This is a genomic window from Coleofasciculus sp. F4-SAH-05, from assembly GCF_040222985.1.
GTDB classification, from domain to species: Bacteria; Cyanobacteriota; Cyanobacteriia; order Cyanobacteriales; family Coleofasciculaceae; genus Coleofasciculus; species Coleofasciculus chthonoplastes.
Genome location: NZ_JAVKBY010000205.1, coordinates 1 through 57,671 on the forward strand (window position 1 = coordinate 1; position 57,671 = coordinate 57,671).

At 42.8% G+C, this 57,671-nt stretch carries 53 protein-coding genes and 2 pseudogenes; 20 read left to right on the forward strand and 35 right to left on the reverse strand.

The features are described from left to right. The first annotated feature begins 127 nt into the window (after positions 1 to 127). Complete coding sequence (locus RIG27_RS24400) at positions 128 to 1,876, forward strand: DUF3685 domain-containing protein (RefSeq protein ID WP_446349497.1); 1,749 nt, start codon at positions 128 to 130, stop codon at positions 1,874 to 1,876. Between the two features lie 383 nt (positions 1,877 to 2,259). Here the strand turns inward: RIG27_RS24400 and RIG27_RS24405 are convergent, their stop codons facing one another. Beyond that, the gene (locus RIG27_RS24405; RefSeq protein WP_446349499.1) at positions 2,260 to 2,649 is read right to left on the reverse strand and encodes a hypothetical protein; all 390 of its coding nucleotides are present in this window, start codon (positions 2,647 to 2,649) and stop codon (positions 2,260 to 2,262) included. A 270-nt stretch (positions 2,650 to 2,919) separates the two neighbouring features. Here RIG27_RS24405 and queA point away from each other — a divergent pair, with 270 nt between their 5' ends. The 4 genes from queA to RIG27_RS24425 all read left to right on the forward strand — a co-directional run bounded on the left by queA (position 2,920) and on the right by RIG27_RS24425 (position 7,685). After that, on the forward strand, positions 2,920 to 4,065 hold the full coding sequence (gene queA / locus RIG27_RS24410; RefSeq protein WP_446349501.1) for a tRNA preQ1(34) S-adenosylmethionine ribosyltransferase-isomerase QueA: 1,146 nt from the start codon (positions 2,920 to 2,922) through the stop codon (positions 4,063 to 4,065). Positions 4,066 to 4,173: 108 nt separating this feature from the next. Next, positions 4,174 to 5,457 carry a tetratricopeptide repeat protein gene (locus tag RIG27_RS24415; RefSeq protein WP_446349503.1) on the forward strand — a complete coding sequence of 428 codons (1,284 nt, stop codon included), beginning with the start codon at positions 4,174 to 4,176 and terminating at the stop codon, positions 5,455 to 5,457. 200 nt (positions 5,458 to 5,657) lie between these two features. Then, a complete protein-coding gene (locus tag RIG27_RS24420) occupies positions 5,658 to 7,241 on the forward strand; it encodes a cation:proton antiporter (RefSeq protein WP_446349505.1) in 1,584 nt (527 codons plus the stop codon). Positions 7,242 to 7,280: 39 nt separating this feature from the next. Then, the gene (locus RIG27_RS24425) at positions 7,281 to 7,685 is read left to right on the forward strand and encodes a hypothetical protein (RefSeq protein ID WP_446349507.1); all 405 of its coding nucleotides are present in this window, start codon (positions 7,281 to 7,283) and stop codon (positions 7,683 to 7,685) included. A gap of 51 nt (positions 7,686 to 7,736) precedes the next feature. Here the strand turns inward: RIG27_RS24425 and nfi are convergent, their stop codons facing one another. From nfi to RIG27_RS24440, 3 genes are read right to left on the reverse strand one after another with little or no spacing between them, the layout of a single operon-like run. Next, positions 7,737 to 8,405 (reverse strand): deoxyribonuclease V, encoded by a 669-nt coding sequence (nfi, locus tag RIG27_RS24430; RefSeq protein ID WP_446349509.1) that lies wholly within the window; start codon positions 8,403 to 8,405, stop codon positions 7,737 to 7,739. Then, on the reverse strand, positions 8,365 to 8,553 hold the full coding sequence (locus RIG27_RS24435; RefSeq protein WP_446349511.1) for a hypothetical protein: 189 nt from the start codon (positions 8,551 to 8,553) through the stop codon (positions 8,365 to 8,367). The genes nfi and RIG27_RS24435 overlap by 41 nt, the downstream gene beginning before the upstream one ends. 6 nt (positions 8,554 to 8,559) lie before the next feature. Next, on the reverse strand, positions 8,560 to 10,722 hold the full coding sequence (locus RIG27_RS24440; protein ID WP_446349513.1) for a peptidoglycan-binding protein: 2,163 nt from the start codon (positions 10,720 to 10,722) through the stop codon (positions 8,560 to 8,562). A gap of 408 nt (positions 10,723 to 11,130) precedes the next feature. Between RIG27_RS24440 and RIG27_RS24445 the strand changes: the two genes are divergently transcribed. Both RIG27_RS24445 and RIG27_RS24450 read left to right on the forward strand, forming a co-directional pair. After that, positions 11,131 to 12,546 (forward strand): ATP-binding protein, encoded by a 1,416-nt coding sequence (locus RIG27_RS24445; RefSeq protein ID WP_446349514.1) that lies wholly within the window; start codon positions 11,131 to 11,133, stop codon positions 12,544 to 12,546. Next, a complete protein-coding gene (locus RIG27_RS24450; RefSeq protein ID WP_446349516.1) occupies positions 12,543 to 17,579 on the forward strand; it encodes a WD40 domain-containing protein in 5,037 nt (1,678 codons plus the stop codon). The genes RIG27_RS24445 and RIG27_RS24450 overlap by 4 nt, the downstream gene beginning before the upstream one ends. Before the next feature lie 76 nt (positions 17,580 to 17,655). Here the strand turns inward: RIG27_RS24450 and RIG27_RS24455 are convergent, their stop codons facing one another. Continuing rightward, entirely contained in the window at positions 17,656 to 18,054 is a 399-nt protein-coding gene (locus RIG27_RS24455; protein WP_446349518.1) for a helix-turn-helix domain-containing protein, read from the reverse strand. Further along, positions 18,038 to 18,337, reverse strand: coding sequence for a type II toxin-antitoxin system HigB family toxin (locus RIG27_RS24460; protein ID WP_446349520.1), 300 nt, complete (start codon positions 18,335 to 18,337; stop codon positions 18,038 to 18,040). Before RIG27_RS24460 ends, RIG27_RS24455 begins: the two co-directional genes overlap by 17 nt. Before the next feature lie 445 nt (positions 18,338 to 18,782). On the opposite strand from RIG27_RS24460, the gene RIG27_RS24465 reads away from it, so the two are divergent. From RIG27_RS24465 to RIG27_RS24485, 5 genes are all read left to right on the forward strand, one after another. Next, a complete protein-coding gene (locus RIG27_RS24465; protein WP_446349522.1) occupies positions 18,783 to 18,998 on the forward strand; it encodes a hypothetical protein in 216 nt (71 codons plus the stop codon). Positions 18,999 to 19,436: 438 nt separating this feature from the next. Beyond that, positions 19,437 to 19,979 (forward strand): ATP-binding protein, encoded by a 543-nt coding sequence (locus RIG27_RS24470; protein WP_446349524.1) that lies wholly within the window; start codon positions 19,437 to 19,439, stop codon positions 19,977 to 19,979. 269 nt (positions 19,980 to 20,248) lie between these two features. Further along, on the forward strand, positions 20,249 to 20,716 hold the full coding sequence (locus RIG27_RS24475) for a phosphate-starvation-inducible PsiE family protein (RefSeq protein ID WP_446349526.1): 468 nt from the start codon (positions 20,249 to 20,251) through the stop codon (positions 20,714 to 20,716). A gap of 68 nt (positions 20,717 to 20,784) precedes the next feature. Then, positions 20,785 to 21,237, forward strand: coding sequence for a nitrate reductase associated protein (locus tag RIG27_RS24480; protein ID WP_446349528.1), 453 nt, complete (start codon positions 20,785 to 20,787; stop codon positions 21,235 to 21,237). Next, positions 21,238 to 21,384, forward strand: a complete 147-nt coding sequence (locus RIG27_RS24485; RefSeq protein ID WP_446349530.1) for a hypothetical protein — start codon at positions 21,238 to 21,240, stop codon at positions 21,382 to 21,384. It abuts the gene before it with no gap. Between the two features lie 5 nt (positions 21,385 to 21,389). On the opposite strand, the gene RIG27_RS24490 is transcribed toward RIG27_RS24485, so the two are convergent. Continuing rightward, positions 21,390 to 23,228, reverse strand: a complete 1,839-nt coding sequence (locus RIG27_RS24490) for a PAS domain-containing sensor histidine kinase (RefSeq protein WP_446349532.1) — start codon at positions 23,226 to 23,228, stop codon at positions 21,390 to 21,392. Between the two features lie 524 nt (positions 23,229 to 23,752). Here RIG27_RS24490 and RIG27_RS24495 point away from each other — a divergent pair. Next, on the forward strand, positions 23,753 to 24,094 hold the full coding sequence (locus tag RIG27_RS24495; RefSeq protein ID WP_446349534.1) for a hypothetical protein: 342 nt from the start codon (positions 23,753 to 23,755) through the stop codon (positions 24,092 to 24,094). Between the two features lie 42 nt (positions 24,095 to 24,136). Here the strand turns inward: RIG27_RS24495 and RIG27_RS24500 are convergent, their stop codons facing one another. The 4 genes and pseudogenes from RIG27_RS24500 to RIG27_RS24515 form a co-directional block, all read right to left on the reverse strand. Beyond that, on the reverse strand, positions 24,137 to 24,982 hold the full coding sequence (locus RIG27_RS24500; RefSeq protein ID WP_446349535.1) for a M56 family metallopeptidase: 846 nt from the start codon (positions 24,980 to 24,982) through the stop codon (positions 24,137 to 24,139). Beyond that, positions 24,979 to 25,398, reverse strand: a complete 420-nt coding sequence (locus RIG27_RS24505) for a BlaI/MecI/CopY family transcriptional regulator (protein WP_446349537.1) — start codon at positions 25,396 to 25,398, stop codon at positions 24,979 to 24,981. Before RIG27_RS24505 ends, RIG27_RS24500 begins: the two co-directional genes overlap by 4 nt. A 133-nt stretch (positions 25,399 to 25,531) precedes the next feature. Continuing rightward, positions 25,532 to 26,659 carry an aldo/keto reductase gene (locus RIG27_RS24510; protein ID WP_446349628.1) on the reverse strand — a complete coding sequence of 376 codons (1,128 nt, stop codon included), beginning with the start codon at positions 26,657 to 26,659 and terminating at the stop codon, positions 25,532 to 25,534. Positions 26,660 to 26,813: 154 nt separating this feature from the next. Next, positions 26,814 to 27,530, reverse strand: a pseudogene (locus RIG27_RS24515) (RNA-guided endonuclease InsQ/TnpB family protein); the annotation flags it as partial. A 160-nt stretch (positions 27,531 to 27,690) separates the two neighbouring features. Here RIG27_RS24515 and RIG27_RS24520 point away from each other — a divergent pair. Then, positions 27,691 to 27,810, forward strand: a pseudogene (locus RIG27_RS24520) (transposase); the annotation flags it as partial. 256 nt (positions 27,811 to 28,066) lie between these two features. Here the strand turns inward: RIG27_RS24520 and RIG27_RS24525 are convergent. Further along, positions 28,067 to 28,573 carry a bifunctional nuclease family protein gene (locus RIG27_RS24525; protein ID WP_446349539.1) on the reverse strand — a complete coding sequence of 169 codons (507 nt, stop codon included), beginning with the start codon at positions 28,571 to 28,573 and terminating at the stop codon, positions 28,067 to 28,069. Positions 28,574 to 29,117: 544 nt separating this feature from the next. Between RIG27_RS24525 and ribE the strand changes: the two genes are divergently transcribed. Further along, positions 29,118 to 29,813 carry a riboflavin synthase gene (ribE, locus tag RIG27_RS24530; protein WP_446349541.1) on the forward strand — a complete coding sequence of 232 codons (696 nt, stop codon included), beginning with the start codon at positions 29,118 to 29,120 and terminating at the stop codon, positions 29,811 to 29,813. Between the two features lie 71 nt (positions 29,814 to 29,884). Here the strand turns inward: ribE and RIG27_RS24535 are convergent, their stop codons facing one another. Both RIG27_RS24535 and RIG27_RS24540 read right to left on the reverse strand, forming a co-directional pair. Next, on the reverse strand, positions 29,885 to 31,078 hold the full coding sequence (locus RIG27_RS24535; protein WP_446349543.1) for an RNA-guided endonuclease InsQ/TnpB family protein: 1,194 nt from the start codon (positions 31,076 to 31,078) through the stop codon (positions 29,885 to 29,887). A gap of 156 nt (positions 31,079 to 31,234) precedes the next feature. After that, a complete protein-coding gene (locus tag RIG27_RS24540; protein ID WP_446349545.1) occupies positions 31,235 to 32,083 on the reverse strand; it encodes a universal stress protein in 849 nt (282 codons plus the stop codon). A gap of 389 nt (positions 32,084 to 32,472) precedes the next feature. Between RIG27_RS24540 and RIG27_RS24545 the strand changes: the two genes are divergently transcribed. From RIG27_RS24545 to RIG27_RS24555, 3 genes are all read left to right on the forward strand, one after another. Next, a complete protein-coding gene (locus tag RIG27_RS24545; protein WP_446349547.1) occupies positions 32,473 to 33,114 on the forward strand; it encodes a tetratricopeptide repeat protein in 642 nt (213 codons plus the stop codon). Positions 33,115 to 33,331: 217 nt separating this feature from the next. Beyond that, positions 33,332 to 33,916, forward strand: a complete 585-nt coding sequence (locus tag RIG27_RS24550; protein WP_446349549.1) for an SH3 domain-containing protein — start codon at positions 33,332 to 33,334, stop codon at positions 33,914 to 33,916. 32 nt (positions 33,917 to 33,948) lie between these two features. After that, positions 33,949 to 34,167 carry a hypothetical protein gene (locus tag RIG27_RS24555; protein ID WP_446349551.1) on the forward strand — a complete coding sequence of 73 codons (219 nt, stop codon included), beginning with the start codon at positions 33,949 to 33,951 and terminating at the stop codon, positions 34,165 to 34,167. Positions 34,168 to 34,295: 128 nt separating this feature from the next. Here the strand turns inward: RIG27_RS24555 and RIG27_RS24560 are convergent, their stop codons facing one another. After that, the gene (locus RIG27_RS24560; RefSeq protein ID WP_446349553.1) at positions 34,296 to 36,593 is read right to left on the reverse strand and encodes a GumC family protein; all 2,298 of its coding nucleotides are present in this window, start codon (positions 36,591 to 36,593) and stop codon (positions 34,296 to 34,298) included. Between the two features lie 612 nt (positions 36,594 to 37,205). Here RIG27_RS24560 and RIG27_RS24565 point away from each other — a divergent pair. Further along, positions 37,206 to 38,540: a glycosyltransferase family 4 protein gene (locus tag RIG27_RS24565; RefSeq protein WP_446349555.1), complete on the forward strand. Its 1,335-nt coding sequence runs from the start codon at positions 37,206 to 37,208 to the stop codon at positions 38,538 to 38,540. A gap of 157 nt (positions 38,541 to 38,697) precedes the next feature. Here RIG27_RS24565 and RIG27_RS24570 read toward each other — a convergent pair whose 3' ends face one another. The 19 genes from RIG27_RS24570 to fabG all read right to left on the reverse strand — a co-directional run bounded on the left by RIG27_RS24570 (position 38,698) and on the right by fabG (position 56,434). Beyond that, positions 38,698 to 39,555 carry a glycosyltransferase family 2 protein gene (locus RIG27_RS24570; protein ID WP_446349557.1) on the reverse strand — a complete coding sequence of 286 codons (858 nt, stop codon included), beginning with the start codon at positions 39,553 to 39,555 and terminating at the stop codon, positions 38,698 to 38,700. Between the two features lie 31 nt (positions 39,556 to 39,586). Next, positions 39,587 to 40,234 carry a class I SAM-dependent methyltransferase gene (locus tag RIG27_RS24575; protein WP_446349559.1) on the reverse strand — a complete coding sequence of 216 codons (648 nt, stop codon included), beginning with the start codon at positions 40,232 to 40,234 and terminating at the stop codon, positions 39,587 to 39,589. A gap of 18 nt (positions 40,235 to 40,252) precedes the next feature. Beyond that, positions 40,253 to 41,446 (reverse strand): glycosyltransferase, encoded by a 1,194-nt coding sequence (locus RIG27_RS24580; RefSeq protein ID WP_446349561.1) that lies wholly within the window; start codon positions 41,444 to 41,446, stop codon positions 40,253 to 40,255. Positions 41,447 to 41,516: 70 nt separating this feature from the next. Continuing rightward, a complete protein-coding gene (locus RIG27_RS24585) occupies positions 41,517 to 42,716 on the reverse strand; it encodes a hypothetical protein (RefSeq protein ID WP_446349563.1) in 1,200 nt (399 codons plus the stop codon). Further along, positions 42,701 to 42,961 (reverse strand): hypothetical protein, encoded by a 261-nt coding sequence (locus RIG27_RS24590; RefSeq protein WP_446349565.1) that lies wholly within the window; start codon positions 42,959 to 42,961, stop codon positions 42,701 to 42,703. Before RIG27_RS24590 ends, RIG27_RS24585 begins: the two co-directional genes overlap by 16 nt. A 97-nt stretch (positions 42,962 to 43,058) precedes the next feature. Further along, entirely contained in the window at positions 43,059 to 43,961 is a 903-nt protein-coding gene (locus tag RIG27_RS24595) for a sulfotransferase (RefSeq protein WP_446349567.1), read from the reverse strand. A 43-nt stretch (positions 43,962 to 44,004) separates the two neighbouring features. Continuing rightward, a complete protein-coding gene (locus RIG27_RS24600) occupies positions 44,005 to 45,141 on the reverse strand; it encodes a glycosyltransferase family 4 protein (RefSeq protein ID WP_446349569.1) in 1,137 nt (378 codons plus the stop codon). Between the two features lie 44 nt (positions 45,142 to 45,185). Next, entirely contained in the window at positions 45,186 to 45,905 is a 720-nt protein-coding gene (locus RIG27_RS24605) for a hypothetical protein (RefSeq protein ID WP_446349571.1), read from the reverse strand. 33 nt (positions 45,906 to 45,938) lie between these two features. Further along, positions 45,939 to 47,045: a glycosyltransferase family 4 protein gene (locus RIG27_RS24610; protein WP_446349573.1), complete on the reverse strand. Its 1,107-nt coding sequence runs from the start codon at positions 47,043 to 47,045 to the stop codon at positions 45,939 to 45,941. Between the two features lie 46 nt (positions 47,046 to 47,091). After that, entirely contained in the window at positions 47,092 to 47,811 is a 720-nt protein-coding gene (locus tag RIG27_RS24615; protein WP_446349575.1) for an FkbM family methyltransferase, read from the reverse strand. Positions 47,812 to 47,892: 81 nt separating this feature from the next. Beyond that, entirely contained in the window at positions 47,893 to 49,101 is a 1,209-nt protein-coding gene (locus tag RIG27_RS24620; protein WP_446349577.1) for a glycosyltransferase, read from the reverse strand. A 351-nt stretch (positions 49,102 to 49,452) separates the two neighbouring features. After that, the gene (locus RIG27_RS24625) at positions 49,453 to 50,547 is read right to left on the reverse strand and encodes a glycosyltransferase family 4 protein (protein ID WP_446349579.1); all 1,095 of its coding nucleotides are present in this window, start codon (positions 50,545 to 50,547) and stop codon (positions 49,453 to 49,455) included. Beyond that, on the reverse strand, positions 50,547 to 51,371 hold the full coding sequence (locus RIG27_RS24630) for a class I SAM-dependent methyltransferase (RefSeq protein ID WP_446349581.1): 825 nt from the start codon (positions 51,369 to 51,371) through the stop codon (positions 50,547 to 50,549). Before RIG27_RS24630 ends, RIG27_RS24625 begins: the two co-directional genes overlap by 1 nt. Before the next feature lie 39 nt (positions 51,372 to 51,410). Further along, complete coding sequence (locus RIG27_RS24635) at positions 51,411 to 52,352, reverse strand: glycosyltransferase family 2 protein (protein WP_446349583.1); 942 nt, start codon at positions 52,350 to 52,352, stop codon at positions 51,411 to 51,413. A gap of 59 nt (positions 52,353 to 52,411) precedes the next feature. Next, positions 52,412 to 53,155 (reverse strand): FkbM family methyltransferase, encoded by a 744-nt coding sequence (locus RIG27_RS24640; RefSeq protein ID WP_446349585.1) that lies wholly within the window; start codon positions 53,153 to 53,155, stop codon positions 52,412 to 52,414. Continuing rightward, positions 53,139 to 54,446, reverse strand: a complete 1,308-nt coding sequence (locus tag RIG27_RS24645; RefSeq protein WP_446349587.1) for an ABC transporter ATP-binding protein — start codon at positions 54,444 to 54,446, stop codon at positions 53,139 to 53,141. Before RIG27_RS24645 ends, RIG27_RS24640 begins: the two co-directional genes overlap by 17 nt. Before the next feature lie 127 nt (positions 54,447 to 54,573). After that, entirely contained in the window at positions 54,574 to 55,404 is an 831-nt protein-coding gene (locus RIG27_RS24650; RefSeq protein ID WP_446349589.1) for an ABC transporter permease, read from the reverse strand. A gap of 62 nt (positions 55,405 to 55,466) precedes the next feature. Beyond that, on the reverse strand, positions 55,467 to 55,652 hold the full coding sequence (locus tag RIG27_RS24655) for a hypothetical protein (RefSeq protein WP_446349591.1): 186 nt from the start codon (positions 55,650 to 55,652) through the stop codon (positions 55,467 to 55,469). 20 nt (positions 55,653 to 55,672) lie between these two features. Further along, positions 55,673 to 56,434, reverse strand: coding sequence for a 3-oxoacyl-[acyl-carrier-protein] reductase (gene fabG, locus RIG27_RS24660; RefSeq protein WP_446349593.1), 762 nt, complete (start codon positions 56,432 to 56,434; stop codon positions 55,673 to 55,675). An 89-nt stretch (positions 56,435 to 56,523) separates the two neighbouring features. Between fabG and trxA the strand changes: the two genes are divergently transcribed. Continuing rightward, a complete protein-coding gene (gene trxA / locus RIG27_RS24665) occupies positions 56,524 to 56,841 on the forward strand; it encodes a thioredoxin (RefSeq protein WP_006101457.1) in 318 nt (105 codons plus the stop codon). A gap of 72 nt (positions 56,842 to 56,913) precedes the next feature. Here the strand turns inward: trxA and psb29 are convergent, their stop codons facing one another. Beyond that, the gene (gene psb29 / locus RIG27_RS24670; RefSeq protein ID WP_446349595.1) at positions 56,914 to 57,639 is read right to left on the reverse strand and encodes a photosystem II biogenesis protein Psp29; all 726 of its coding nucleotides are present in this window, start codon (positions 57,637 to 57,639) and stop codon (positions 56,914 to 56,916) included. Between the last annotated feature and the right edge of the window lie 32 nt (positions 57,640 to 57,671).

A 57,671-nucleotide genomic window follows, 5' to 3' on the forward strand; every position in this document is an offset into this window, starting at 1 on the left:
AATGACCAATGACCAATGACCAATGACCAATGACCAATGACCAATGACCAATGACCAATGACCAATGACCAATGACCAATGACCAATGACCAATGACCAATGACCAATGACCAATGACCAATGACCAATGACCAATCAATCCACTCAAATCCTACTTATTGACGATGACCCAATTTTCCGATTAGGTTTAGTCACAGCCCTGGAAGCCTTTGCTGATTTAGATATCGTGGCTGAAGTTGATACAGCAACGGTGGCATTGGAACGCTTAATCAGCTTACTCCCCCAAGAACGGGTTAATTTAATTATCTTAGACTTGGCATTAGGGCGATCGCTCGGCAGTCCCCTAACCGGACTATCCTTGTGCCAGCAACTTAAGACGGATTATCCCAATCTGCCCATCTTACTGCTAACCGCCCCATCTGAATTCAACCAACTCACTGCCGCCAAACGCTTGGGCGTGGAAGGATACTGTGCTAAAGGATGTGCTATCAGCTTAATTGTGGAAGCCATTCGACAAGTCAAAGCAGGCGAATCCTATTGGCAAATGTTACCCACCCCCGCCAATTCATTACCTCCCCCACGGTGGCATACTCAATTACGACAGTCAGGATTACAACAAATTGAAGCGGCTTTAAAACAGGTAACGGCACAACTTCAACAGGGTAATTTATCCCGCCTAGATTGGTTATTTTGGACGGGACGCCGCCGAGAGTTATTGACAGCCCGTTGGCTGGTGAATCAGCTATTACCTATAGATTCCGGACTTGTCCCCTCTAATAATAGTAATAGCCCTGCTGAACCTTTACCCCTTTTAAACCCTTCATCGTCTCGTCCTCCTGTCCCCCAAAATCGTCTGCGCCAATCCCCCACCAGTGCCTTATCCAAAACCTCCTCTGAGGCGTTGCAGTTTCAACCGTCTACCCCCCAGGCGGTGACATTGACTAAACTCGATTCTAGTTTGGCAAATTTGACGAATACTCCCTTGGAAATCGATATTCTGCAAGTGGAGAGACGCCGGGAATTACTGCGTACTGTCTTATACAAGTTCGAGGAAATGCTGGATGCTTTGCGCTTTTCCCAGGTGACGATGGAGCAATTGACCCAGAAGCGATCGCGCTTATTACATGATTTATGGCAGGTTTCTCTAACTGACTTTTTTGGTCAATATTCAACCTTAGTTATCGGCAATCAAACTATCGAAATGGTTGAGATTTTGCGGCAAGATCGGGATATTGTGCAAGCGGCTATTTTGGATAAAATTCCTTTGGTGATTGAGTTATTAGGAAATCGCCTCTTTGAAACCCCGTTGATGATTGATAATGTATCCTATCCTGCCCATACGCCAGAAGCAATGGCACGAGCGGAGTTATTGTTACAAAATATGATGATTCAAGTGGCTAATGGGGTAATTCAACCTTTGTTAAATAAATTCTCAGATATTGAAATTGTTAAACATAATTTTTATGATAAACGATTAATTTCTTCACGGGAAATCACCCGATTTAGAAATAGTTTATCCTGGAAATATCGGCGAAATCAATATATCGATGAACCCCAAGCCATTTTTGAAAGTCGTTACGATTTGTTTGTCTTGAGCGAAATTGGCATCAAAAAAGTTGCCATTTATTCCCCTCGGCGTCAAGAATTAGAACAACTACAGGGTACTCAGCTAGCTGTCACCATCGCCTATGAACTTCGGGATGCGATCGCGCCGCGTTTACGGGGAACAGTCGCCTGGGTTGGTAAAGGTGTGGTTTATGTGTTGACGCAAGTCTTAGGGCGAGGAATTGGTTTAATTCTACGGGGCGTTATTCAAGGCGTGGGTAGCGCATGGCAAGATACATGGTTTGGTAAAAATGGGGAACGGGGGAAGTAATAGTAATTATGGGTATTCAAGCGAACATGATATTAAACCTTATTTGAATCATGGCAAAATTATTGTAGTGCGAGCATCTTGCTCGCTACTACAACATAGAGGCGGATTTAAGATGTGCCTGGATCAGACTCCCAGGACTTACGCAGGTACACCACATATCGTGGCAATGGTGCGTTAGCGTAGCGTAACGCACCCTACAGATAGAGGTGTTGCGTAAGTCCTAACTCCGTTACATAAGACTTACTCAAACTGGGCAATAGTGGTTAAAGGTGTCCAGCTTTTTAATTACAGCTAACCACCCTTGAAATGGCTAAACTTGCCCCGATAAAGGCAGAATAGTTGGGCTTGCCCCGATATTTAGAGGCTGATTAATTGGAAACTCCTTAGGCTAAAGTTTCTGGGCAGTATCCTAGTCCCATGGTAAACTGTTGGCGAAACGCTTCAATATCAGTCTTGTCAGGGTTACCATGAGATACCACAGCGACTTGATAGCGACGCATGACATCGATGGGAGATTGTCCGGTATCGAGGCTCCAAAACGCCATTTGCAAGCGCATGTCGGGTTGGAACGGAATTCCCAATTCGCGCATGAAGGCTTGGAAATCTCCATGTTGCTGAGGCGTGAGGGGATGGTTCATTTTAACTTTAATGACCCAGCCGTCAATTTGATGAATCACTGTTGTATATTGAACGGGAAGCTGGATCATGGAGTGGAGGTACTCAACCACTCGCAGTGTCAAACTCGCATTGGCTAAAAAATAAAGGTAATCCATAGGGCAGCTAGGGGTGGAGTCCAGGGAAGTGCTATACCTTCATTCTGACAACGGGGATCAGGAATTGGTAGGGGAAAAGCCCCCGCTCTCAACTGGGGGATCATACCCAATTCCGTTATTTTAGTTCTTGGTCATCTGTCTTTGGGGATTAGTACCCGATGGCACAAGACAAGTCGCGGTATAGAGTAGAGCTAAAACCATGAACCGTTTATTACCTACCCAATTTATCAAAAATTGCTCATAAGCTGTACTTGATCCGAAGAACCACCCATGACCAATGACCTATTGCTTTCCAGCTATAACTATGATCTGCCAGAGGGTCAGATTGCTCAAACACCCATTTCTCCTAGAGATAGTTCTCTTTTGCTCGTGGTTGAGTCTCCAACTCATCACCAACACTTCATTTTCCGAAATTTACCTCAGTTATTGCGTTCCGGCGACCTGTTGGTTTTGAATAATACCCGGGTGATCCCGGCTCGACTTTATGGGCGGAAGGTAACGGGTACGCCTGTGGAAGTGTTGTTGCTAGAGGAACGGGGACAGAACTGTTGGTTGGCATTGGTGAAACCGGGACGACGGCTAAAAGTGGGTTCAACGATAGTCTTTGAACCGGATCAACCTATCGTTCAAGCCAGTCATGGAAAGACTCCCCTATCTTCAGAGGATACAGAAACACCAAGACAGGACAATACAAAGAATAGATCTCCCCTGAAGGCAACAATTATTGCCAGAGATGATGCAACCAGTGGGCGTCTATTGCAGTTTGACCTACCCAAGGGGGAGTCCCTAGTCACCCTGTTACCCAACTATGGTCAAGTGCCTTTTCCGCCTTACATCACCCACTCTCAAGCCACACCCGATCAGTATCAAACCGTATACGCCCAAATCCCTGGTGCAGTAGCCGCACCGACAGCCGGATTACATTTCACGCCTGAACTGTTGGAGAGGTGTCACATAAGCGGAATTGAGCAGGCGTCGATTACCTTGCATGTTGGTGTTGGCACCTTTCGCCCAGTGGAGGTAGAAGATGTAGCGAATCATCAAATGCATGGCGAGTGGTTGGAGATACCCGCCGCAACGGTGGCACAAATTCAGCAGACAAAAGCCGCAGGGGGGCGGGTGATTGCCGTTGGCACAACCGTGGTTAGGGCGTTGGAAGGGGCGGCGGCGAGTGGGGAATTGCAACCTTATTGCGGCAAAACCGAATTATTTATTTATCCCGGCTATCAGTGGCGGGTGGTTGATGGATTAATTACCAATTTTCACTTGCCCCGTTCCACGTTGTTGATGCTAGTGAGTGCATTGATTGGCAGAGAACGACTGTTGAAGTTGTATGCTGAAGCGATCGCGTATAATTATCGATTTTATTCCTTTGGTGATGCCATGCTGATTTTGCCAGAAGCGGTTAACCATTAAAGCGCTAACCAATCGGGGAGTGAAATTGGCACTATTAAGTAGGATAAAACGCTATAAACCCTTTCCCCCACCCACATTCTTTATTCAATTTCCCAATCGTCTTCTACCATGTCTAAACATTACCATCTCCGCTTTGGACTTGCCGCCGCCGCGATCGCACTCAGTTTCCTGTCGGTTAGTCCCGCCTTGTCCGATAGTCTACCCAAGCGCCAGCACAGTAAGCAGTTAGTTGAGGGACTATACACGAATGACCTCGAAGCGGCGACATTTTTTCAACAAGGTGTCATGCGCTATAATCGCAGCGACTTCAAAACCGCCGAGTTAGCCTTTCGCAAAGCCCTCCAGGAAGATCCGTTTATCCCGATGGCACGGTATTTACTGGGGAATGCCCTGTTTCAGCAAGGTCAAATTGACTCGGCGGCTGAACAATACCGCATGGCTATTGGTCTTGATCCGAATATGACAGAGGCGCATTACAATCTGGGCTTGATGTTATACCAGCAAGGCAATATCGAGGAAGCGATTAGTGCCTATCAACAGGCGATCGCGCTTGATCCCAATTTAGCCGCCGCTCGCTATAATTTGGGCTTAGCATTAGAAGCCCAAGGTGAGACCGAAGCAGCGCTGAGTGAATACACACAAGCCGTTCGCCTCAATCCCAACTCCGCTGTTGCTAAGTACAATTTGGCATTACTCCTGGCAAAACAAAACCAAATCGATTCCGCGATCGCGGCACTACGGCAAGCCCTTCGCAACGATTCCCAATTCATACAAGCCCATTACCAACTAGGATTGCTGTTAGCTCAACAAAACCAGATTACTGAAGCCAAAAATTCTTTTCTCAGAGCAACTCAAATCAATTCACGATTTGCACCGGCTCACTATCGGCTGGGGCTAATTTTTCTGCAACAAGGGGATGTAGAAGAAGCTATTCGTCGATTTAATTGGGTAACGCAGCTCGATCCAGACAATGTGGATGCTTACCGCCAATTGGGAGCCGCGCTGATTAAAAACAGGGAATACGAGAACGCGATCGCGGCACTGGAACGCGCCATATCACTCGATCCTTACGATTCGCTAGCGCACTACAATTTAGCAGTAGCGCTGCATCGAAATCAGCAGTATGAGGACGCGATTTCCGAATATCAACAAGCCATTCTACTCAATCCAAAACTATCACTCGCGTTTTACAATATGGGAATTGCCCTCCAGCAAGTTGGACGGGGACAAGAGGCAGTTTCTTTCCTTTTAGAAGCGAGAAATTTGTTTATTGAAGAAGGGAATTTGGAGAAAATTGATGCGGTTAACCAGTATCTAACCCAACTGAATATTTCATCAAACCCATTGCCCAATTCATTCCAGCCAATGCCTGCAATAACCGAAGAACCTTAGTCAACTTAACGGTTAACTGAGCGGTTGTAGACGTGGAGGTAACCGGAGCCGACTCCCTTGGCTGAGACGGGAAGAAAACATCAGATTTTAGCTTTAGCTAGGTTTGAGTAAGTTTTTCGGAGCAGTCCTACGCTAGATAGTGTTGCTTGCGCTAGATTGTACTGTTATATAAAGACTGCCAGTACCTTGGAGTGTCATTCATGTCCGTAGAATCCGCTATCAGCGAAGCTGCCATTGAGCAGAATCTGGAACAATTTCTCTTGGTGCTGTCGGTGTCTCTGAGTGTCGCCACGGTTTCCCGGATTTTTCCGTTGTTCCGCAAAATCCCTTATACCTTACTTCTGGTTATTGTCGGCTTAGGTTTAGCCTTTGTAGATGTGCGCCTGGTGAACCTATCCCCCGAACTGATTCTAGAGATTTTCCTTCCCCCCCTCCTCTTTGAAGCAGCCTGGAATATCCGTTGGCGGGATTTGCGGCGGGATTTAATCCCGGTGATTCTGTTTGCAGTGGTAGGGGTGGTGATTTCGGTGCTGGGAATTGCCTTTACCATTACCCAATTCACCGAATTACCCCTAGCGCTCGCATTATTAGTCAGCGCGAGTCTAGCCGCAACTGATCCGGTATCAGTAATCGCCCTATTCCGGGAACTGGGTGCGGATAAACGCCTGAAAACCCTCATGGAGGGGGAAAGCTTATTTAATGATGGTGTCGCCGTCGTCGCCTTTCTCTTATTAGTCGGTATTCCCCTCGGTACGCAGGAATTTTCCCTATCCACCACAGTTGCCCAATTCTTTACCTTTATCGGAATTGGTATCGGTGTCGGTTGCTTAATCGGGTTTGGTATTTCCTTTCTTACCCAACGCTTTGATTTACCCCTCGTCGAACAATCCCTGACGTTAGTCTCTGCCTATGGCACCTACCTGATTACCGAAGAACTCGGTGGTTCTGGGGTAATTGGCGTAGTAACTGTGGGGTTAGTTCTGGGAAACTTTGGTTCCCGGATTGGCATGAACCCCCGTACCCGCTTAATTGTCTCTGAATTCTGGGATTTTCTGGCATTTTTTGTCAACTCAATTGTCTTTCTCCTCATTGGTGACCAAATCGATTTTTCCCGCTTGGGACAAAACCTAGACTTAATTGGGGTTACCATTGGAGCCCTTCTCTTCACCCGCGCTATCTCAATTTACGGCTTAGCGACGATTAGTAATGGACTCGCCAAGTCCAACATAGGTTGGCGACAGCAAACGGTGTTGTGGTGGGGTGGATTACGGGGTTCAGTTTCCATTGCCCTAGCCTTAAGTGTTCCGGTGAGTTTGGAGGGACGACAAGATATTATTGTTACGGTTTTTGGCGTGGTACTGTTTACGCTCTTAGTTGAGGGGTTAACTACTCAATTCCTTCTGGAAAAACTGGATTTAATTGGGGATCAACCCGTGCGTCATAAATATTCTGAGGCAATCGCTCGTCGTGTTGCACTAAATCGAGTAAAAAACTACTTAGAGTCAGCAACGACTAACAACGAAATGAATTCAGAATTTTGTCAGTACCAGATAAAACTTGTTGATGGTCAGCTCGAAACTATTCAAACTGAGCTTGAGAAATTACTCCATCACCATCCCCAGTTACAAAGCTTGGACATGGAACAACTGCAAGAACAAATGGTCAATATTGAGGCGGATACCTATGCTGAATTTATCCGTGCTGGACGTTTAACCGAAAACCTCTCACCCCTACTCCAGGAAGCCTTAATTGAAGCTGATGAAAAGCTGATTGAGAGTGACTAATACCGGATTGCCCCAGGTTTAACTTTCCATACTGAAATTATGAAACGTAAACTTTTTATTGTAACGCTCTTCTTCGTGATTTGTTGCGTCCTTCCAGCTCAAGCGGAAAATTTGCCAACACTTGCTCAGAGTAGCGTTGACACTCAACAACCAATCCAGTTGCCGTTAAAGTCGTACTTTCTAAACGTTTTAGCAGGGGGATCACGACAATCGATTCAGCTTGATTCACCAGCAACGCAACTGATTATTTATGTTCAGCGAGGAGAAAAGCCGATTCGCTGTGGTGATTGTATGAAAACCTATAATTGTACTCCAGGAAAGCCGCTAACAATTAACGTCGATCCCACTACACCCATTAAAAAAATTTGGGCAGAGAATCCTTATGAGAAACAGGTGCGCCTACGCCTCGATGTTCTTGAAGAATTGACATCCTCACCGGACTGAAATCACGGTGATTTCCCAGCAATCGAATAGCTGCTAAAGGATTTGATAGAATCAACCAATCCGGTTTGATGCTAGTTTATCAGCCCAACGGGTTGTTTCCGGTAATCGATATTTTGGAGTGCAGCGCAGGACATAATCAATTGCAGTAGGTAAGCTGATCCGATGACCTGGAGAGACATACAGCGGCTTCACTCCAGTCCGCGATCGCACGACAGCGCCAATCACCTCTCCCCGATGTCGCAAGGGTTGCCAATTCCCCTTCTCTGGGGGTAATTCCTCATACTGACCAATTAATCGCGACTTCGCTACCCCAATCGTAGGTACTGTAATCAATAATCCTAAATGACAAGCCAAACCAAATCGCCGGGGATGGGCAATTCCTTGACCATCACACAAGATTAAATCAGGAGTTATCTTAATCTGAGATAAAGCATCTAGTACCACAGGAACTTCCCGAAACGATAGAAACCCTGGAATATAAGGAAACGTTGTCGGGCGACGTGCGATCGCCTGTTCGATCAGTTGCAATTCCGGAAAACTCAGTACCGCAACGGCGGCGCGGGAAATCGCATAATTGTCTTCAAAACCAACATCCACACCCGCGACATACTTTACCTCACTCAATTGATCCGAGGTAATAATTTCACGACTGAGTTGGTTTTGAATCGCCGTCGCTTCCTCAACCGTCAGAGTCCACGAGTGGCGTTGATAAATTTCCATGTTGATAATTACTAAGTCGTCGGACAAAAGAAAACAACACCGTACTAAGTTTTGTCAACAAGCCGCAAACCCTTACAAATGACAAATGACAAATGACGAATGACAAATGACGAATGACAAATGACAAATGACAAATGACAAATGACAATCCTATTTAGTCTTGAAACACCATAATTGTCCCCGAATAACACGCCACCCAAACCTGATTCGTTTCTGGATCATACGTAATTCCAATCGGATTAGCATTCGTGTTCACCGTTTGCTGAATTGACATATCGCTGGTACGCACTTTACTCATAGTATTTGAGTGATAATTCACCACATACAGAAATTCACCATCATCGGATATATCCATGCTGCGGGGTGCATTCCCGGTGACAACTTTGCGTAAAACCTTACCTGTAAATAAATCAATTTTAGCCACCGTTCCTTCCCCATTTAACGTGGCGTAGAGATACTGACCGCCTGGATCAATACTTAAATGACGCGGTGAATTACCAATATTTTTCAGCCAGTCGAGTGAGAAATCATTGAGATCGACAACAGCAATATCATAAGCACCCATCACCGCCACATAGGCTTTTTGGGACGCCGCATCAACCGCAATTCCACGGGGATATCGACCCAATTTAATCCGCCGAACTTCCTGATTTTGCTGAATATCGACAACACTTAAATCCCAACTACACCAATTACTGACTAGGGCAAATCGATTATCGGGGCTAGTGGCAACAAATTTAGGCACAGAACCGACTTCAATCACTTGGTCAATCGCTAAACTATCGGTACTGATGCGATACAAAAAACTATTGTCTGTTTTTTGCGAGGGGCTACATTTGTCACTTCCTGGATTATTAAATCCTGAACCATACATCTGGTAATTAGACACCCAGGCATATTTTCCATTATCAGAAAAGGCGGCTTCTACAGGAGATCCTTTATAGGTTCCGTTCCCCTTAGAATGTCCGTATTTCTCCAAATTCACCGCATCGGCAATAGTTTTGACCAAATTATACTGGCGGTCATACACCGTAATCGTATGACTGTACATCATATTCTGGGCAAAAAATAAACCCCGACCTGAATGCACAATAGATTTGGGGGAAATTTTGCCAGAAATGGTTTGTTTTAGCGTCATCTGGCTGGACTGACGTTGCTCATCGTTCTTTTTTTTTTCGCTATCTTCGTTAATAAAAGAGTCCTGTTCCGAAGGAGTGGTGTCGTAATTTTCTTCCGGTTCGATGAATGAATCCTGATTAAAGGGACTATCCTGGGAATTTTCCGTCGATGTTGAGAACGAGTCTTGATTCAATTCCCCAGTTGGAGACTCAATCGGGGATGGTGTTGTTGTGGGAGAGGATAATTCTAATGTCGCTTTGGTATTAGCACCAACCATCCCATCCACGGTTAATCCCCTGGCTTTTTGATATTGAATTACCGCATTTTCGGTTAGGTTGCCATAATACCCCGTGATTGGTCCGTCATAATACCCCTGTGCTTGTAATGTTCTCTGTAGCGCCATCACATCTGAATTGCGACTCCCTCGCTTGAGAACTAAACCAGGATTCGCGAATCCCATGCGATCCTCTGTCGCTTCCGTTGAGGGGGCAGTTTGTGAGGCGGATGACGCTGGAGTCGATTCTAAAGCAGCACGGGTTTTAGGTCCAGCAATCCCATCTACGGTTAATCCCTTGGCTTTTTGCAGTTGAATCACAGCAGCTTGGGTCGTTGAACCGTAGTATCCGGTAATCGGTCCATTAAAATAGCCAGCCACTTGTAAATTTTGCTGGAGAGAGGCGACTTGAGAAGTGCGATCGCCTCGTTGGATAATAAAATTGGGTCGGGCAGATACGGCGGGTTTCTCCGGTTCTGGTATGGGTGACTCAAACTCTAGAGGTGTATCAACACTCGCATCCGTTGCTGCGGCGGAGTCAGACTCTAATCGGGTGGTGGTATTCGCCCCCACGATACCATCAGGGCTAAGTCCGTTGGCTTTTTGAAACTGGATAACAGCGGCTTCGGTTAACGGTCCATAGTACCCCGTAATCGGTCCATTAAAGTAACCTTCAGCTTGCAGCGTTTTCTGAAGATTGGTCACCTCAGCCCCACTATTTCCTTTCCGCAGTGCTAAAACGGGGCTGGCTAGGCTAACAATAAACAGCGCCATGCTTAAGAAGATAAAGGGAATCCAAGCCGCACTCAGGGGCTTTTTCCGGTCGATTGGTATAAATATGCTGGAACTGCCGGGGGACTTGGGTTCGGAGGTTGCCAAGTCCTCATCAGTGACCGCCAGATGAAGGGAGGCAGGATTATCCATAATTCTCTATTTTATTAGCACATTCTCCGTTATCCTATACCAGGAACTTTGATAAGGGCTACCCCTTAGCGATGATAAAAATTCAACTGCAGAAGCTGGATTGAGGATATCGTTACAAAAATTTAAATCAGTGAACGGTCTCCATGCCTTGAGTAAACCAAGCATTTTTTCGGTTGGAATTTTCTCAAACTAGCTGACTAGACACCAAAAACCCCCTCCTTACTTTGTGAAGAATTGTAGAGATATTTATCTCACCAAAGTCAAATTTTCCTGATTGAAATAGAATCAGAAAGTATAACCATCCTAGATTATTCTTTAAGGTTGCATTTACGGCATCTGTCATTCGCAGTAGGTTAGCCAATTCTGTTTGAGGATGGCTAACCAGGTCATTAGTAGGATAGGCATTGTATGACATTAGATTTACGAGAATTTTTCCAAGCCACCAATCCTGATAAAACCTTGTTCGTAAATAATACAGCCAAGGATCAAAACTATTATATTGATTTTTCTCAAGTACGCGGTGGGCATGCGATCAAGCAATTAAGCAATCAAATTGCATTTTGGTCACCGGATATACCGACTTGCCAACTGTTTACCGGACACGTTGGCTGTGGCAAGTCTACCGAATTACTGCAACTCAAAGCCCAGTTAGAGCAAGAAGGATTTCATATTGTTTATTTTGAATCCTCTCGAAATTTGGAAATGGCAGACGTAGATGTCAGTGATATTTTGCTCGCGATCGCGGCGCGGGTGAGTCAAAGCTTGGATACAATTGAACGGCACTGTTCCCCAAATACTCAAACTATTCTTAAACAGGTGGCTAAACTGTTGCAAACCGAAATTGAACTGACGGCTGAGGCTTCGGTTCCGGGGTTGGGTGATGTAGCCGCTAGTACAGAAGGAGATTTTTCAGTTGATGTCGGCATTCCGGGAGTTGGTAAAGTAAAGGTGAATCAGAAGGAAGGATTATCGTTCGTCGCTCCTTTAATTGGTAAGATTACCGCGAAGGCAAAAGCCAGTCCAGAGTTTCGGAATAAATTAAGGGGATATTTGGAACCGCGCACGAATGGGATATTAGACGCAATTAACTCGGAACTAATTGAACCCGGAATTAAGACACTCAAAGACTACGGTAAAAAAGGGCTAGTAGTCATCGTTGATAACCTTGACCGAATTGACAGTTCTGTTAAACCCTGGGGACGTAATCAGCAAGAATACTTATTCGTAGACCGTGGTGAGCAATTACGCAGTTTAAACTGTCATCTAATTTATACTATGCCCTTGGCGTTGAGGTTCTCTAATGAGTTTGGTCCGTTGACTCAGCGGTTTAAAAATCCGACTGTATTACCAATGGTATTGGTTCAGTTGCGCGATGGTCGTGAAAGTGAACAAGGAATGGCGTTACTACGACAGATGGTGTTAGCCAGAGCGTTTCCCGATTTAAAAGCACAGCAACGTCTCCATAAAATTACAGAGATTTTTGATACGCCGGAAACCTTAGATCGCCTCTGTCGGATCAGTGGCGGTCATGTCCGCAATTTGCTACGATTGCTCAATAATGCCATCCAGACCGAAATGGGATTACCGATCTCCCGGGACAGTTTGGACAAGGTAATTCTAGACCATAAAAATGCGCTGAAGTTAGCTGTTGATGAGAAGGAATGGGTGTTACTGCGTCGAGTAGCTAAGGAGAAAAAAGTCACTGGCGATGATGGATACGAAAAGCTGATTCGCAGTATGTTCGTCTATGAGTATCAGGATCGCCAAGGTTCTTGGTTTGTGATCAATCCAGTTTTAGCAGAAGCGGAGGAATTCAAATCATGAGCGGATCTTCCGGAAGCAATAGCCAAAAACCATTACGAGAACTTGCTTGGGCGATCGCCATGTCTGAGGGGCAGTTTTCCCTGATTTTGGCTCACTGTAACTACCTTAGTCTGCGATCGCGATCGGTGCAACAACTCCAAGAAATTTGCTCTGTACCGATCCGAGAACTTGTCCTCCATCCGTCTAACCAGCGACTTTACTCCACGATTCAACAGGAGATAGCGACACAAATACCATCGGCGTTGATGGTATTTGGATTGGAATCTGTTGACAACCTCGATTACCTGCTCACTTCAATGAACCAAGTGCGGGAAGAGTTTCGCAAAAACTGTCCCTTTCCTTTAGTGATTTGGGTTAACGATGAAATCGTGCGAAAGCTGATTCGGTTGGTTCCAGATATTGAGAGTTGGGCAAAGCGCACGGTGTTGACTTACCCACCGGAAACCCTGATCGATGAGCTACACCAGAACACTAATGCTTTATTTACGAAAGTTTTCGACTTGGGCATTAGTCCATTTTTAGCCAATGATGCCATCTTAGGTAGGGGTGTGAGTGGGGAAATTCAAGCCGCTTTGCAGGAGGTGAAAAACCAAGGGAGAGATATACCAGAAACCTTACAAGCGAGTTTGGACTTTGTTTGGGGTCGAGAGGCTTATGGTCAGGATAAAATTGATCTGGCATTAGCACACTATCAGCACAGTCTTGCCTTTTGGCAGCAGGTCAAGCATTTTCTCATCCGGTGTAGTTTAGTTGCCACAAAAAAGCTTTTTTGGACTCTGCTTTTGGTGTATTACATCAAGTTTGAAATCCCCATCGCCGGAGAATCGCCACCCCAAAAGCCAACATTGAGAGAAAAAGAGGGAGCGCTACTGTTTTACATCGGATTATGTTATTGCCGCAAAGCCGAGTTAGATAAAGCCAAAAGTTATCATCATTGGCACAAAGCACTGTTGTATTTTCAGCAATGCATTGATGGTTTTGAGCAGGTGGGGCGTCTTGATTTAGTGGCTAAATTTATTGGTCAACTGGGTGAGGTATGGCGACGCTTAGAAAATTGGCATGAGTTGCATAAACTCGCTCAAAAAGCCCAGCCATTACATAAAAAGCATGGCAATCCGGCGTCACTGGCTCAAAATTATGGCTTTTTCGCCGAAGTCGCTTTGTTCCAGCACCAGGGGAATAAGGCAAAGGCGTTCGTCAAAAAAGCGTTGCAACTCTCAGAGGCGACGACGGAGAAACAGCATCACAGTTGGTATCTGTTACTCTTAGCGCGATCGCAGCAACAATTGGGACAGGTTCAGGAGGCGATCAAAACTCTAGAAACCGCGAAAAAGGCTGAACCGGAAAATAATCCGCTGCTTTATATTCAGATTTTGAATGAGTTACGAAACCTATACTACCAACAACACCGCTATCTCGAAGCCTTTGACGTTAAACAATGTCGGCGCTCCATCGAACAGCAGTTTAATTTCCGAGCTTTTATTGGTGCGGGACGTTTGCAATCCCGACGACAGGCAACTTTTTCCTTAACCCAGTCCGAGCATCGGGAGACTGTGGCTAGAGAGATTTTGGCTTCCGGTCGAGAAAATGATATCAAAGGTTTAATTGCCAGAATTGGCAGCACTCAGCATAAGCTAACGGTGATTTACGGTCAATCAGGCGTTGGTAAAAGTTCCTTAGTCAATGCCGGTTTACTCCCAACTCTGAGGTATCAGAATATTGGTACAGATACTCGCGATATTTTAGCCGTTCCACTGCGGGTTTACACGGATTGGGTTAAGGATTTGGGCAAGTCACTGTTTAAAGCGCTGGAGAAACGAGGAATTACTTTATCCGCTATACCGGATTCAGCAGCTACTCTAATCGAACAACTCACTCAAAATGAACATCACAACCTGCTAACTGTTCTAATTTTTGACCAGTTCGAGGAATTTTTCTTTATTTGCAGCGAATCTGAGCAAAAAGAACAAATTTTTGAGTTTTTAGGTAAATGCCTAAATATCCCTGGTGTCAAGGTTGTCCTTTCTATGCGGAAGGATTATCTCCATGATTTACTCATTGGCAATCATTTACCTCATCTAGACGCTATCCAGAATGATATTCTCAGTAAAAATATTCTCTACCCTTTAGGCAACTTTTCCCGGAAAGATGCTAAGAATCTTATTCGACATTTAACGGACGGCTCTCAGTTTCCTTTAGAACCCGCTTTGATTCATGAAGTTGTGAAGGATTTAGCTAGCCGTTCTAAAGAAGTGCGTCCAATTGAACTGCAAGTGGTTTGCGCCCAACTGCAAACGGAAGAAATTACCACTCTGGTTGAGTATCAAGAACGCGGTCCGAAGGATAAACTAGTGCAGCGCTATTTAGGAGAAGTGATTAAAGATTGTGGTACTGAAAACCAACGCACGGCTGAACTGGTCTTGTACTTACTCACCCATGGGAAAAAACCTCGCCCTCTCAAAAGTCATGCCGATTTGGAGGCACAGCTCAAAGCCTTGGCAGCGGATCTGGCTATCAAACCTGACCAATTAAAGGCGGGAACTTCTCAACAATTAAGTTTGGTTTTAGACATTCTAGTTAAATCTGGTTTAGTTTTTAAGATTACTGACAGCTATGGAATACGCTATCAAATTGTTCATGATTATTTAACCTATTTTATTCGCAACCCCAGAGAGAGAAACTTATTAGACGAAATTAAAAGTCAATTCAGCCAAAAACAATTGATTTACGTCCAAAAACAGAAAAATTTTGCGGCGGTTGCTTTAGGTTTTATTTTGGTCATATCGACGGTTTTATCACAACACCAAAGACAAGAAGCAGAATCCCAAAGACAAAAAGCAGAATTCCAGAGGCAAGAAGCAGAATCCCAGAGGCAAGAAGCAGAGAAAAACCAAATCTTAGCCAGAATTAAGACATCAGAAGCTTTGTCTGCATCAGGTCAACGCTTTGAGTCTTTGATCGAAGCGATTAATGCGGGAAGCCAATTTAAGCAAAAAAGCACATTACTCTCCAATAAAAAGATTCTTGAGCAAGTTGTAGCGGCACTAAAACAGTCAATTTACTGGATAAAAGAAAGCAATCGCTTAGAAAGGCATAAAAGTATTGTATGGGATGTAAGTGTTTTAAAGAATGAGGATGGTAAACCCACAACCATTGCCTCAGCTAGTTATGACGGAACTGTAATACTCTGGAAACCGGATGGCGAATTAATTCAGGAATTTAAAGCCCATGAGGATAGATTATTGAGCGTTAATTTTTCACCAAACGGTCAGATAATGGCTACAGCCAGCTTTGACAAAAAAGTTAAACTATGGAAATCTAATGGTCAAGGTAGTTTTAAAGACTTCCCCTACAAAACTATCCAGGGACACAACAAAGGCGTCTATGATGTTAGTTTTTCACCCGATGGCAAAATAATTGCCACTGCTAGTCGAGATAAGACTGTGAAATTGTGGGATTTAGACGGTAGCTTTATCCAGACACTTGAAGGTCATGACAAAGGCGTTAATAGTGTAGCTTTCTCACCCGATAGTAAGATTATCGCTACAGCCAGTCGGGATAACACCGTGAAACTATGGCAACGTAATGATGAGGATAAGTTTGACAGCATTCCCTATAAGACACTTCAAGGACATTCAGATATAGTCTGGGCTGTCAATTTCAGTCCTGATGGTAAAATGATTGCCACAGCCAGTCGGGATAAGACAGTTAAACTTTGGTCGCTAGATGATGGCTCTGTAAAAACTATTGAGGGGCATAAAGATGCAGTGTTAAGTATGAGTTTTAGCCCCAATGGCAGGATCATTGCCACAGCGAGTCAGGATAACACGGTTAAGGTTTGGAACGTTGAGAACGGGAAGTTGCAAACAACTCTAGCGGGACATAGCAATGGTGTTTATGATGTGAGTTTTTTATCTGAAAATCGCCTAGTTTCAGCCAGTTCTGATCACTCATTAAAAGTCTGGCAACTGGGTGAAAGAGCCTTCAAAAAAACCCTCAACGGACATGAGGGTATAGTCTGGAATGCAAGTTTTAGTCCTAACGGTGAGCGGATTGCCTCAGCCAGTGCAGATGGCACCGTAAAACTATGGCAACGGGATGCCTCAACCAATGGAAATCATAAATCAAACTATAGACTCCTAAAAACCCTCAAAGGTCATAACAAAGAGGTTTTAGATGTTAGTTTTTCTCCAGATGGTCAAACCATCGCCACTGCAAGTTATGATACAACCGTCCAACTTTGGACAGGCAATGGTAGACGGCTATGGATTCTAGAGCATCCTGACCAGGTATTTGATGTCAATTTTTCTCCCGATGGTAAAACGATTGCTACAGCTAGTCGAGATAATACCGTCAGACTCTGGACATTCGACGGTATATGGCGAAACACTCTAACAATGGAGCATAGCGACTGGGTACGGGATGTGACATTTAGTCCCGATGGTCAAATTATTGCCTCAGCCAGTGATGACACAATCGTCAAACTCTGGAAGCCTGATGGCAACTTGATTACGACGCTCAAAGGAAACAACGGACACAAAAGTTGGGTTCGGAGTGTGGCATTCTCACCGGATAGTAAAATCATCGCCACAGCCAGTGAGGACAATACAGCGAAACTTTGGACAATCGCAGGAGAATACATTACGACGCTTGAAGGACATCGGGATCAGGTTCGGAGTTTGGCATTCTCACCAAAGGATAAAATCATTGCCACAGCCAGTGATGATAAAACCGTGAAACTCTGGAATTGGGATGGGAGTCTCCGGAGAACTCTACCCAGACATCGCGACGGCATTAGAGGCGTGAGTTTCTCTCCTGACGGTCAAACCTTAGCATTAGCCAGTGCGAACAATACTGTAATTTTGTGGGATTTCAAGGAAATCAAAAAATTAGATGAGTTAGATGAACTACTGAGATACGGTTGCGATTGGTTGGAGGACTATATCAAGACGAACCCAAAGATGAAACCCAGCGATGCTGACGGCGCGACTAATCCTGAACTTCCTCAGTGTGAGGGAATCGGTACTCAGTAATCAGTTCTCGCATAAAAATTGAGTGGCTCTCGGCTTCTCCAAGAAGTCGGAGATCTTTCTGGGAATGGCAGATGCGTTAGATAAACAGCGCTGGCGAAACCTGGAAGTAATCGCCAAGTGCCTTAGCTTGTGCTTTACTAATGAATCGCTTGCCGTTTACTACCTCAGACACTACACCACTCGATCCAATAACACCCACCAAGTCAGCTTGACGAGTACCACTGGATTCCATGATGTGTTGGAGAATTTCATGAGGTGTGGCTTGATCCATCGGATAGTTCTGTTCTTCATAGGCTTCAATCAACGTTACGAGCAACTTGTGTAACGCTTTCTCCTCTGGAGTTCGGTTTTTGGCAAAGGTTAGCCGTTCTGCCTCTGCTAGGACGCGGTCATACTCCTGTTCGGTCTCAATCACTTTGGGCGCGACTTGTGCGAGTAGATGGCGATAAGCGTTTTGGTCAAAAGTAAGGATCATTTTTCCACTTGCCCTTGTCATATTCGGCATGAGTTAAAAAATATTTGTAGTAAATTGTTTGAGTTTCGTAGTCGATACCGACAATCAGACGATAGTTATTGCCTTTGATATTGAAGACAGTAAAATTTCCAACCGCTTCAGCGTCTCGGTAAATCTTCCGAACGTCCTCCAAATTTTGCCATTGTGCCTTCTTGAGTGTTGCGTACCATGCATCAATTTGGTTTTTGACATCGGGGTACTGGGCAGCATCAACGCGGAGGTTACTAATTGCAATTAGGTGCATATGTCTTTACTTTAGCTTTTCGTGTCATAGGCAGGAAAAGATTATATTTAGTATCATTTGGTTCATGGGGGTATATGTCACTTTTTAGGTTGAGTTTGAGTTGACGTAACCCAACTCAGCGGGTTAGTGTGAACATTATTTGCTCTCTCTAACATACTCCTGTTTATTTATGCTCTCATTTTGAGAGGGCTTTGTCAAGATTGGATAGCTCTATGCCTAAATTTGGTTGGAATTGGTCGTGCGATCGCCTTAGACTTGAGTGAACGGCTTGAAACCAAGGTATAGCAAGGCTTTCAGTTTTGAAAATTGCCACAACCTAAATAGGATTGCTATATAATGTTCATTTGTGTTTTTTCTAGGGGGTTATTATTACTATTATATCTGTTGCGACCTATTTAGGGCTGCTATATATTCCCACAACTCGACATTCGCGATCGCATGGCTGATGGCGAAGACAGCACCACGACGAAATAGAAATAAGCGCGATCGCGTTTATTTCGTAGTGGTGTTGCAGGAGAGTGGATGTTGGGTTTCCTACGTCAACCCAACCTACGGTGATGGGCGATCACCGCTTGGTACAAGCGTATTACTGCCCTACCCTCTTGGCAGCAAACGGAACTGGATGACGATGCCTTCAACACCTGGAAATCCTGCATCATAGATAGACTTAGACAAATTACTAGGCGCGATCGCATTGATCATTTAGAATATATAAAGGTGATCACGCTACCTTTCCCTTTAGAAATTACTGCTGCATCATACCAACCGCCGGCAAACATCTCTAAACCCAACAGGCAAGGCGGTCAAGGGAAATTTTAGTGGGTCTGTTACTTCTACCCTCCAGTCCTGAGTCTAAAAGCTAGTCTGGACAATGCTTTCAGTCATCGATGCGACTGAAAAGCTTTTATAGAGAAAATTAGCAAACTTGAATCCATTAACCATGTTAGTGTGATTCAAGTTACATCAGTGGAGTGCAGTCAATTACCCTGACCAACGGGAATTATCACGTTACCGTTAATCTACCTATCACAATGCACTACCTTAAAATCGTGGATACTAAAAATTAGTTTCTTTCCATGAGGGGACTTTTCGTATGCAAATGCAAAATACCATAGAGCAACTCCCTGAAGGCGGAATGGGCATCAAAATTATTTCCCAGATAGCCGATGAGATCAGGTATATTCGCACCCGAGACCATAAAAATTGTTTGTTCATCAGCAAAGTCTATGACCAAGAACCTGTTAAACTATTACCGAAATGCCACCAAAAAAATTTATTTTCTCGGTTAGTTTGTGTCTGCCGCCGCTTGATTTTGACTCTGGTCAATTCCTATCGCAGAAACCGGGCGAAGTCTCGTTATAGAAACCTGAGGCTTACCGTCAATAGCGACCTAAATTCTGTAGAGCAAATTTTAGAGTGGTATGGACAGCTTCAGCATTTACCCATTCCCCAACAGGTTTGGCAATTAGGTCAAATCGCTCTAGTTGAGGCATTTACAAATGTTGTTCGTCACGCCCACAAAGGCTTATCTAAATCGACTCCCGTTGACTTGGAAATCACTGTATCAAATCACCGTTTAGATATGAAAATTTGGGATTATGGACAGCCCTTTGATTTAGAATCCAAATTGAAAGAACTTTAGCTGAAAAACATTTGGGTCATTGAGAGTCCCCTAGGGTTTTCTTCTTGAAACGTTGTTTCTCCCTTAATCATGAATCCTGAACAGATGACAGACAAACCTGTTCAGGGTAAAAGATTAGGAATATACTCTTGCCGTATGAGTTTAGCCGCTAAGTCTCGCCTAGCAACTGTGCTTTCCTAGTCCCCCGTTTCTGAAGAGATAAGTAAAATCATGCTTGTACTATCTCATCAATGATAGTATCGTTGTGGCAGGGTGACTCCTAGAGAAAGATGCAACGATTGAAAAAATTACTCCTTCTATTCAAAAATTCTTGTGGGGACAACTCATTTCTGAGTGCGATTGAACAGGTTGAGGGCATTGTCTCCAAGATTTTGTCCATAGTGATGATTGCTGTCATCTTGGTGGCAATGTTCGATCTGATTATCGTTCTCTCCCAACAATTGCTGGTTGAACCCTTCGGTTTCTTTAATGAAAACTTGTTTGAAATTTTTGGGCTATTTTTAAATGTTCTGATTGCCCTGGAAATTCTGGAAAACATTACTGCCTATCTGCGTAAGCATGTTGTTCAAGTTGAACTTGTTATCGTCACCTCCCTAATAGCCGTTGCCCGTAAAATTATCATTCTCAACCTTGACAAAACGGGAGGCATTGAAATTATTGGTTTAGCCCTGGCTATTCTATCACTCTCGATCAGTTATTGGATTATCCGCCGCACTACGCCGAAAAAACCTTATTGAATTTGTCATTCGTCATATCATGTCAGCCTAAACAGTTATCATTTCCTTACATAATTGTGATTTAAACTATGACTCACTTCTTCCAATTTGAGCAAGATTTCGTCGATTCCTTACGCTGCATCCCTATGCAGGTACGAATGAAATTAGACACCTGTGGCGTCAAACTTAAATTAGCCCACTGGCATCAATTTACCCAGCAAGAACGCCAAACGTTAGTGGAAATGCCCACAACCACAGCCCAAGAAAGCCAAGCCTATCAGCAGTATTTACAAGACTTAGTGACGAATTATACCGGGAAACCTGCCTCAGAACTGCCTATCGATCCTAATCCAGCCTGGATGGATGCGACGATAATTCCTGAGGATGTTCAAACGAAAGCCCAAGAAGTTGGCGTTTCCCTCATGCCTGAACAGTGGGAAGCCCTAACTCCCACCCAGCGCTTTGCCCTAATTAAACTGACGCGCCCTAGTCATGAAAACCGAAACTTTTTGCCTGCACTCAAAGAATTTAAGATTATGTAATTGTCATTCGTCATTCGTTATACCAAATCCGGGGAACGCTACCCCCGTTATAACCCAGTCCGCGTAGGCGGACTTAGTTTGTGTAGCAGCGATTTCAATCGCCTCCTCTTGCTTGTCATTCGTCATTCGTCATTTGTTCATGGATAATTCCCTTAGTTCATTGCCATGCGATTTAAGGAATTAGAAATTGACGATTGAGATGATCGAACATTTGAATCTACCTGCTTTTGATAGACATTTGAACAACAGTACTGCTGTAGATTAGGTTCAATGGGGATTTCAATCACAAACTCTGTTCCCTGACCTGGTGACGAAAAGCACTTGAGATGTCCACCATGCTTTTCCACCACAATCTGATAACTAATAGATAAGCCTAATCCCGTACCCTTGCCAACAGGTTTGGTCGTAAAGAAGGGGTCAAATAGTCGCTGCTTAACAGAATCGGGAATACCCACGCCATTATCGGCAATCCGAATAGCAATCCAGTTTTCGTTGATCACCTGCGTACCAACCTCAATCATGGGGTTTTTGGATGAAGTACTCTCGCCCAATGCGCCTTTCTCTAACCCTTCTTCTAAGGCATCAAGTGCGTTACACAGAATATTCATGAACACTTGGTTCAATTGTCCTGCATAGCACTCGATCAAGGGTAAGTCACCATAGTTTTTGACAACGGTAATTGCGCTTTGCCTTGCTTTGCCTTTGATGCGGCTTTGCAGAATCAACAGGGTATTATTAATCCCTTCATGAATATCCACCGAGGTTTTCTCGGCACGATCTAGATGAGAGAAGTTCCGCAGCGATCGCACGATGTGATAGATCCGATCTGCCCCCACTTTCATCGAATGCAGTAATTTTGGCAGATCTGTGGTAATGAAATTGAGATCGATGAGTTCGATATGCTCTTGAACGTTGGCTGAGGGTTGGGGACTGGATTCCTGATAAAGTTCAAGTAACTCTAATATATCCTGAAAGTATTGCTCGGCGTAATTCAGGTTCCCATAGATAAAGTTCACCGGGTTGTTAATTTCGTGAGCGACGCCAGCAACTAATTGCCCTAAACTCGACATTTTTTCGGAGTGGACGAGTTGAGCTTGAGTATGTTTAAGCTTTTGCAGGGCGTCTTGCAGTTGCTGAGTCTGTTGTTCCAACTGGGTTTGCGATCGCCGCAGTTGATGTTCGACTTGCTTACGTTCCTTAATTTCCCGTCTGAGTCGCTGATTAACTTGTACCAGTTCAGCCGTGCGTTCGGTAACCCGTCGTTCTAAGTCATCATGAGCATTTTGTAGCGCTTCTTGTGCCAGTTTGCGTTCAGTGATATCGCGGACTACCTTGGTAAACCCGCGCAATCGCTCTTTCTTGTCGTACAGTGCTGTAATCACTGCATTTGCCCAAAACCTTGATCCATCCTGGCGAACTCGGTAACTTTCATCCTCAAACCGACCGTTTTCTGCCGCGATTTTCAGGGCTTGCTCTAGTTTACCTGCCTGAACATCTTCCGGTAAATAAAATCGAGACACGGATTCACCGAGAATCTCGTCTTCTCGATACCTATTAATCCGTTCAGCACCCTGATTCCAACTGATCACCCGTCCCTCTGGGTCTAGCATATAAATGGCATAGTCTTTAACATTTTCCACCAGACAGCGAAAGCGTTCTTCACTATCGCGTAGGGCTTCCTTAGATTGCTTACATTCAGTTTGATCACGCACCACAGCGTAAATCAATTTATTTTCGGGGTGGATTGAGACATTCCATAACAGCGATTTGTAAGACCCATCAGCACAACGACAGCGATTTCTAAAGCGGATCGATGCAGTCGGATTATGGGTAAGGGTTTCTAGCTTCGCGATCGTTACCTGGTGATCGTGCGGATGGATCAAGTTCAGCCAAGGTTGCGCTAAAAGTTCCTGGTGAGTAAAGCCAAGTATTTCCTCCCATCGGGGATTAAGTTGCTGGAAATGACCATCTTCCCCCAACACGCACAGCATATCCAACGAGAGCGTGAAAAAAGGATCGGAAGCCTGGCTCCCGGTGCTTGAGGTTGGCGGTAAAAAATTTAGCATTTTATAGCTGGGGCTTTATTATGGGAACTCTTATCTTTATTTCTATTTTCTTTCAGATGAAGAGTTGTAGATGCAGTTTCCCCGGTTATGCATTCGTCTCCTTAGGCTTAAGTTTAAAGGAGTTTAGACCTAACGCTTCGCTGTAATGATTAGAATTACTACTGGGTATGATTAGTTTTGTTTATAACTTAACCCGATAAGTCAGTGCAGGGCGCACGGGACGTCTTTGGTGTCAAAGTAATCGTTAGCTGGGCAGTTGTATAGGCGATCGCGTTTGGATCGATGGCAGTCTTGAATCTTTGTTAAACAAAGACTTGATGCAGATGGGACAATTGTAGCACGGCTGACCTGTTCGCCACACCCCACACCCAGTTTGACAGCCTGTCTTTTGACAATGGTTTGCTGCTTTGCCAGAATCAAGAGCCAAATATTATCAGCTTCAGTGTCCCATGTCCAAAATCTCTTCTCACCACCACAAGCCTCAAGTTTTTGCCATCGGAATTGCTCCATTGGGAATCGTATCTATTGGTGTAGTCCCCATGGGAGTAATTTCAATTGGCTTTGTTCCCATGGGAGTGTTCTCCCTAGGTTCTGTAGCCATGGGAGTCTTCTCGGCTGGGCTAGTTTCTATGGGAACGGTAGCTGTTGGTTTTCAAACGATGGGCTTAGTGAGTATTGGTTCAATGGGTATGGGGAATATTCGTATTCCTATCGGCGCTGAAGAATCCCTCTCTCATCCCGACAACCATTCTCTTCCCACGCCAAACCAACCCGATCATCATTCTCACTAAGTTGTCATTTGTCATTTGTCATTTGTTCTAAAAAACTGAAAATCATCGGTGAAACGGTATTAAAAATAGCGGCAAACATGATAATAAACACCAGATAAATAAGTATAGATGAGTCTGGTTAGGTAAATGGATGTCAGTTAAGAGCGCTTCTATCCGTTCCTCAAGACGATTTTTAGGTGCAGTACAGCTAAAAGCCGCACAGACACTTTCAGAATGCATCAGCGGTGTGCTTACAACCGTCAACAGGGATTCCGCTAACAGTAAAAAATCAACCCGTTGTGCTGCCCATTGATCGGCTCTGATTTCTCGTAACAGTAATAGTTCTTGCCATAGCGCTTCTGTATTAGTTAATCCATAAGAGAATCGCCGCATCCAGCCCAACCAAAAGAACCAAAATGTATCCCGATAATGAAAATGTCCGTCTTCATGGGTGAGAACCGCTTGCAAATGATCAGTGTCCAGCGTCTCTAATAAGCCTTGACTCACCACCAGTTCCGGTTGCCAAAATCCGACTTGAGCGCTAAACACTAAGGGTGTGTTGAGAATGCGGATTGGTCTACCATGAAGGGTTTGCTGAGGATAGGTGCAAACCTGTTGCCAAGAACGCCATCCGGCAAACGCCAGTTTCAACCCGGACACTCCCACAAATCCTAAGAAAGTGCCAGCTAATCCATAACTGAACCAGCCCTCCCATCGCCAAACCATTTGCCCTTGGGGTCCCATGCAGACAATAGAGATTGCTGTCATCATCAGTAGCAATGGCGGAAATAAGAACTTGGTTAAGGCATTTTGCCAGCGCTGCTGATAACTACCCTCGTTTCCTGACCAAGTAATGCGGGTTAACCAAGCCACGGCTAAAGCACTCAGAATTAGGATTAGATGAATCATTGTTCCTCCCTCGCTTCGCGAATGGCTTGCAAACGCTGGGCGATCGCGTCGAGTTGTTCTAGACTAGCTTGGTCGAGACTGTCGGCAAAGGCGGCGATGATATCGGGATTTCCCACCGCCAGGAATCGCTTCAACTGATCATGGGCTTGCAGCATCCGCGCCTGTTCCTTCGAGAGCAAGGGTTGCCAACGAAATGCCCGATCTTGGCGATCGCACGTTAGCCAGCCTTTTTGGGTGAGGCGGCGCAATACTGTGGTTACGGAAGCATAGGCTAACTCTCGGTCTGGATCAGCTAAGATTCGTTCGTGGACATCTTTGGTGGTAGCCGAACCGAGTTGCCAAATAATCTCTAAGATTTCTGCCTCTAATGGACCAAGGGAGAGTTGTTTGGGGCGGTAACTGGGCATGGGAACCATAGAGATGCAATTAAAATCAGGGAATTGGATACCCAGTTTACCCGAATTTGACTTTAAAAGCTGATTTGATATTGGCTGGAATACACTTATCGCGGCTCAAACAGCTAACCTGCTAAATTGGGAGCATCCCAATTTATCCCCACAGCCGACGCCGAGGAGATCCATTGAGACGTTGATGAGTATCAGCTAGCAAACCAGGAATATCCAGTTGTTCCGGACAACGGGGTAAGCAGTCACCACAGCTTGTACACCGATTCCCTTTCACCCCAGCAAACCAGTGACCCGCATTTTCAAACATGCCATAGCGGTATGTCCCGTAATCTGTCATATCATAAGCTACAGCCAAATTCCGCAGCCTTAATACCTCTGGAATATTAATCATTTCCGGACAGGGCAAACATTGGTAACATTGGCTACAGCGCTCCGTTCCTAAAGCGGTCTCAGCTTGGGTTTTTAACCGAGAAAATACCTCAATTTCCTGGGAAGTCAGGGAGTCATCTTGATCCGCAACGGCTAACGGTGCGTCCAATTCCTGTGGATTAGCCGGTCCTACACTCAAGGTGGTAATTCGGCGATCGCTCAATAAAAAACGATAGTTCAACTCCAGTGGCGAGAAGGGATAGCAGAGTTCAACCAGTTTCGCTGGGGGAGTGTAGAATCGTCCACCCTTATCCGCCGGAGATATGATAAACACCCCCATATCCTTCTGGTGCGCTAATTCTACGGCTGGAGCATGGCGCTGAAAGACGTAGTAATAATGTAGGTTGATAAATTCAAATAAATTGGTCTGGATTGCCGCTAATATGATCTCTAGGGGAGCATGAGTGGAAAAGCCAAGGTGTCTAATCCGACCCTCTGCTAAGGCGTCTTGTATCGCCTGCATACACCCTCTAGGGGACTCGACCCAGGTTAGATGTTCCCAGGTGTTAATCCCATGAATGGCTAAGCAATCCAGATAGTCGAGCTGTAGACGCTCTAAGGATTCATCAATCCACTGATCCATGACCTGAGGATCAGGCGTTGGCGGTAGCTTGGTGGTAATCGTGAGTTGTTCTCGGGGTACGGGTAATTTTTTGAGGATATTCCCCAAATATGGCTCACTCTTACCATAACTACGGGCGGTTTCTAGGTGATTAATCCCATTCGCGATCGCGTGCTGTATGGTTTGATCAGCATCGGACTCACCCGCCAAGCAGCGCATGGTTCCCAGGGAAAACACGGATAGCCACAGATTAGTTTTCCCAAACCGTCGATAATGCATTTTTGACATACTCCCGACACTTATCCTTCGGATAAAGTGCGGGCTTCTCCATCCCGTTTCCGAGACTTCGCGTTTTTGAGTGAGGCGATGCCCAACCCCACTTTTTTGATTAAAATACCCGAACACAGATCTCGTGGCATGGAAGCATTGCAATAAGTGTGGCAAGTGTATCTTCAGCTTGTCGATAAAACTTCGGAGGTTCAACCAGAGTTCCATCAGAACAAGCAACAAAATACTCTAGCCCTGAATCTATACCAATACTATTATCTTCTGTCGGATGAATGTCTATTGTCGGAGTATCGGGAACAGACTTGTCCTCTAGAGTTAAGGTGACATACCAACCATCAGCTTTTTTGGTGATTAAAGCACGTTTAACAACAAACCCATCTGGGGTTGGTCGGTGTTGGATGAATTTAATAGCTCCCAGTTTTGGGAAGACAATTCGGTTTCCTTGTATGCAGTCAGCCTTAATAGAAGGAAATGCCATCGTTCGATAGCGATTCTTGCCTTTGAATCGAGGCTTACCACTACGCTTTCCCTTACTATCTCCTTTTAAAAATCGCTTGAAGGCTAAATCGGCCCGTTTGACCACATCTTGCAAAACATGAGCATGGATGTCCTTATACCAAGGGCGTTCTTGCTTCAACTGAACCAAAGAACGTTTTTGTCCATAGTATTCGGGTTGCTCTTTAGGTTGAGCAATACTGCAAGTTAAAGGACAAGCATTGACCGGAGTACGATTCATCTCCCACCACTCCAATCGCTGTGCTAGCAACCAATTATACTGACACCGCAACATATCGAGCCAACGAGTCAGGTGACCGCGTTGTTCGTATGTAAGTTTTAGGCGGTACTGATAGGAGATGATCATTGGATTGTTTAGTCCGTTATAGCAAGTCGCTAGGCGTGTATTTACAACTCCCGTACCTGAAGCTGAGTCCAGATGAGATGTTCGTACAAACAAAGTGTAACTAGACCCTCTAGAAGCGCTATAAAATCAGCTTAGCCTATATTTGGTACGTTGACCCGCTTTGGCTAAAGTCTTCAAGAAGTCAGTCTTATGGAACGAGTCTTACTTCATTGCTAGTTGCGGAGGGGTTAGTGTCTCCCAATTGAAGTCTTATGTTGAGAGACACAACACTCCAGATTGACAACTCCACTCCTTTCCGTTGTCGGGCTATCCTTCCCGACACTCACCCGCTTCGGGTAGAGCGCGGGGCTGTCGCCCAAAGCTCAGTGCGAGTCTCATTTGTCCGTTATCATTTGTCTTTTATGTGTCCAAATCACTAATGGGTAATGACGTTATTCAGGGTGCGTCCAAAACCAAATCCGCACGTTTTGTTATCAGCCAGTCAAAAATGACCCATGACAACGAACTGATAGCGAAATGTAAATCTTATACGACTCCTAAGCTTCACCGCCCGTTTTAAATCCTTTATGCTGGGAAAAGTCTTCCGGTCGGATGCTCGATACAAACTTTCGGAAAGCCTGTCGTTCCTCTTCATCCGCATCTCGATCAACGGGTATTGATGCATCAGCGATAACTTCTTCCATCACCCAGATTGGACTATCTGTGCGAAGCGCGATCGAGATCGCATCACTGGGTCTAGCATCAATTTCTTTTTTGGCTTCACCCTGACGAACGCAGAGGATCGCATAGAAGGTATTATCTTGGAGTGAGTGGATAATAATCCGATCCAACTTCATCTCCCATGTTTCCATGAGACCCACAAACAGATCATGTGTCAGAGGGCGGGGAGCTTTCTGGCGTTCCAAAGCGCTGATAATTGCTTTTGCCTGATCTTGTCCAATGTAAATCGGCAGAGCGCGTCGCTCTAGTGAGTCTTTCAGCAGCACGATTGGGCTACGGGTGACAGCATCTAATGCAATTCCAGCAACTTTCATTTCAATCATTAGCTTAGCCTCTAGAATACAGTCGGCGTCGAGGGTATCAAAGCGAAGCAGTCAAGCCACATTGGATGGATTAAAACTAGAACAAGTATACTAATTTATCCTTACTTCACCGATTAACCCCACAATCAGTCCTCTATCATTGAATTGGGCAGAGATCAAAAAGATTATCTTCTCCAAGTATGCCCCAGTCTCAGGACGTTTGTTTCGGGACTTTATGAAAAAAACACATAACCGTTTATCCTTGTCCCCAATAGCTCTCTAGTGGTTAATCTCCCTCGCTTTGGTGAACTGCCACCTCATTGCTTTATCTCCTAACTTTAAGATAGACTCGTTTTGATCAGCTATGAAGTAAGTGCTTCAAGTGCTTAAATTGTCACTCTGGCTTGATGTATATCGCGGTACTTGGGTAGTACCAATCGTTAAACACTGGTTAGTTCAGAAGAGTTCCTTAGTTAGAGTTACCCTTCACTCCCGGCAAAAACATTTTATCACAGAGCCTCTATAATCGGCGATCCACGACCAGCTACTTTACTTTGATAACATCGTGTTCACAGGATTAATTCAAGCACTAGGCACCGTGCAACCGCTAGGCGGCGATCGCTTTCAGTTGTCTTGTCTTCCTGACAATGCCGCCGTGATTCTACACAATCTTGCTATTGGTGATAGTGTAGCCGTTGATGGAATATGCTTGACGGTTGAGGAAATTTTGACCCAAGGCTTTGTGGCAACCGCTTCGGATGAGACATTAAGTCGTACTACTCTGGGACAACGACATCAGGCAGCCACTTATGTGAATTTAGAAACATCGATACAAGTCGGCAGTAAACTAGGGGGACATTTTGTCACCGGTCACATTGATGGGATTGGTTCTCTTCAGGATTCTGTAAAAACAGCAAATTCCTGGATTATGTGTTTTACTGCACCAGCATCCTTACAAAAGTCATGGCAGCGTCACATTGCTCGGTTTCTGGTGCCAAAGGGAAGTATTGCTGTCAATGGCGTCAGTTTAACCATTGCTGAGTGTGATCCCCAAGGAAGTTGGTTTAAGGTGGCAGTTATTCCCCACAGTTATGCTCAAACCAATTTGAGTTATTTGCAACCAGGAAGCTGGGTGAACTTAGAAAGCGATATTTTAGGCAAGTATGTTGAGAGATTACTAGGGTATCAAGTCCCAAGTGCGAATTCTTTACCCATGAATGATATTTCACCTGAATTTCTCGCCGAACACGGGTATTTGTAAACTACCTACACCAAGTCGGAGTACCGACTATGGAGTAGGCTTTTAGTAGCCCTGTACCAAACCCTTATAAACTAGGTTGGAAGTAGAGACGCGCCATGGCGCGTCTCTACTTTACGACGTAGTTCACACGATAGGTACGAACCTCTAGGCTGATTTACAGACAGCCCCAATAGTTTGATTACGTTAGCACCATTAAAGTCAGCATCGCCTTCCCAGTGGCAATGTCCACAGGAGAAAGTCTTACCACTTCGGTAGGACTTTCCCTTTGTTGGATGAATATGCAAACACTTGTGGCAAGTTTGGCTGCTGTAGGCTGGATTGACCTTGATTACTTCAATGCCAGCACCATTAGCTTTGTACTCAATGAAAACTCGCAACTGATGGAATGCCCAGGAGTTTGAGCGTCTACGCTCTGTTTTGCTTCTAGGTTGTTGATTGGTGCGATTGCGAATTCCTGTTAAGTCTTCGATGGCAATTGAGCATTCAGACTGTTTCGCCTTGCCGACAACGTGCTTACTAATGTTATGGTTTACCCACGATTGAAAGCGCCTCTCCCGACCAGATAACCGTTGCAAAATCTTTCGACAACGACGCCGACTAGACCTTGTGCCTTCTGTAGCCTTCTTCTGGAGAGATGCTCTTGCTCTAGAATATTGGTCACGAACCTGAGTTATTTGTTTTCCTGAAAAACTTTCTCCCTCGCTTGTTACTGCCACATCTGTACGCCCCAAGTCCAATCCAATTACACCTTGAGATTTCTGAGGATTTGGGGCATCACTCTTTACCTGGACATTGACTGAGTAGGTGCCATTTTGATGCTTAACCAGTGTTGCCGATGTTGGAGCAAATCCAGATAATTTACCTTTTTGATAACTGCCAACATCAACTAGAAAGCGTTCTCTCCCTCCTATAAGCGTCAACGATACTGACCAATCTTTCTCCCTAAACGAGAAAATTCGAGCATCGTAATCAGCAGAAGTTGGAAGAAACTTTTTGACGGGTTTGTTCATCCGCTTCGCTGTTTTGCGGTTAGCACTTACCCGATTGATGGCACGGATAGCAAGGTTAGAAGACAGCCCAAAGCGCTCCCGCACTTCACCATAAACCAGGGTTTGAATGGTTACGTTATGGGTAATAGACGGCTCGACAACTTCGTTGATGTAGGTGCAAGCATCGGCAAACGCCTGAAGGGTTGCCTCAATTTTGGCGACTTGCTCAGGCGTGGGGTTGACTTTGCAGACTATCGTTAACACTTGCTTTTCCATTCCATAATTATATCACTGCAATGAGTAATGATGTCGATGCATCCTGACCGCAATTCCTCTCACCGCCAAATCAAAGATTATGGCGGGAGCCTCCTTGCGGTTGAAGGTGAGTAGGGTGGGCATTGCCCACCAACCTTAAGGAGCGTGCCATTTTACTCAATCCGGTGTGCGAGCTAACAACACGGGACAATTCGCATACACCCGCACATAGTCAGACAGGGAAGTCCCCAGCAATCGGTCTAAATCAGGGAGAGACATAGCAATAGTAGGACGGCGTTCAGGAGAACCCAGGACTAACAAATCCACATTCATTTCATCTGCCAAGCGACAAATCTCTCGTCCCGCCTGACCCTTACTATTAATACATTTATAGGCAATACCTTGCTTTTTCGCTTCTGCTGCAGCCGATGCCAAAATCGGATCGGTTTCAGGAGTGGTTATCGGTTCACCCGATGGCGTTTTTTGGTCGGGGTTGACGTGAACTAAATACAGTTGACCGCCTTTGACGTCCCGAATCAGAGACAGCGCCAAATCCAAGCTTTGCTTGGCACTCTCTGATTTATTCATTGACACCATGACTCGGTTGATCCGTTTGACGTAGATCTCGTCTTTCACCAATAACATGGGACGAGAGGACAATTGGAAAACATATTGGCTAACGGAGTTTTCCAAGATGGATTCCAATCGTTTGAGTCCTCGGGAACCCATAATAATCAGGTCAGATTGCTCTTCCTGAGCTACTTGTAGAACTACGTCTTTTGGATCTCCCTGTTTGAGTCGGGGTGTGATTTTGTTGGGATCGATTTTGAGAGACTTAACGGCGTCTGCCAAAATCTTGCCGCCCTCTTCTAGTTTGGCTGACATGGCTTCAGCACTAACTTGGGGGGTGACTACATGGAGAACCGTAACCGATGCCTGTTGCATGATCGGGATTTCGGTCAACATATTAAACATTTCTTCACATAATCCCCGACCGGCAACAGCAAGCAAAATTTTTTCAATCATAGTTTCAATGGTTTCAATCGTTTTGACACTCTCCCTTCTGGAAGAAGGGAGATTCTATGGAGATTTCGCTCCATATATCCCGCCCGATAAACGGGTTCCTAGGCACACAGCGTCAGCCTCAAGGGGTGCTGTGTTATCTCCTTAGTACCCTGTTAATTCAGGGCTCTTGCGTTTCAAACAGAGTTAACGGCTTGGGTTTCGTCGAGTCCCGGCGTACCTTATCTATCAAGTTGACTTCGACTTCGCAGCCGCAAGCCAGCTCTATTCTAGAATAACGGCGAATGAATTCGCCGTGTCGAACTTCATCCCCGATTTAAAAATCATGTCCTCGAACGAAGTGAAGGAACGGGGCTTCCGTTCTCCCGTTCTTTCTCTGTGAGTTGGTTAAGATGAGACTTTCGCCATTGCAGGAGAGTCGGCGCCATATTGCGGTAGAACAGTTATGTATCCATAGAAAAGAAATCTCCATGAACCTTTCAAGACTCTGGCAGGTAATTATTACAGTGGTATTAGTGCTGGGACTCTATATGCCCCCGGTGACGGCGGCTGAAACCCTTTCCCCTAGAACTGATACGTTTAATGCTTTGGTGCAGGAATGTCTGGAACTCCAAGGAGAGACATCTCTGAGTGCTTGTGATCAAGCCATTGAAATGCATCCGGATGATGTGATTCCTTGGTATGGGCGTTCTCGGGTGTTATCGGCTTTAGGACAACAAGAAGAAGCCAATCAGTCTTATGCGCGGGTGCGGGTGATTCAAGCGTACTACAATGCGATCGCGCAACTGCTTGCGCAACAAGAACAGATTGAGTCGTTGATGCAAAATGACGAGCAATTCTCTCAACTCGAAGCCGCGATTAATAGTGAGGATATGGAACAAGAGCAGTTGGAACAACTGCAACAGCTTAAACAACAGATTCTCACACTCCGGGAAAATCCTAGCCTTCTTGATGAAGAAATAGCGGATGCGATGCTTCAGGTACGCGATCGCTTGGCTGATATTATTGGACAAATTTCCGCCACAGCTTCATAACTGGGCGCAAACCGGGCGGAATTTTTGGGCGCAAGCCTTGCGGAATTTCTGGGCGCAAGGATGGTGCCCCTACGAGGATAATCCTTAAATTTAGATGTAGCTTTTTCCTATTCCCGTTCCCTGTTCTCTTTATATTCAACTTAAGATAGATGAGGTTACTTTCAATTTATAGAAAATTAGGGGGTGTATAGAATTATTAAAGGATAAAGTAGATCTAATGAACTATCCGAAAAAAACGTGGCAACTCCTAGGATTTACAACTATCTATTCACTGGCACTGACCATTTTTCCAAAAGTGGCTAGTGCGAATCAACCGCCATCTGTACAGCGTTCTGATGACTATCAGATTGCCCAAATGACCGATTGCCGAGAGGTTGATGTTAATACAATGCTGAATATACGACAACAGCCCAATGGACGGGTTGTTGGGGCTTTGGAAGATGCACAAACTGTTAATATTATCGGGGAACCGGAGGATGGATGGGTAGAGATTGACGCCCCGATGGATGGCTATGTTGCGGCAAGATATCTAGATTATTGTACGGGTGCGGTTCCCCCATCTCAAACCATGCCGACTACCCCAGCAAGTGAGGGAGTTTCCACTGTACCCGGTAGCAACTGCCGTCAGGTGGTTTCACCGAATACATCAGTGCGATCGCAACCGAATGGCGAAGTGATTGGTACCCTAGAAAAAAATCGGACGGTTTATATCGCCAACGAGGGAAACAATGGTTGGGTGCCGATTGAAAGACCAATAGACGGCTATGTGAATGCGGCAAATCTGGGCTACTGTTATCAGTAAGCCGTTTTAAGCTGAGTAACACATTTTGCACCGTGAGTCAACCCTCTCAACAGCGGAATTTTCTCGCCAATACCCAACTCTGGCGAGGTTTACCGGATGAGCAGTTAGATGCGATCGCAATGGTCGCGATCGCTAAATCGTATCATAAAGGTGAGGTAATTTTGTTTCAATCCCGTGTTTCAATCCCGTTGCGTTGCCGGAATTCATTATATATGAAACAACGACGAAGAAAACTACCGCTAACTAGGTAAGGGCGGGTTTTGTTGAGAGGTTAACGGTAATATCTTCTGGCTGAGTGGCTAAACCCGCCCCTACAACCTCTTTTGTCTCCCCTGTACACAGAAGCATTTAAAACTCAAAACTTCCCCTTCTCCCTACTCTACACCGTCGTTTCCTGTGGCATCTTCTCATAATAGCGATGATAATAATCATAAGAACTCGTGGTATAGTTCTTCACCCCATTCGCCACCACTCCCAAGACTCTGGCATGAGAGGTTTTCAATCCAGATAACACCTGCGCCAATACCGTCCGATCTGTTCTCCCCAATCCCACCACCATAACAATCCCATCCGTATGCGCCGCCAATAACCGCGCATCAGCTAAACCTAACATTGGTGGTGTATCAAAAATAACTAAATCAAACATTTCTTGAAACGACTCAACTAAATGCTGCATTTTTTGAGAACAGAGTAATCTAGTCGGATCAGGTGGAATTTGCCCAGCAGTTAACACAAACAAATTCTCCTCCAATGGTGATGGCTGAATTACATCTTTCACATTAATGTCACTAGAAATAACATGACTCAATCCCCACACATTGGGTAAATCCGTCCTCACATGGAGTTGCGGACGCCGCAAATCGGCATCCACCAATAATACCCGTTGTCCCATCGCAGCAGCAGCTTGTGCCATAAACTTCGCTATAGTGGATTTGCCATCAGCCGGAACCGCCGAACTGATTACCACTGAACGAATCGGTTGATCGGGACTAATAAACTGAAGATTCGTCTGAAGCGAACGAAACGCCTCTAAAAATGGAGAAGCATGATAGCGATAAGTGGATTGACTGATAGGAGATGCCAATAGCGGAGTTTCCACTTTTCCGGCTGTTTTTGCCGATTTACTCGGTTTTTTCAGCGGCTTATGAAAAGGAATCGTACCCAAAACCGCTAACCCTGTCTTTTCCTTCACCTCCTCCGTCGAGTGAAATACCTTATCCAATTTTTCCGCTAAAAACCCCGCCCCAGCACCTGCCAGTAGTCCAGCCACAGCCCCTAATGCTATACCGTGGGGTATGTTGGGTGAGATTGGTGCTTGAGGTTGTTGAGGTTGGGCAATAAGCTGCCACGGCAATGTTTTTTGTGCGGCTTCAATTTGTAGCGTCTCTCGCACCGCCAGAAAACGGTTCAAACTCTCGGTGGCGACGTTTAACTCTCGCTGTAAATCCGTATACTGACGGGCAACCACTGCCAAATTCTTAAGCTGCTGACTCATCAACCGTTCCGCTTTAGCGATCGCACCTGTCCGCACTTCTAGCATATTAATTTGATTCGTCGTCTCCACAAGCTGCTGAGTCAGTATCGAACGCAGGGAACTTGGAGATGCCAGAGATTGCGGATTTTCGGGTACAGCGGCGGTATTTGCCCCCAACACAGTTCCGGCTTCCTGACTCAGCAAGGGAAGTAAATTTTGTTGCTTCTCCCGTAGCGCCTGAATCATTGGACTCTTTTCGGTGAACCGCGCTGACTCACTAGCAATTTGACTTTCAATCTCCGTCAACTGATTCAGCAACTGCTGATAACGCGGGGCTTCGGAGAGGGCGGAAGCCGCGATCGCTTGTTTGGGAGATAGTCCTAATTCTCCTAACTGACTTTGAAGTTGCACCGCCAAGGTGCGGGCTTCATCCAGTTGAGTTTGGGTGTTTTGACGTTCTTGGACGATGGCGCTAACTCGACTGGTCAACAGTTGACCCTGACTATCAGGATCAACTAAATTATACTGTTGACGAAATCGCTGTAGTTTTTGCTGAAGACTATCCACCCGCCCTTGGAGTTTTGGCAGTTGCTCTTCCACAAACTGAATCCCCTGTCGCGTACTCGTCTGCTGTTCAGAGAGCGAGTAGTTCACATACCCTGTCGCAATTTGCTCTAGAATAAACTGAATCTTTTCCGGGTCAGAATCTTGGTAACGTACTTCTAATATTTTCGTTTCTTGTAACTGATTAATCGCCAGTTGGCGGCGAAGCGTACTATAGTCAATTTCTGGATAGCGAGACTGAATTTGTTCGACAATTGGAGTCATCACTTGAGGACTCCATAGCACCTGAATCTGGGTTTCGTAATCTATACTGTTAGTTTGAACTCCAGCCGATTGATTCAGGGAGGCACTAATCTGCTCTAACTGATCTTCACCGGAAACTGATCCAACCAATAACTGAAACTTACCTTCGTAGTTAGGCGTCTGCTGCAAGACTTTAGTAACAATTCCCGAAGTCACCGCGATCGCCATCCCAGCGACAACCAATGCCCGTCGCCGCGCTACCGCCAGAATCTGACGCAAATCCAGCTTGTCGTTCTCTGTCTCAACTAACTCATACAGGGAGAGACTGGACAATTCTGACGGTAGGTGTCCATTACGATTGGGTGGTAACGGCTGATATTCTCCATTTGAACCCATAATTCAGTTAAACGTTGGCGTTCCTCAAACTGACACGAATAGTGGACAATTAGATTCTTGATCCCAGGGGGGGTGGGGATGTACGCAGGTTAGACCTCACGACTCAGGTAGAACTCCCGGCGACAGGAGGACAACAACTTTTTTAGAAGTTTTGGTGTACGCTGATCATAATGACTACTTACAAATACAGCGTTAGTGCGCTCGATCAGGATAATCCATAGAAGGGTCAGGGTGTAGGAATTTTGAGTTGACTAATCTTGCCTATCGCTGCGGTGGATGGGCAAACGAATACCAACGAATGATTTAAATCTATCCGAAGGTGCTGGAAATGTTCGTTAAGATATGGTGATGCAAAAATTACAGCGATCACCTAATTTAAGTTGAGCATAAACTGTCACATCCAATATCAGTCTCAATTTTGGAATCTTTATTAAAATTTTATGTATTAATTTAACCATGCAAAAATAAAAAATAGGTTTAAATTGGGGTAAAATAAATAGTCAACAAAGTTGAACAATCGAGTTTTGATCCGATCCGGATATTGGCAAATTAATGTGTAAAGGTTAGCGTAATTTGATATCTATTTTATATCCCAGTCAGTAACACAGAAACATGAGCAATAGTGAGACTCCCCTACGGCATAGTAAATCCCTCCGGTTATCGATCTTAACTCAATATTATCCCCCTGACTACGCCGCAACTGGACAGTTGATAGAAGAATTGGCTGTCGAGTTAGGCAAACAAGGTTTGTCGGTGCGAGTGTTTACTGGACAACCAGGTTATGCATTTCAAAGCCACTCAGCACCAGCCAGGGAGTATTTTCAGCAACTTATCGTTCAGCGATCGCGGGCGACTCGGATTTGGTCAAAACGTATTCGTGGCAAAGCCTTGAATGGACTAATCTTTTGTCTGCGGGCTGGACTGCATTTACTCAGAACTCGTAGTCGGGGGGACATACTTCTGTTAACCACTGCTCCTCCTTTTTTGCCCATTCTGGGATATTTAGCGAAAAAATTATTTGGACTACCTTATGTGTGTTTAGTCTATGATTTATATCCAGATGTTGCCGTCGAACTCAATGTTGTGTCTCGTCGCCACTGGCTGGTCAAACTCTGGAATACAGTAAATTGCCATATTTGGAAACAGGCTCAACAAATTGTGGTCTTGAGTCCATCAATGAAAAATCGTGTCGCCGCTAAATGTCCCTCCCTGAACGACAAAATTACCGTTATTCATAATTGGGCAGATGCTAATTGGATTGTACCCATTGCTAAACAGGATAATTGGTTTGCCCAAAATTTTAATCTAGTTGATCAGTTTACGGTACTCTATTCCGGAAATATGGGTCGCTGTCATGATATGGAAACGATTCTCAACGCTGCCAAACTGTTACAACATAAGCCCATTTTGTTTGTGTTTATTGGCAATGGTGCTAAGCGGGAAGCCTTTGAAGCCCAAACTCGTCTGCTTGGCTTAAGGAATTGCCGCTTTTTACCCTATCAAGATAAACAAAACCTCCCCTATTCCCTTACTTCAGGGGACTTATCCTTAGTTAGCATTAGTTCAGGGATGGAAGGTTTAGTCGCCCCCAGTAAACTTTACGCCGCCTTAGCCGCAGGGCGTCCAATTGCCGCGATTTGTGAACCGCAGTCTTATTTACAGGCGCTGATTACAGAGGCTAAATGTGGTGCAGCGTTTAGTAATGGTGATGCGAAAGGTTTGGCAGAATTTATTCAACACTTGTCTACAAATGAACGGTTAGTCAAGCGTATGGGTGAAGCCGGTCGTCGGTATTTACAATCCCATTTTACTCCGGATCGGATTGCACGAGAGTATTCTAACGTATTGCATCAGTCTGTCATTTCAGAGTTTGCATCAAGCCCTAATGGAAGAGATGGGAGAAAAGGACGTAAAACGAATACAATGGGTCAAGGAACAGGAGGATAATACCAAATCCGCTGTTGTCAGCCTCTTGTAACATTGGGTATCTGTAAATTGTTTAGGTTGGGTTGAGGTAAGCTACGAAACCCAACTTATTCAGATAAGGCAGTGATATAAAGACATACCATGGCTTGTATGAGAGATGTATTCTGGCAGATTGGGTTTATTTTTCCACCAAGACAGAAGGGTTAACCGATTGGGTAGATGTTGCTGCGATTCTGTTGGAGACAGATCTGTCCGACATGGTAGGTGCTTGAGATGCAAATTTTTCCATTTCGATGAGACGAATTGAGAGTAGGATTTCTGCCAGAGTTCGCTGGAGTGCATAATACCAGCCATACCAACCGTCGAGAATACCTTGGTTGAAGATTAGACAGTAGAACAGGATGACGAAGGGAGCGAGAATTTTTTGCCGCCGGATGCGATCGCCTAAGCTAAGTTCACCAGAAGACGTTTCCAGGATTTTCTTATTTTCAATCAGCATATAGCGGTCTTGCGCCGATAACCAACGGCTTAGAGGTTTGCGATCGTCGTGGTAGATATAGGAATTGAGTGTACCTGACTCACCTCTGACGTGAAGTAGCTGGGTATGTCCATCATCAAGATAGATAGATTTTTCGCGTCGGAATAGAACTTGTCGAGGCGGAAGCAATGTTCCCCGCAGTGGCTTGCCAAATACGCAATATTTGAACCGGGCGAAGTAGCCATCTATGGGGGAATCTGTGGGAAGAGACGCAAGTTCAGCAATCAGTGCGTCGGTGAGGAGGTAATCAGCATCGAGGGAGAGTACCCATTCAGTTGTGACTTTTGACAAGCCGTAGTTCCACTGGTTGTGATGGGTGTCGAACTGCCGCTGGAAGACTTGGGTTTGCGGATAGGATTTTACCATGTCCAGGGTTTCGTCGGTACTGTAGCTGTCGATAACGACGATTTGCTCTGCCCAAGTGAGTTTTGCCAGAGTGCGATCGATGTTAGGGGCTTCATTGAGAGTAAGGATAAGAGGCGTTATTTGTTCAAGCATAAGCCTGAGTTGACTATTAAAATATTTAAACTTAACTATTCACTGGAGAGCTAGAACAGAGCATTGATTTCCAAAGATATGGGCATCTGCCAGAGAATCGGAATTGAATGTTTGTGTAGCCTTCTTGTTTTAAGAGTTCAGTTAGAGTCTTTGTAGAAAAAAACTTAATATGACCACCATCCCAAAGAGTGGTAAAATGCCTATCCATTTTTCCAGACAGAGCGAGAACCAGATTTTTAAAATAGCCGTGATAAGGAGTGGTAATAATTAAAACACCATTTGGCTTCAAACATTTACTAGCAGATCTAACGAGTTCTCTGGGATAAAATAAATGTTCAATGACTTCGCAGGAAATAACACTATCAAATGAATTGCCCAACTGAGCATAAGGTAAATCGTAAATACTCCCCTGGATAAATTGGCAATCTGGGAAACTAGAACGAGCCAATGTCATACCAGACTCAGATTCTTCAACACCAACGACTTCGTAACCTTGTTGGGCAATGAGATGAGTCAGACTGCCATTTCCACAGCCGAGATCTAATACACGTAGCTTTTGTTGGTTAATTTTTTTTGCCTGAGAGAGTATGTTCAGGAGTGGATCGAGCAGATAGGTATGATGATGCCCTGAACAATTATCTTGATAAGCATATTTGTATTGGCTAATGGTGGTTTCCATTGATAAATTGGTACTCCATTAGTAGAAAACAGGGACAGGATAGTTTTTAATGATGGCGGTATAAACCTCAATCAAATTTAAGGCAATGCCATCCCAAGTGTATTGTTTGAGGATGAGTTGGCGGGCGCGGTTCCCAATTGCTTTGGCTTCTTGGCGATGGTTGAGCCAATGTTTAATAGCAGATGCGATCGCCGCCACATCCAGTTCTGCTACATAGCCGAGTTGATGCTGTTTAACCATAGAAGCTAGAGCAACACCGGGGGTGAGCAAAACAGGTAACCCTACGGCTAAAGCTTCTAGAACAACAACCCCAAAGTTTTCCGAGTGGGAAGTTAGGGCGAACAGATCCGAGCCTTGCAGCAATAAATCTTTCATCTCCCCTGTGGCAAATCCGGAACGATAGGTGCACTTATCAATGCCAGCAGCAATTAAAAGAGCATCAATTTTAGCTTCATACTCGGAAGAACCACTACCAGCCAGTACGAAGGTAAAGCGTTGATCTGCCAGTTTCCCTAAAGCAGGAATCAGATACTCTAATCCCTTTTTCGGGTGTAGGCGAGAGATGAATAAAATGATTGGCTCATCTTCAGGAAGGTTCAGCCGTTGCCGTAGTTGATAGTGAGCATTTGGTATGGAAGCAGGTACAGATACACCATGGGAGAGAATAAAACTTGGTGGCTTGAGATTTAACTCAGATGCTTCTCGCTGTTCCTGTAGGGATGTGAAGTGAAGCGCTTGGCTATGGTGTAGATTGGCACGTTCTATTAAGTTGAGGTAAATTTGCTTTTTGCTAGCGCTTTGTTGCAACGACCATTGACAAAGAAGACCATGGGGTATGCTGATGTAGGGAATGTTCCTGAGTCGAGCAATTGCCATGGCGACTGTAGATGGATAGGAAAAAACAGCGTGGACGTGCCAAAGGTCATGCTGAGGAATTTGTTGCCAAAGCCATTTTGTGAGTTGACGGGAAAAGGCGAATTCTCTTATCGATCTGGCATTTGGGGAAAAGCGCGAGAAAAACCAGATAGGCACTTCCTCATACTTGATGGGTTTACCCAAAGGAACCTCAAGTAAATATTCACCATTATCATTAGTGGTGGCAATTTCAGCATCGACACCGTGCAGGCGCAATGATTTAACCATTTCCAGAATTGCCTGACTCGTGCCACCTCGTACTGGTGCGATTGAAGGAATAACATGAAGAACTCTCACAATTCAGCTCCAATTAAAAAAACATTGATCAAGAAAACAAAAAAACGCAAAAAATGCAAGCCTAAAACAACTAATTATTTATTTTAAACAACGTATTTCTTAATGCTTTATGATGTAATTCTATAACAGCAAAACCCACACCAATCCATAGTAACCCAAGGTTAGTAAGCCTTAGAAAAAAGCCAGAAATAATCATATATACAATTAAGTTTTTGACGGAATAATAAAAATATTGGTTGTTAATGATTTTAGAATTAAGCACTGAATCAAGTTGTCTAAGCAGTCTAAAAATCAAAAATAAGTAAACTAACAATCCAGATACTCCAGATGTAGCAAGAATATTAAATATTCCTAGCTTTGGAAGAATAATGCCAAAACGCCAAGACAGTATTTCAGAGGCTTGATTAAAACTGGCTAAGTGAAAATTGCCAAATCCTGTGCCTACAAGTAAATAGCTTGGATTACTTTTGATAAAAGCCAAATAAACTTGATCAAAATCATCAAAATTAAGCCTTTCAAGGAAACGCAACTCGAATATTTTACCGATTAAAGAATTGGCTAAGTTTCCGACCAAATAATTATGATCATAGCTCAATAATAAAAACAAAATAATAAAAATGCTAATCAAGCTTAAACCAATAGCTGTAAAATCAATAAAAACCCAAAATATATACAAAAATAATCCAATCATAAATGTAATGTATCCAAATGTTGAAAATGTTAACAATAGAGCAGCAAATTGAACTATACAAGAAAATGTTATCCAAAAAATATTCTGTTTCTGTGCTAATGAAAAATATTTAACTAATAAAAAAACATTAATAGCCAACCCAAAACAAAGAAAAAGTGCTAGATGTTTAGGCTCGCCAGCTAGAGCATTAACTCTAATAATTCTAGTTTGTTCTAAATTAAAAATAGCATCCTGGGTAACTATATTTTCTCCGATTAAACCTGTTCTATTAATTGGAAATAAATTAAATCCAGTGACTAAATAAACAATGAATTGCACCAGAGATAATACGGCTTGAATAGAAGCAGAAATGACATATAATATTGAAATTTTAATAACTTGATTATATTGCTTGATTGCGAATATTGGAATCAACAACCAAAAAAACATAGTGCTACTTTTAATAAAAGCTTGCAAGGGCTTCAAAGTTTTTCTAAATATAGAAAAAAAACCGGAATTAAATTGCTCACTAAAATATTTTTGTGCTTCCAAATTAGGTTCATCAAACAAAAAAACAAGATTGCCTAAAAATGCAAGCAAAAAAAAACTAACAAGATAATACGAACAAAATAGAATGATCTAGGTATATCTTTTCTAGTTCCAATCCATAAAAAATCGGCAAATAATATAAAGCTAGCAATCAATGTAAAAATATCTTCAAGCCTAAAAGTAGCACCAAGTTGAATTTTTATCCCAAAAAGAGGAATAGATGCTACTGTTAGTAGCATCAGTCTATAGAGAGTTTTTTCTGTAAAATCCTTTCTTTGTAAATAACTAGCGTTCATGAACGACTATTCCTCTAGAGTATTATTTTTGTAGTTTATGTTAAATTAACGAGGTAGTTTAGAAGTTTTTTGAAGGCAATATGTCTTATGTTTTACCTTACCATGCACTATGATCATAGAAATTATTTGAAACCGTGTAAGTAATATCATAAATTCGTTTAACTTCTTCTTGTGAAAGTATATTTTTCCATCTTTTTGCGTTAGCATAACTATTGCGTTTGATTTCATTTGGAACGCCATTTTTGGGATTTTTAGGATTGTGCAATCCGGTAAAGTTAATTACTTTTAATTCAATATATTTGTTCCACGTAAATCCAAGTCTTTTATATAACTTTTCTATTTCAATTGTTGGATAATTGGAAAGTTTTTCATGAGTTAATACAAGCCAACCAGGGTATCTATGAGCATACAACAATAAAACATGATAGATTACTTTCCAAAGTAATGCAGCCTGATCGATGATAGCTTCAGGTTTATTCTCCATTTCACTTCTGTAAGGCTCTAGCAATTCCTCCATAAGTTTTTTCTGACACAATAAATTATCAAAATTAAAATACCAATTCATTCGCTTCAAGCTGAGAGCAAATGCAGCAGGATGTCGCACTAAAATAATGACCTCAGGGTCAAAATGTCTGTATATCCATTCACTAGAAAAACAGGCAATGGGATCTTTGATAATCAGCCGACCACCACGAGTGAATGGTAAATAACGCTGTACCCGACGACGTGCAAAGACTTTATCAGTCTTTCGGTCTAAAACTTTCTGGTAAGCACTCAAACTGAGTTCAGCAGGAAGTTCAGGTGCATAAGTAAACCAATATGTTGCCAAGTCTCCGAGTTTATAAGCCCAAGGACAAAGGTTAAATGGCTCTTCAATTAATAAAGTGCCTTTTGCTAAGGCAAGCATAGTTCCCAGCCAAGTAGTTCCAGAACGATGTGACCCAGTCAAAAAAATTGGCTTTTCTTGTGTTTTATTGGTTGCTTGATCAGTTGATTTCATTCCTGCTTTATTTGATTGATTATTTTTTGATGATTAATATTTATTAAATTAGCCCAATATTTGAAAGCCATCTTTGATAATCTATTGTTCTTTTTTCCCATGTATAAAGACTCAATGGTCTACTACTGGTATAATGATGACTGTCAGCAAGGGCAGCTATTACAGCTTTTTTAAAGCTTTCAATACTATCGAAATCATAATAGTATGCATCAGAGCCTAGCGCCCGTTCTACTTCACCAACTTTGTTGGTAACAATTGGTCGATTAGCTGCAATATATTGAAAGGTTTTGTTAGGGCAGCGTGCTTTGTTTTGTCTGTTGTCTTTAATCGGAAACAACAGCACATCTGCTGCTTTTAAATAGCTAGATACATTATCTTCAGGAATGTATCCTAAAAAAAACACGAAGTCTCCTAATTTTCTCTGTAATACCCATTGTTTATTGAGATTAAAATTAGATCCATTGCCGATAATTAAAAAGACTAAATTTTGGCGATACTCCTGCATATTTTCAGCTAGTTTTAGAACCTGATCACTCTGATATTCTTTACACAAAGTTCCCATATAAACAACAATTTTTCGATGTCGATAATTAGAGCGAATCTTGTCTGCAAGCAGTTGGCAAGTAGCAAAGGATTCAGGATCATAGGCATATGGTAGCTCCAAGAATTGATTACGGTCACGACCATGACGATGAGAAAGGTGTTCCACTAAAAACTGGCTAGCACAAATGACTGTCTGACTGATGCGTAGCGCTTGTTCCTCTAAGTAACGATTTAACAGCCTGCGAGCCAATGAAGAAGCCTTAGCCGACATCAACTCGTCTAGGTCTGGGATGTAAACAGGAGAACTTGGTTTAGACAAGATAGGCATTGTCAGTACATTTTGCACACCAATTCCCAATATATGCACAATATCAGGTTGGATTTGCTTGATCAATCGACGCCGCTCAATTACAAGCTCTAGTAACGGTTTAACAGATAGATAGTGGGTTTGTACTCCAGGAATTTTTTTAGCAACCCAGTCGCGATTCACAGGGTCATCTTCTAACAGTAGATGTACTTCATGTCTTTCCTGGACTAGGTAGCGTGCAAGTAGCAGCCGAAACAATGCAGCATTTTTTTTAATTGTAGAACAACCTATAAATAAAAACTTTTTGCGATTTAACTTCATTAATGTCATTTCATCCTATTATAATTAGAGGGCAAACCAAGGGGAATATTGAGTTAATTTTTATCTGCCGTAAATTCTTGAAAAATGTATTCTGACTTGACAACAAGACTTTGGTGTTTTTTTTGATGTATTTCCTGCCTAATTATTTGTTTTAATTCTTTTTTTTGCACGGAAGGACGAGCTGCCTTAGACTCTTCACCAGACACAAAATAACAGCTAAGTTTGTCAATCTGATTAAAAATATTTTTTTTAGCTGAGGCTGATATTTCTTTTGCATAAAAATTAGTATCAAATTTATTGTTTAGTTTTTTAATGACTTGAGAATAGTCTTGAACTACTTCATCGAAAGAAGCCACAATATAACTATATCTATATTCGCGAATTCTTTCATAAAAAGAGATATAATTTTTCAAGGATTGAGTAATTGATAATTTTGGATTACGAACTAATAGTGAAGCAACTGCATCTATTGGATTACGGATTAAAACTATTGTAGGAATATGCCATTTTACTGCCCTAAAAATTTGGGATGGTACATGCAAATGATGAGCAATTTTTATCTCTTTTGATTGTAAGTATTGAAAAGCAAGTACAGCAAATGTGTTCGCTGACCGAGGAAATCCTTCAATCACCAATTGCGTACTTTGATTGACAAATAACATACGATTTATAGGCTTTAATCCATACATTGTATAAAAAAGTGCTGGATATTGACCACAAAAAATTTTTACTGCCGATTTTGCACTAAACAAATTCATTTTCATTTTCAGCATTTTTGGAACATTTAAAATTAATCTATTGCTTGTTTAATTTAAACTTGAATAAACTAAACAAGTTTTGTGTACACATTTTTCCCAAGAAAATTTTTGAATCCTTTCTAGTCCTAGATTAATAAGCATTTCTGTTCTCTCTTGTGAATAAACAACTTTCTCTAGAGCGTTAGACATACTGTGAATATCGTAAGGATTGAAGAATTCTGCTGCATCTCCAGCTATTTCAGGAATAGAACTAATACGGCTACAAACAACAGGACAACGAAATGACATTGCTTCCAACAGTGGAAGACCAAATCCCTCATAAAGTGAGGGATATACAAATGCTGAAGCATAATTATAGAGATTTGCTAGAAGATCATCATTTCCAGAGACTTGTATAACTTTGTCTTCTGATATCTTTAGCTCATGAATTATTTTTTTCTCTTCTTTAGAAAATGAACCTCCTCCAAAACAAACTAATTTAATCTCTTTTTTGAGTTTTTTGGAACTAGAATAAGCCTGTAGCAAACGTTCAAAATTTTTGTACTTTCCTCTGTAACCTACATAAAGAATAAAAGGAAAACTGTAAAAAGGCTGACCTATTTTATTTTTTTTACAATTTAAAGAATAGCCTAAATAAATAACAGAAATTTTTCTTGGATCTATGTTTAATATTTCCAGTAAATCTTTTTTTGTATTTTCAGAAATACAGATAATATGATCAGCTCGCTTAATGGCGATATGTTTTGCTTTTATTAAAGGGTGATTTTTGCCCTCTGGAAATAAGCTTATTAATTTTTCATGAAGCATATCATACACTGTGATTACTGTTTTAGTTCGACTAGGGGTTATTGTTCTTTGTGAATAGTATGTTTCATGTACAATATCAGGAGGATTTTTTTTTAACCATTCTCTTGAAAATTTAAAATTAAAATCACTTATTATTTTTGATGTTTTTGGTAGTGCAGGGACAGGGCAACCAATAACTATTTCAGATGCATTATGTCTCAGATACTCGCTAATATAGGCGAAGGCCAGAACTTTAACATCAAAGTTTTCTGTTCTGGCAATTCGAGTGGCGATTTCACAAAGATAACGTGAAACTCCACCATACTTGCTTCTAGAAAATATTTGATAATCATAGATGATTTTAATCATTTGAAATTTTCAATTTTGATTTTTTATTGATTATTTATTATAGATTTTAACTTTTAAAAAATATTCCATCTATTTGTAGCATTCTTCCTGTTTTTATATCAGTAAAAGCAGGCATAAAGCCATAAAGAAAATAATTGAGTTCATTCATTTTTTCTAAAATATCTCGGAAAAGAATTTGCTTGTCGTAAAGAGGTACAAGTGATAATTCCATTTGAACACCTTGAATTTTTGGCAATGTTTTAGCCGCTCCTTCTAATACTTGCATTTCAAAGCCTTGCACATCCATTTTTAAAAAAATTGAATTATCATTATTTTTAATATAGTTTTCAGCTACAGTATCTAGCTTCTTCATGTCAACTATTTCTGAACCAATATATGCAGAATTGGGTAATATATTTAGATGAGAGTCTAATAGGTCTAATACAGAGCTACTTTGAGAATTTGCTGAAATATTAATTTCTATTTTACCATCTATGTTTCCTATCGCCGTTCGAGGAGCAACTTCCCACAAAGGATCTTTTTTACTTAAAAGTTTTAGTTGAGAATAAGCACTTGATAAAGGTTCAAATGAAACAATCCTTCCCGAGTAACCAAATTCCCTAAGGAATTGAGTATACTGACCAATATTTGCTCCCACATCTAAAACCAAGTCAACTGAATGATGAGCAAATAAACACTGCATTTGGGCAACTTCAGATGTTAGCGGAGTGAATTTTTGAACTTCAAATCCTAAGCGTCTTAGTATTTTTTTTGTTGTTGTTTTCATTGTGTACATAAATCTTGTGATTAATTAGTGATTAAGAAGTAATCGTTAAGACTTACCTAATGGTGATAGTGGCAATTTCATTTAGATGGTATCTAAAATTGACTGAAAAGCCAACTGAAGGTTTTTAATAGAGTGTAAACATGTGTACTTATCAAAATCTAGTTGTATTTCATTACCATTAAAATCGGAATCATTGCTTATACGATGAATTGCATTAATACACTGTAAAACACTTTCTTGATCTATAGTTAATCCTAAGCTAAACTTTTTAACTCTTTCTCCCATACAAAAAGCATTGCTTGCAATCACTGGCTTTTTAAATACTGCTGCTTTAGTTAAAAAATTACTACTACAAGGGAAGTCTTTATATACAGCAAATAAAATATCGCATATTTCGATCAAGGCATTCAACTGAGATTCATGGGGAATACGTTTAAAATAAAAAAAACAGTTAGGAAGGTTTAAATTAGTTAAATATTTAATTTTATTCAGTTCTTCTGGACGAAAATTTGACTGATCTAGATAACCAGCAAAAACGAAAAAATACTCTTCTTTAATTAATTTTTGGGCAACTTCTAATAGTAACAATAATCCCTTACGCTTGCTAAGCGACCCCAATAAACTAACGATTTTTCTTCCACAAGCTTTTTCCTGAATTTGACTGACGATTGAAAAACTGAGATCAGGTAGTGACTCATCTGTAATGTCAGGGAAAGGAATGACAGTTTTATTAATTTTGCTTTGTAGTTTTTCGGCAGTTCCTTCATCAAGAACAGCAACAGTTTGGCAATGGGAAGCTTTGAAAACTGTGTGGGGAGTCAGAAGACCACGGCGTATAGGAGATAGTCGCTGTTTTATTCGCAGATGACGAGGTTGAAAATATATACCAGACCAGGTATATGGGAAAATTTGATCCAATATGTAAGGTGCTAAAAGATAGGGAGGTAAATAAGCATCAAGAAATGGGAAAAAGACTAAATCTGGTGATTTTTTTAGCTTTGATGAGGCGTTCTGAATGACAGCATTAGCGTACTGCCAACGTTTTATTGCCGTAAGCGTTGAACTAAATCGACGAACTAGAAATTGACTAGAGGCTGGCTGTATTTGAAAAGTGTGAAATAACTTATTTGGTTGTGGACAATAATTGGTAAGCCATGTGCTTAATTCAGTAGGTTTTATACAAAAAGCCATAACCTGATGACCCATCTCAAGTAGAGTTTTGCTAAAGAGCTTAAAGTAAGTCGGATGATGTCCATTCCAAAGAGGGTCAATAAGTGCAATAGTCTTCAATGATTATTTACTCCAATTTCATAGATTTAAGCCCAAACTTATGAGGCTGCAATTAAAAAATTTATTGCTATAGAGCGGTTGAGGATTGTTTACAAAACTTAATACAGTGCGGTTTTCTTTTGTCCGACTACTTACTGGGCAAGCATTGGTTGTACCTCATCCACTTGAGAAAGGTTATAAATCAATTACCTCAGCTCATTCCTTTATACAGCTTCTATTGATTAAATCCGGACAAATACTTAACGATATCATATTTTTTCTACTTCTTATAAATTAAATCGAGTACACCGCTTTACCCAACTAGCTTTAAGGAGCGATCGCGCTTTAGTTTTGCAGCACTCGTCACTTGACTCACGCCATAGAGCGATAAACATCGAGAGTCTGCGCTACAGTCTTATCCCAGCTAAAAGCTTGCGCCCTCTGGTGACCTTTGGCAATCAAGCGATCGCGTTCTGTGGGACTATCCAGCAAGGAAAGTAAGATATCGGCTAAATCCCCGATTGATTCAGGGTCGAATAGTATCCCAGCATCACTAACGACTTCAGGAATGCTGGAGCAATCAGAAGCAACAACTACAGTTCCGCAAGACATGGCTTCTAAAGGAGGAATGCCAAATCCTTCGTACAGGGAAGGATAAACAAAGGCGACGCTGCAACGGTAAAGCTTGGCGAGATGAGTGTCGCTTACATAGGTGTAATGCTTGATGCAATCACTCAACTGAAGCTTGGCGATTTGTTTTTGCTCTGTCTGATTAAAAGGCGCTCCCACGACACAGAGAGTAATATCGGGTTGAACGGAGACGGCTTTGGCAAAAGCGGCAAGTAAGCGATCAAAGTTCTTGTATTTGTCGCGACGACCAACGTAGAGATAGTAAGGACGAGAGGGAACTGGCTCAGAACCGTGGGAAAGACTGACATCGATCTCAGAAGCCAGGTAGGTAACGGTTACTTTTTCCTCTGGTAAGGAATACCGTTCTAATAAATCCTTTTTGGTGTTCTCTGAGATGCAAATGATTGCTTGTGCCGCTAAGATTGCCTTTTGCTTTTCTTCAATTTGCTTACCCTTAGCATCCATCTGCTTGGCAAAAAGCTCGTGGATCATGTCATAGACAGTTAGCACAACAGGATATCTACATTGCTTAACTTCCTGGCAGGTAAGTAGTGAGTAGTATGTGGGATGGATAACATTAAAATGATTGAAAGCAGTAATCGCTCTAAAGTAATATTGCTCTAGCCAGAGTGAGACGCGACCAGGACGGAATCCCCATCTCTGATAGAAAAAGGTTTTTAGATTTGGATGAGTGGGGTAGTTAACGTTCCAAGATTGGCAAGTGGTGAAGACAGGGGTAAAGTCTTCAGGTAATCTACTGATGAGATTGGCGAAATATCGATTAACCCCTCCAGCAGCTTGCATTGCATAGATTTGCCCATCGTAGAGAATACGCATTACCTATTTCCCTCTTTGATACAAAAGAATGAGTAAAGCCTACCTGGAGAGTTGCAAGAACGAGATAAACGATATCGATATAGACTTTCAACAGGATAAAATTTGGCTAGAACTGAGGCTGGTGCTTGTCCGAATTTCTTTTCTAGCACCTGAAACAACCACTGCTTAACTTGCATATTAGAAATTGGAAAGTGATTGATAACAGTATCAAATGTAGCCAAACATTTAATGACTCTAAAATCTGACTGTTTGAGTGCTGAAATATAATCATTCAGGGGATAGGCATTTTCTCCACCATGTAATTTGTGTAGGAGATGACTCTCTAGAAATACTTTAAGCTGTTGTTCGTCATTAACGACATGTTCTCTGGTTGCAAGGAAAAAACCTTGAGGTTTTAGAACTCTCGAAGATTCGGCTAGTCCTTTATGCAAATCAGAGAAGTGATGTAGCGCTTGACGTGCATAGACAATATCAAATATAGAATCGGGGAAAGGCAGAGATTCAGCAAATGCATGGAAAGTTGTTATTGAACCATTACTTACTTTAGATGCTAGTCTTGCTGTCGCCTCTAATCCTACATCTTTGCTAAGGTCAGGGTCTACCGCAGAAACATCATGTCCTAGAGAAGCAAAGGCATAAGAAGCAATTCCATTCCCACAACCAAGATCAAGAATTTTTAACTTCTGATGTGATCGACTTAGAGGCAATAGCTGTACTACTTCAGTAAACTCCTCACTGGCAGCAAAATTATTGGCAGCAGCAAAATTGTCTTTATTTAGGTAACAAAGTTTCACCAATTCAGAATACTCTGGCTGACTCCGCATCCAACTAACTGATTCCTCGTAGGTATATCTATACATATTTTATTTGCCAAGAATAGTTGTCAAAAAAGCAATAATTGATTGTTTTGTTGTGAAAATTTTAAAAGGTAATTTATTTTCACTTTTTATGCTTTTACCTCCATAATGGAAATCAAAAGTATAGTTATCAGCTTCATAATTTTTAACGATGAAATTAGGGTGTTTTATTTGCCCAATATTACTTACAGGTAATCGCGCCCAAGGACTCCCACCAGAAATATGTGTAGCACCTCTTCCACAACCGATATTTGATATAAGGTTTAGGTCAGGCAAGATTGACAAACCATTTTGAGACCAACAGGTATACAGCCATTGATAATCCCATGTATCTACAGTACCATTAAATACGGTATCGAAAATATCTATCCAGTGTTTCTGCTCGTAGGAATCCTCGCAAACTGAACGTATCAAATTAAGTTTTTTGTATTCTGGCCATGTTTTCATATCCACATCATAGTATTGCCAAGCTCTTCTCCAAGAAGCCCAGCCCCAAATGTGACTATATTTGGAAAAGTAATAACTATAGGCAGTTCTGCTGTGACCTGCTTGAAAATTATCACCACTAATCATGAAAATTCTTTCGTCATGCCGATAACGCTCAAGTAGAGTCTGGCAGAAGGAGAAAAATGATGGTGCAGGAAGGCAATCATCCTCTAAAATAATCACTTCATCAACTTCTGAAAATACCCAATCTAATCCACTCGATACACGTTGCTTACAACCTAAGTTTTTATCTGAAAAGTTGGTTAATACTTCACAGTCCCAATCAACTTTTTTAAGAACGGCTCTAGCTTTTTCGCACTTTTCGGCTTCTTCAGGGAAGCGTGGTCCATCTGCAACTACCAACAGCTTCTTGGGTTTGGCTTTGCCAATCGCCTCAAACACAATTTCTGTTAAATCAGGGCGATTGAAAATCAGGAAAGCAACAGGTGTGGAAAGAGACATAATTATTGAGTTAACTTAATTTATTAAAAACAAATACGTTAGTAAAACTTCAGTCTGATTTAATTGTTGCTTAAAAAAAATAAAGTATGTATGGCTTTGGAATAAAGTTGATAGTCTTGTTTTTTCATAAATGAAGCTATCTCAGATTTATGCATTTGACTTATGGACAATCTATTTAAATCTTCTACTAAAACAAGGTGAGGTCTATAGTTATGCCAATCATTAGATTTCAAAACTTGTAAATCTAAACCTTCTACATCAACAGTAATAAAGTCTATTTTTTGACCATTGGGTAAGTATTTATCTAAAATTTCAGATAAAGTATAAGTCTTCAACTTTATTTCTGAAATAATTCTATAATTTCCCAATCCGTTACGCTTCATAGATATATCACTACAAAACCCATTTAAAGCAGGTTCATTAAATTCATAGTAAGTTAAAGTCTGATGGCAATCAGAAATAGGAAATTCTAAATTAATGTCACCTACTCTAATCTTATTAAAGGATTCCATACTACCAGGCATTGCATCAATATTAATTCCCCGCCAACCTCGTAGGTAGAATAAATAAGTATTAGAAAACCGTTGAGGATGATGTGCTCCTACATCTACATAAAAACCATTTTCTTTGTTTTCAAAAAAACGAGAAAGTATCATGTCTTCACCTTCTTGGGAGTAGGAAAGATTATGGTAAAGATACTGCGGTTTAGGATACAGAGAGAATTTTTCTGGAAAGACGGTAACCTGAAAGCCGTTTTCAAATCTCTTGTAAATATTTCTAAATTTTCTAAAAATAAAGTTCACTTTGCACGTCCTCTAAAGATTCTAAATGCCAATCGCCTCTAATTAAAACTGGTCCAATGCCACTCAACGCGACATTACCAGTTTGATAAAAGTCTCCTGCTTCAACATCAATAAAGCCTATGTATCCTCTCGGCCAGTCTGCTTCTATACCATTGACTGTAATCCTTGCACCTACTAAGTATCTACCTCTCGAATATGGAAAATCCTTAATTCTACATTTTAGCTTGCCTACATGAGGAATTGAAGAAAATGTAGTTCCAGCATAGTCGCTGTAAAAAACTGAGAGAGTATCTCCCAATGCATTATGTATAGAAAAACCGATACTTACATTTTTAAGATTTTTTTTTGTATTCTTTTGGTACTCAAATACCAAAACCAAATCCTGTCCACAAGCGGCTGAAACTAGCGGATCTTCTGTAGTATTTTCTATATAGAAATTAGTAATTTTTATCTCTCCATTACCTGAACGTTTGATATCTGTAAGTTTTGTTTCCCTTGTCTGTTTTTCTACATCATTGAGATAAAAGTTAATTGCTGATTTATTGTCACCATCAAATTTAATCAGTCCTGAACGCAATACTACAACTCGCGAACATAGCTTTTCTATTGCTGACATCTGATGGCTCACAAACAATACCGTCCGTCCCTCTTTTCCTACATCTTCCATCTTCCCTAAACACTTCTTCTGAAACTGAGCATCCCCCACCGCCAACACCTCATCCACCACCAAAATCTCCGGTTCCAAATGCGCCGCCACCGCAAACGCCAACCGCACATACATCCCCGACGAATACCGCTTCACCGGCGTATCCAAAAACTTCTCCACCTCAGCAAAAGCGACAATCTCATCAAACTTCCGCTTAATCTCCGCCTTACTCATCCCCAAAATCGCACCATTGAGATAAATATTCTCCCGCCCCGTCAATTCTGGATGAAACCCTGTCCCCACTTCCAATAAACTCGCTACTCTACCCTTAATCCGGATGCTTCCCTGAGTCGGTTCCGTAATCCGACTCAAAATCTTCAACAGCGTTGACTTCCCCGCCCCATTGCGCCCAATAATCCCAACTCTATCCCCCTGCTGAATCTCAAACGACACATCCTTAAGCGCCCAAAACTCCTCAACCGTCGGGTCAGACTCCCCCTTACCCAGAGGCTTCAGCAACCTGCGCCCCACAGACTTTGCCCCATTCGCAATAACATCCCGCAGCGCCGTATACCGTTCCTGCTTCTGGTGACCGATAACGTACTTCTTCCCTAAATTTTCGACCCGAATTATCGTATTAGACATACTGCAAAAAAGCTGCTATCTATAGATGCAATGCTTTGCCAATTTATCCGGAAAAATACAAAAACAGACTATTTATTTAAATAATTGAATTCTTTAAATAAAAAAAATCACGCTAATCAAGACCTGACTAAATTACGTCTGCAAACGTCCGCTCCACCTTTCGGAAATACCAAATCCCACTGGCAAACAACAGCGCCACTAAACCCAGCGACAACGTAAACCCTGGCAAATACAGTTTCGACTCACCCCCCAAAATCGCCCAGCGGAAGCCATCAATCACCCCCACCATCGGGTTGAGTGAATAAATAAACCGCCATTCTTCTGGCACTAAACTGCTACTAAATCCTACGGGCGAAATATATAACCCAAACTGCACGATAAACGGCACAATGTAGCGAAAATCCCGATACTTAACATTCAGTGATGCTAACCACAACCCCACTCCCATCGACGCCATAAACGCAATGCCAATAAACAACGGTAGCGTCATAATCCGCCAACTGGGTACGAAATCATACCATGCCATCAACCCCAGCAAAATTATCCCCGAAATCATAAAATCGACGAAACTGACAATCACTGCACTCGTTGGCACAATTAAGCGGGGAAAATACACCTTAGAAATTAAATTGGCATTAGTAATTAAACTATTACTACATTCAGAAAGGGAGTTAGCAAAAAACTGCCAGGGTAACATCGCTGCAAACACCAAAATTGGATAGGGCGCACCTGCTTCCGATGGCAACTTGGCAATTTTGCTAAACACCACGGTAAACACCATCATGGTCAGAAATGGTCGAATCAGCGCCCAAGCAATACCAATAATTGTCTGCTTATAGCGCACCAGAATATCCCGCCACGCTAGGAAATAAAACAACTCCCGATAACGCCACAAGTCTTTCCAATACTGCTGTTCCGTTCGCCCCGCTTCAATGACTAACTCGGTTGGTTGAACCATTGCGATTAAAGTGCTGAATGTGTTCCATGGGTTACAGCTATCTGTCGCTAAACTCCGTAAACCTATTCACATCTTGTTGACTCAATCCGGATAAAATTACTCAAGTCATCGCTGCCCAGACAATAACGCGGAACAGGCTGTTTTGAGGTGTTTCCCGATCGCGCCCACTCAATCTCAGCATCAGTTGCCCCGATACGTTTAGTTACGTTATCGGGACAATGACAAAAGTTATAGCGAAGACAGCCCAACTACGAACCTACAGCATTGTTCACGCCATCACCATACCGCCATCGACATTGAACACTTGCCCGGTAATATAAGCAGCAGCCGGATCAGCGGCTAAAAATCGCACCATGCCCGCAATTTCCTCTGGCTTGCCGTAGCGACCCAAGGGAATATATTTGATAATATCCTCCGATTTAATATCTTTGGTCATATCGGTTTCAATAAATCCCGGTGCCACGGCATTCACCGTAATCCCACGAGACGCTAATTCCTTCGCCACGGTTTTAGTAAACCCAATCACTCCCGCTTTGGCGGCGCTATAATTTGCCTGACCGGGATTGCCCATTTGTCCCGCGACGGAGGCAATATTAATAATCCGACCCGATTTTTGTTTGAGCATGATTTTACTGGCTGCCCGCGTGCATAAAAAGACACCCGTCAGATTTAGGTCAATTACTGCCTGCCAATCATCAAGTTTCATCCGCATCAAGAGGGTGTCGCGGGTAATCCCAGCATTATTCACCAGTACGTCTAAGCGACCAAATTTGTCTTTGGTTTCCTTGATCAGAGTCTCAACCTCGTCCAGTTTCGAGACATCTGCCTGAAGCGCGATCGCATCTCCTCCGGCTTCGGTAATTTTGGCGACAACTTCGTCAGCTGCGCCACTGGAACTGGCGTAGTTAACCACCACCTTCGCGCCCTCTGCGGCTAATGCCAATGCCACAGCGCGACCAATTCCCCGTGACGCCCCGGTGACAATCGCCACGCGATCGCGGAGTTGGGCAGATGTCTGTGATGCTTCCATAAACAATACCTCTATCTATTCGCCGAAGTCAGCTCTTAGCATTTTGCACTAGAATCGAGCCAAACAACTAATAACCGTGATGTTTTGTTATGGCAGTTAAAAAACAGTTTGCCAGTTTTCAGGAACTCCTCTCTGGATCGGATGTACCCGTGTTGGTCGATTTTTACGCGACTTGGTGTGGTCCATGTCAGATGATCGCACCGACCCTCGAGCAAGTCGGTCTTCAGCTCAAGGGTAAGTTACAAGTGGTCAAAATTGATACAGACAAATACCCCCAGATTGCCTCTGAGCATCATATTGAAGCCCTGCCCACCCTGATACTCTTTAAGGATGGCAAAGCGGTGGAACGGATTGAGGGGGTTGTCTCCGACAAGCAACTTATGGAACGACTAAAACCTTTACTTTGAACAACCACAGAGACGTTCCGCCGGAACGTCTCTACCCAGGCGGAACTTGGTATCAATATCCCTTGATCAACTTCAGGATGCTGTCGTCGATTCTGGGGAATCACTCGGTCCAGTCGTGGCTTTCTTTTTTTCCTGTTCCCGTTGTTCCCGTTTTTTGCGATCGGCTTTGATCGCGTCTTCAATGGCAATCTGGGCTTGAGCCATTTTTTCCAGGTTGCTGCGATACAACTCCAAGTCTTTCTGTAGTTTCTCTTGGGGAAGATGCAAAGTTTGACCGATTCGCTGGAGTACTTCCATCGACTGTTTCGCGTCTTGAACTAGCTCCGGTTCTGCCTGTTCCAGAAGGGTATACAAGCCAATGGCAAACAGACGAGAGTATTTAAACTTAGGATTATCTGCGATCGCGGCAACCGTTGTATGAATATCCTCAGCACCCTCTAAAGGTGTTGGTGAACCAAACCAGTCAACCAGTTCTTGCGCCGATAAACGCCCTACTGTGGCTTTCAGTTTTTCCGCATCCTCCTGATACTGTTGTGGATTACCTCCCACCGCCTGACAAAGGGCGTTAAAAATGGATTCTTTATCCCGTTCCGGTCGATAGCCTTGCATGAAGCGGTTAAAGGAGGCGACCACACCTAAGACATAGATGGGATCATACTTAAAATCCACATTGACCGCCAGCAAATGCATCTCGACCATCAATTCTTCTACCACCCGTCGGTAAATCGAGTTGATTGGACGGGTGTGATAGTTATAAAAATCTCGTTTGGTATCCGAGACGGTGCGAACGTTACTCACAGAGCAAAATATAAAGGATATTTTTTACCATT

Excerpts from the sequence above, each read along its gene's own strand:
- RIG27_RS24610 (WP_446349573.1), bottom strand. The coding sequence starts at position 47,045 with ATGATTAAAATCATCTATGATTATCAAATATTTTCTAGAAGCAAGTAT.
- RIG27_RS24535 (WP_446349543.1), bottom strand. The coding sequence starts at position 31,078 with ATGGAAAAGCAAGTGTTAACGATAGTCTGCAAAGTCAACCCCACGCCT.
- RIG27_RS24495 (WP_446349534.1), top strand. The coding sequence starts at position 23,753 with ATGTCCAAAATCTCTTCTCACCACCACAAGCCTCAAGTTTTTGCCATC.
- RIG27_RS24510 (WP_446349628.1), bottom strand. The coding sequence starts at position 26,659 with ATGCATTATCGACGGTTTGGGAAAACTAATCTGTGGCTATCCGTGTTT.
- RIG27_RS24630 (WP_446349581.1), bottom strand. The coding sequence starts at position 51,371 with ATGCGGAGTCAGCCAGAGTATTCTGAATTGGTGAAACTTTGTTACCTA.
- RIG27_RS24440 (WP_446349513.1), bottom strand. The coding sequence starts at position 10,722 with ATGGATAATCCTGCCTCCCTTCATCTGGCGGTCACTGATGAGGACTTG.
- RIG27_RS24455 (WP_446349518.1), bottom strand. The coding sequence starts at position 18,054 with ATGATCCTTACTTTTGACCAAAACGCTTATCGCCATCTACTCGCACAA.
- fabG (WP_446349593.1), bottom strand. The coding sequence starts at position 56,434 with ATGGAAGCATCACAGACATCTGCCCAACTCCGCGATCGCGTGGCGATT.
- RIG27_RS24650 (WP_446349589.1), bottom strand. The coding sequence starts at position 55,404 with ATGGTTCAACCAACCGAGTTAGTCATTGAAGCGGGGCGAACGGAACAG.
- RIG27_RS24595 (WP_446349567.1), bottom strand. The coding sequence starts at position 43,961 with ATGAAATCAACTGATCAAGCAACCAATAAAACACAAGAAAAGCCAATT.
- RIG27_RS24635 (WP_446349583.1), bottom strand. The coding sequence starts at position 52,352 with ATGTCTCTTTCCACACCTGTTGCTTTCCTGATTTTCAATCGCCCTGAT.
- RIG27_RS24525 (WP_446349539.1), bottom strand. The coding sequence starts at position 28,573 with ATGATTGAAATGAAAGTTGCTGGAATTGCATTAGATGCTGTCACCCGT.
- RIG27_RS24405 (WP_446349499.1), bottom strand. The coding sequence starts at position 2,649 with ATGGATTACCTTTATTTTTTAGCCAATGCGAGTTTGACACTGCGAGTG.
- RIG27_RS24475 (WP_446349526.1), top strand. The coding sequence starts at position 20,249 with ATGCAACGATTGAAAAAATTACTCCTTCTATTCAAAAATTCTTGTGGG.
- nfi (WP_446349509.1), bottom strand. The coding sequence starts at position 8,405 with ATGGAAATTTATCAACGCCACTCGTGGACTCTGACGGTTGAGGAAGCG.
- RIG27_RS24450 (WP_446349516.1), top strand. The coding sequence starts at position 12,543 with ATGAGCGGATCTTCCGGAAGCAATAGCCAAAAACCATTACGAGAACTT.
- RIG27_RS24540 (WP_446349545.1), bottom strand. The coding sequence starts at position 32,083 with ATGATTGAAAAAATTTTGCTTGCTGTTGCCGGTCGGGGATTATGTGAA.
- RIG27_RS24445 (WP_446349514.1), top strand. The coding sequence starts at position 11,131 with ATGACATTAGATTTACGAGAATTTTTCCAAGCCACCAATCCTGATAAA.
- RIG27_RS24545 (WP_446349547.1), top strand. The coding sequence starts at position 32,473 with ATGAGACTTTCGCCATTGCAGGAGAGTCGGCGCCATATTGCGGTAGAA.
- RIG27_RS24505 (WP_446349537.1), bottom strand. The coding sequence starts at position 25,398 with ATGGTTCCCATGCCCAGTTACCGCCCCAAACAACTCTCCCTTGGTCCA.
- RIG27_RS24565 (WP_446349555.1), top strand. The coding sequence starts at position 37,206 with ATGAGCAATAGTGAGACTCCCCTACGGCATAGTAAATCCCTCCGGTTA.
- RIG27_RS24605 (WP_446349571.1), bottom strand. The coding sequence starts at position 45,905 with ATGCTGAAAATGAAAATGAATTTGTTTAGTGCAAAATCGGCAGTAAAA.
- RIG27_RS24415 (WP_446349503.1), top strand. The coding sequence starts at position 4,174 with ATGTCTAAACATTACCATCTCCGCTTTGGACTTGCCGCCGCCGCGATC.
- RIG27_RS24600 (WP_446349569.1), bottom strand. The coding sequence starts at position 45,141 with ATGACATTAATGAAGTTAAATCGCAAAAAGTTTTTATTTATAGGTTGT.
- RIG27_RS24460 (WP_446349520.1), bottom strand. The coding sequence starts at position 18,337 with ATGCACCTAATTGCAATTAGTAACCTCCGCGTTGATGCTGCCCAGTAC.
- queA (WP_446349501.1), top strand. The coding sequence starts at position 2,920 with ATGACCAATGACCTATTGCTTTCCAGCTATAACTATGATCTGCCAGAG.
- RIG27_RS24480 (WP_446349528.1), top strand. The coding sequence starts at position 20,785 with ATGACTCACTTCTTCCAATTTGAGCAAGATTTCGTCGATTCCTTACGC.
- RIG27_RS24645 (WP_446349587.1), bottom strand. The coding sequence starts at position 54,446 with ATGTCTAATACGATAATTCGGGTCGAAAATTTAGGGAAGAAGTACGTT.
- RIG27_RS24625 (WP_446349579.1), bottom strand. The coding sequence starts at position 50,547 with ATGCGTATTCTCTACGATGGGCAAATCTATGCAATGCAAGCTGCTGGA.
- trxA (WP_006101457.1), top strand. The coding sequence starts at position 56,524 with ATGGCAGTTAAAAAACAGTTTGCCAGTTTTCAGGAACTCCTCTCTGGA.
- RIG27_RS24425 (WP_446349507.1), top strand. The coding sequence starts at position 7,281 with ATGAAACGTAAACTTTTTATTGTAACGCTCTTCTTCGTGATTTGTTGC.
- RIG27_RS24550 (WP_446349549.1), top strand. The coding sequence starts at position 33,332 with ATGAACTATCCGAAAAAAACGTGGCAACTCCTAGGATTTACAACTATC.
- RIG27_RS24400 (WP_446349497.1), top strand. The coding sequence starts at position 128 with ATGACCAATCAATCCACTCAAATCCTACTTATTGACGATGACCCAATT.
- RIG27_RS24575 (WP_446349559.1), bottom strand. The coding sequence starts at position 40,234 with ATGGAAACCACCATTAGCCAATACAAATATGCTTATCAAGATAATTGT.
- RIG27_RS24615 (WP_446349575.1), bottom strand. The coding sequence starts at position 47,811 with ATGAAAACAACAACAAAAAAAATACTAAGACGCTTAGGATTTGAAGTT.
- RIG27_RS24500 (WP_446349535.1), bottom strand. The coding sequence starts at position 24,982 with ATGATTCATCTAATCCTAATTCTGAGTGCTTTAGCCGTGGCTTGGTTA.
- RIG27_RS24470 (WP_446349524.1), top strand. The coding sequence starts at position 19,437 with ATGCAAAATACCATAGAGCAACTCCCTGAAGGCGGAATGGGCATCAAA.
- RIG27_RS24490 (WP_446349532.1), bottom strand. The coding sequence starts at position 23,228 with ATGCTGTGCGTGTTGGGGGAAGATGGTCATTTCCAGCAACTTAATCCC.
- RIG27_RS24420 (WP_446349505.1), top strand. The coding sequence starts at position 5,658 with ATGTCCGTAGAATCCGCTATCAGCGAAGCTGCCATTGAGCAGAATCTG.
- RIG27_RS24465 (WP_446349522.1), top strand. The coding sequence starts at position 18,783 with ATGGCGAAGACAGCACCACGACGAAATAGAAATAAGCGCGATCGCGTT.
- RIG27_RS24570 (WP_446349557.1), bottom strand. The coding sequence starts at position 39,555 with ATGCTTGAACAAATAACGCCTCTTATCCTTACTCTCAATGAAGCCCCT.
- RIG27_RS24560 (WP_446349553.1), bottom strand. The coding sequence starts at position 36,593 with ATGGGTTCAAATGGAGAATATCAGCCGTTACCACCCAATCGTAATGGA.
- RIG27_RS24590 (WP_446349565.1), bottom strand. The coding sequence starts at position 42,961 with ATGAACGCTAGTTATTTACAAAGAAAGGATTTTACAGAAAAAACTCTC.